Genomic DNA, 56,207 nt, shown 5'->3' with positions numbered 1-56,207 from the left:
CGTACCGGCCGCGCAGCCCGTACGGCGTCCGACGGCCGAGGGCGGCTTCGACTTCTTCGGGACGAAGAGCGCGTCGACGCCCCTCGCCCTGGAGGCGGTGCAGAACGAGGACCTGGCCGATGTCGTCGGCCAGGAGGCACTCGCCCTGCACAAGGCCGAGTCCGAGGCGGAGTTCAAGCCGCTGGACGAGGCGGCGCGTGGTGTCGGTCAGGTGATCGACCTGACCGCCCACGACGAGACGGAGCACATCGACCTCCAGGGACTGCGCAGCGCCGTCTCCTGACGCCGTCTCCTGACGCCCCGTCTCCTGGGGTGTCCTACGCCATCCACCGGTCGGGCCGGGCGTCGAGACGCCCGGTCCGGGACCGCTCGGCCTGGCCGCGGAGCAGCTCCGCGGCCTCCTGTGCGTCCCGCAGCCGGGCTGTGACGGTCTTGTCGGCCCCCGTGTCCACATGGACGTCGGCGAGCCGCCAGAGGCGCTGCCAGGGCCCTTGAGTCAGCCGGACGCTCTGCACCTTGGCGTGCGGGACGAGTGCCAGGCTGCGGCGCAGCAGTCCGTGCCGGGTGGCGAACACCGCGTCCGTGACGGCGATCCCGTAGCCCCGCCACCACAGCGGCACGCACCGCCCGGCCCGCCGTGGCGGCCGGGACAGCGAGCTCCCGTCCGGGACGCTCACCCCGGGCAGCACGCGCGCGACGACCGCCTCCGCGGCTTCGCGCGGTGCGACCGGCACCAGGACGGAGTTGGCCGAGCCGGCCACGTCGAGCTCGACCCGGACCCACCCGCGCCGTCGCCACAGCAGCGGCTGGACGATCCGTACGGTCTGCACCCGTCCGGGCGGCACCGTCTCGTGCGTCCGGTCCAGCAGCCCATGGTCGATCCGCAGTCCGTCCGGCGACTCGCCGACCGTCCAGTCGTACTCGCCGACGAACCGTCCCACGCTGCTCGCGCCCGCCGCGCCGAGCAGCGGCAAGCCGGTCGCGAGGACCGTCCACACGCTGTGGGTGGCCAGCCACAGCACCGGCGGCACGACGAGCGCGGCGGCCAGCGCGCCCCAGGTCGCGCCCGTCAGGGCCAGCGCGACAGCGAGTTCGCGCGCGGGTACGCGCAACAGCTCGCGCGCGGGCGCCTCGCCCACCTCGTGCGCCGTCTCCGGCGCGAAACCCGCCGCCCGCGCGAGCAGCTCCGCCCGCAGCAACCGGGCCTCCTCCTCGCCCAGGAAGGCCAGCTCGTCCTTCTTCTCGGCGCCGACCACGTCGAGCCGGAGCTTCGCGACTCCCGCGATCCGCGCCAGCAGCGGCTGACTGACGTCGATCGCCTGGATACGTTCCAGCCGGATGTGCGCGGCGCGCCGGAACAGCAGGCCGGTCCGGATGCGCAGTTCGCTGTCGGTGACCGAGAAATGGGTGAACCACCAGGTCAGAAAGCCGTAGAGGGAGGCTGCGGGGACGAGGACGGCGAGTGCGATCAGCAGGGTCGTGGTGGTCAGCCGGGTCAGCTGCTCCTGCGCCTGGTTGGGGTCGTGCACCGCCCACCCGACGAGGACCGCGATTGGGGCCCACGCCCGCCGGAACGGTGTGACCGGGTGCAGTCGGCGCTCGGTGACAGGCCGTTCGGGGTGGGTCCCGGCCGGGTCCGGTGACTCCATGGCGTCCGTGGCGTCCGTGGCGTTCGTGGTGTCCGCGGTGCCCGGGGCGTCCGCCGCGGGGGGTACGTCGGGTACGTCGTCCTCGACGCCAGGGGTCGTCACAGCCCCGCCGATCGGGCCTCGCCGAGCTGGGTGAGCCGGTCGCGCAGCCGTTCCGCCTCGGCCGGGTCCAGGCCGGGGATGGTCGCGTCGGTCGCGGCGGCCGCGGTGTGCAGCTGGACGCTGGCCAGCCCGAAGTGCCGTTCGACGGGCCCCGAGGTGACCTCGACGAGCTGCATCCGCCCGTACGGCACGACGGTCTCCTCGCGCCACAGCACGCCCCGGCTGATCAGCAGGTCGTCGGCCCGCTCGGCGTACCGCCAGGAGCGCCAGTTGCGCCCGAGCAGCACCCAGCCCCATCCGATGCCGGCCAGGGGCAGCAGCGCGAACGCGGCCCACGCGGGGCCCACGAGCAGCCCGAGCAGCAGGCCGGCGCCGACGGCCGTCAGGCCCAGCCACACCACCAGCAGCAGCAGCCGCATCCGCAGCAGTCCCGGCGGCAGTCCGATCCACACCGGTCCGGCCGCCGTCGTCCCCGCGCCCCCCGGGCTCCCCGTTTCCATACCGTCAGCGTACGTAGGGGAACACGTAGGGGAGACTGTCCCCATGACTCCTACGACGGAGACCACGGTCGGGATCGGCGGTGCCGCGGAGAGCACCGACATGGTGCTCAACATCGGTCCCCAGCATCCCTCCACGCACGGTGTGCTGCGGCTGCGGCTGGTCCTGGACGGCGAATGCATCCGGCACGCGGAGCCGGTGATCGGCTATATGCACCGCGGCGCGGAGAAGCTGTTCGAGGCACGCGACTACCGCCAGATCGTCATGCTGGCCAACCGCCACGACTGGCTGTCGGCGTTCTCGAACGAGCTGGGCGTGGTCCTCGCGGTGGAGCGGATGCTCGGCATGGAGGTCCCCCCGCGCGCGGTGTGGACCCGCACCCTGCTCGCCGAGCTGAACCGGGTGCTGAACCACCTGATGTTCCTGGGGTCGTACCCCCTGGAGCTGGGCGGCATCACCCCGGTCTTCTACGCCTTCCGTGAGCGCGAAGTGCTTCAGAACGTGATGGAGGAGGTCTCCGGCGGGCGCATGCACTACATGTTCAACCGCGTCGGCGGCCTCAAGGAGGACCTGCCGGCCGGATGGGCCGCACGCGCGCGTGGCGCCGTCGCCGCCGTGCGCTCGCGCATGGACGTCTTCGACGACCTGGTGCTCGGCAACGAGATCTTCCGCGGGCGCACGCGGGACGTGGGAACGCTCGCGCCGGAACACGTGCACGCGTACGGCGTGAGCGGGCCGATCGCGCGCGCCTCGGGCGTCGACTTCGACCTGCGCCGGGACGAGCCGTATCTCGCGTACGGGGAGCTCCAGGACACGCTGAAGGTGGTGACCCGGACCGAGGGCGACTGCCTCGCGCGCTTCGAGTGCCTCCTGGAGCAGACGCACAACGCGCTCGACCTCGCGGACGCCTGCCTGGACCGTCTCGCGGAGCTGCCGCCCGGTCCGATCAACCAGCGGCTCCCGAAGGTCCTCAAGGCGCCCGAGGGGCACACGTACGCGTGGACCGAGAACCCCCTCGGCATCAACGGCTACTACCTCGTCAGCAAGGGCGAGAAGACCCCGTACCGGCTGAAGCTCCGCTCGGCCTCGTACAACAACATCCAGGCGCTCACCGAACTGCTGCCGGGCACGCTGGTCTCGGACATGGTGGCGATCCTGGGGTCGATGTTCTTCGTGGTGGGGGACATCGACAAGTAGGCCCCGCGGCGGACGGGCAGAACCGCGGACGGGCAGAACCGCGGACGGGCAGAACCGCGGACGGGCAGAACCGTGGACGAGTAGACCGGGGACGGGCAGACCGCGGGCGGTCAGCCGGTTTCGGGTTCCGGGTCGAGTGGGTCGGGAATTCCGACCGGCTGGAGCAGCCATCCGAAGTCGCCCAGGCCGCCCGGCGCGATGAGCTCGGCGGCCTCTCCGGCGCTCGCGAGGGCGCGCACGTACGCGGAGGGATCCGTGGACGCCAGTGCCAGCGGGGGGCGTGCGCCGGTGATGCCGAGGGCGCGCAGTGCGGCGCGTTGGGTGAGCAGGCGCGCGCCGGCGAGTGCCCGCGCCGCGTCCTCCTCCGCTGTCGCAGGCACTGCCGCTGCCACTGCCGCAATCGCCGTCGCCCCCGCCTCCGCGCACGCGTCCAGTGCGACGTGGGCCGTGATGTCGCAGGAACCGTCCGGCACGGGCGCCGTCTCGCGTCCCTCCCGGAAGCCGGTGAGCGTCCCGAACGGGGGGCGCGCGTCCGCCGTGTGCGCGTAGTCCACCGCCACCGCGAGCCCGCCTTCGACGCAGGAGACGGCGGACGCCCACGCCGTGTCCCGGGGCAGCCCGATCTCCGCCCGTAGGCCTTCCTCGGCCGCCGTGGGCCACCAGCGCGCGAGCCACTCCGCCTCCGCGCCGGACACCCGCTCCCCGAGCCGCTCGGCCCCGGTGTCCCGGACGAGCACCAGTCGGGCCACGCCCGCGGAGTCGACCTCCGCGACCTCGACGGGCACGTTGTCGAGCCACTCGTTGGCGAAGAGCAGCCCGGTGACCTGCCGTGGGGGCTCGGACAGCCACTCGATCCGGTGAGCGAGGCCCACCGGCCGGTCGGCGACCTCGACGGCGCACGCGCGCGTGCGTGCCGCCACATCGGCGGGGAGGGCCGCCAGCACCGCGGTGACCAGTTCGCCCCGCCCGGCGGCCATGTCGACGAAGTCGAGCGACGAGGGCCGGCCGAGAGCCTCGTCGACCCGGCACAACAGCCGGGCCACGGCCTCGGCGTACAGCGGCGACGCGTGCACGGACGTACGGAAGTGCCCGGCCGGGCCCTCGGAGCGCCGGTAGAAGCCGCCCGTTCCGTCCGAGCCGTACAGCGCCGCCTGCGTCGCCGCCCGCCAGCCGCGCCATTCGCCCGAGCCCGTCTCCTCGTCCACCACCCGGCCAGACTAGGCGTACAGGTGATCACGGCATCCACCTTGCGGAGTACGCGCGCCCGGACCGGATCGACCCTCCGGTTGACCCCTGCACGCATCCGGCTTCCCTACGCTGGGTCACGTGCAGCGCCTCTATGACTTCCTCCGCAGACACCCGACAGGGGTGGACGGCTTCTGGGCCCTCGTCCTGTTCGGGATCTCCGCGGCTGCCGGAACCGCCGGTCAGGACCGCGGCGGCACCGACTCCATGGCGCTCCTGGTGCCGGTCGTGTTCCTGTTGTGCCTGGTCATCGCGTTGCGTCGGCGCCTGCCCGAGCAGATGCTCGTGCTCGCCGCCGTACTCGGACTGGCTCAGCTGGTGCTGGACGTCGGGGTCACGGCGGCCGACTTCGCCCTGCTGGTGATCGTCTACACGGTCGCCGCGACGGGTGCCCGCTGGGCCTCCCGGCTCGCACTGGTCATGGCGTTGAGCGCGGCGACCCTGGCGCAGTTGCGCTGGCCGCACGAGAACGCGAGCGTGCCGGGCCAGGTCGCGGTCATCGTCTTCCAGACGGTGCCGTTCGCCCTCGCCTGGGTGCTGGGCGACTCCATTCGCACCCGGCGCGCGTACTTCGCGCAGCTGGAGGAGCGCGCGGCCCGTCTGGAGAAGGAGCGCGAGGCGCAGGCGAAGGTCGCGGTCGCCGCAGAGCGCGCCCGTATCGCGCGGGAGCTGCACGACGTCGTCGCGCACAACGTGTCGGTGATGGTGGTGCAGGCCGACGGCGCCGCCTATGTCCTCGACGCCGCGCCCGACCAGGCGAAGAAGGCCCTGGAGACGATCTCCTCCACGGGCCGCCAGGCCCTCGCCGAGATGCGCCGCCTGCTCGGCGTGCTGCGCACCGGCGAGCACCAGGAGGGCGGCGAGTACGTGCCGCAGCCGGACGTCGAGCAGATCGAGGACCTCGTCGAGCAGTGCCGCGGCTCGGGCCTGCCCGTGGACTTCAAGGTCGAGGGCACGGCGCGGCCGCTGCCGAGCGGCGTGGAGCTGACGGCGTACCGCATCGTGCAGGAGGCGCTGACGAACACGCGCAAGCACGGGGGGCCCAACACGGGCGCGAGCGTGCGCCTGGTCTACTTCGACGACGGCCTCGGCCTGCTCGTCGAGGACGACGGCAAGGGCGCCCCGCACGAGCTGTACGAGGAGGGCGGCGCCGACGGCGCGGGTCACGGCCTGATCGGCATGCGCGAGCGGGTGGGCATGGTGGGCGGCACCCTGGACGCCGGCCCGCGGCCCGGCGGAGGATTCCGCATCAGCGCCCTGCTCCCGCTCAAACCCGCGCATTGACGCCGACGCACGCCCCTGGTGACACCTGTCACGCCCCCTCGGTGCCATCCGCATCAGCTGACGAAACAGAAGAAACAGAAGAAACGGAAGAGGACTCGATGACGATCCGCGTGATGCTCGTCGACGACCAGGTGCTGCTGCGCACCGGGTTCCGGATGGTGCTCGCCGCCCAGCCGGACATGGAGGTCGTGGCGGAGGCGGGCGACGGTGTCGAGGCCCTCCAGGTGGTGCGTTCCACGGCGGTCGACGTCGTGCTCATGGACGTCCGCATGCCGAAGCTGGACGGCGTGGAGGCCACCCGGCGCATCTGCGCCGATCCCGAACCGCCGAAGGTGCTGATCCTGACCACCTTCGACCTGGACGAGTACGCGTTCTCCGGGCTGAAGGCGGGCGCCTCCGGGTTCATGCTCAAGGACGTGCCGCCGGGCGAGCTCCTCGCCGCCATCCGATCCGTGCACAGCGGTGACGCGGTGGTCGCCCCGTCCACCACCCGCCGTCTCCTCGACCGGTTCGCGCCGATGCTGCCCACCACCGGCAAGGAGCCCCGCCACAAGGAGCTGGAGCGGCTCACGGAGCGGGAGCGCGAGGTCATGGTGCTGGTCGCGCAGGGGCTGTCCAACGGGGAGATCGCGGCCCGCCTGGTGCTGTCCGAGGCGACCGTGAAGACCCACGTGGGCCGCATCCTGACCAAGCTGGGGCTGCGCGACCGGGTCCAGGTGGTGGTCCTCGCGTACGAGACGGGGATCGTCCGGGCCGGCGGCCACGGCTGACCCGCGCGGACGCACGCGGCTCCCGTGGGGCGCCGAGGGCTAGCGGAGCATCCCTTCCAGGAAGTCGCTGCCCAGCCGGGCCACCACCGTCACGTCGAGCTGGTGCAGTACATAGCGGCCACGCCGACGGGTGGTGAGCAGGCCCGCCTTCTTCAGGACGGCGAGGTGCCGGGATATCTCGGGGGGCGTCATGCCGTGCACCTGGGCCAGCTCGGTCGTGGAGTAGGCGCTGCGGGCCAGCAGGCGGCAGATCCGCATCCGGACGGGGTGGGACAGCGCCGTCATCCGCAGTGTCAGCTGCTCCACCGAGGGTGGCGAGGCCAGCTCCGGCGAGCCGACCGGGTAGTGCAGCACCGGCTGCCAGCCGTACCGGTGCAGCACCATCAGGTGCGGCCAGCCGAGACTCGTCGGCACCAGCAGCAGGCCGCCGTCCCCGGTGGCGCTGCGGCCCTGGGTCAGCTTGTCCACGGTGATCCGCGCGGCCTCCATGTCGAGCGTCACCGCCGAGGACACCGAGGCGAGGGCTTCCGCCAGGCCCTTGTGCCGCAGGAGATCCGTCTTGTAGCGGGCGTCCGTGGCGAGCGGGAGGCGCACCCGGGCCCAGACATCGGCGAAGAACGCCTCGTCGCAGTCCTCCAGGAACTGCCTGATCCAGGCACGCACGCGTGGTGGGTCGTCGAGCAGTCGCTGAGTGAACCGCACCTGCCGCGGCCCGCGCGTGGCGGCCAGCTCGCAGGCGCGCCGACGCAGCTCGGGGTCGGCGAGCACGCTGGGGCTCGGCACGTCGTACCCGGGTGCGCAGGTGAACTCCAGGGCGGAGTCCACGAACTGCTCGTCCGTCAGCTTGTCCAGGAGGTCGAGCTCCTCGGCGAGCGAGGCCCCGGGGAGCGTGCTTCCGCCCGGGATGCCCGCGTACGGCAGGAAGATGTCCGAGAACGTCGTCCGCCACAGGAAGTCGGCCTCGCACATCCGGTCCGCCAGATGCGAGTCGAGCCCCGCGGTCACGCCGGTGACCCAGCCCTGAAGACCGGGATGGTGTCCCGGCTCGGACAGCGCGTGCAGCGCCATGCCGAGCTCGGCCAGGGGTGAGGGCACGACCGCGACCCTCTCCGGCCGCAGCCCCGCGATGTCGATGCTCAGGCTCATGACCTCATGGTGCACCTCGCCACTGACAACGAGGTCCACGATTGACGGCCGCCGTCAATCGACGCGACCCGGGGCGGGCGGGCCTCCCTGATTCGCCGGTTCGTCGGTTCGCCGTGGGCCCTACCTGCCGGCCACCTCGCCCACCCGGCCCACGAAGTCCACGGCCGCCGCCCGCACGTCGTCCGCCGTCCACGTCAGTCCGGCGGCGCTGACGGTGACCTCGGTGTACGACAGTCCCGGACCGCCGCGGCTCCAGGCGCCGGCGAAGAGCATCGCCTTCGTCCGCTCCGCCTGGAGCGCCGCCGCTTCGGCGAGCACGTCGCCCTCGTACGGCAGCCAGACCTGGAACTCGTGCGTGTGCGGCACCTCGGGGTGCACGCGCGCCCATGGCACGCCCGCCTCGGCGAACCCCTCGCGCAGCGCGGCGGCCACCACGCGCGCGTGGGCCACGTACTCCGGCAGCCGGGGCAGTTCCCGCTCCAGGCCGACGAGTGCCGCCAGGGCGGTGGGGAACTGCTGGAAGACCATCCCGCCGTAGCGGTGCCGCCACGTCTTCGCCTCCTCCACCAGCGTCTTCGGGCCGGCGAGCGCGGCGCCCCCGAAGCCGTCGAGGGACTTGTAGAACGACACGTAGACGCTGTCGGCGAGGTCCGCTATCTCGCGCAGGGGGCGGCCGAAGTGGTGGGTCGTCTCCCACAGGCGCGCGCCGTCGAAGTGCACCACCGCGTCGCGCTCGCGTGCCGCCTCCACGACCTCGGTCAGCTCCTCCCAGGAGGGCAGCACATAACCGGCGTCCCTGAGAGGCAGCTCCAGCATCAACGCCCCGAAGGGCTCCTCGAAGGCGCGCACCTCCTCGGCCGTGGGCAGCCGCGGCTCACGCGTCAGCCGGACCGTGCGCAGTTCGCTGACGGCGGTGAACGCGCCCCGCTCCCACACCTCGGGATGACTCAGCGCGTGCAGCGCGACCGTGGGGTTGCCGGTGCGTCCCGCCCAGCAGCGCAGGGCGACCTGCTGGGCCATCGTGCCGGTCGGGAAGAACGCCGCGGCCTCCGTGCCCAGCAGCCCGGCGACCCGCTCCTCCAGCGCCGTCACGACTCCGTCGCCGTAGAGGTCCGCGGGTTCGTCCAGGTCGTGGACCTGCGGCGCGGCCTCGTGCAGCAGCGCGAGCCGGTCCCGCAGGGTGCCCCGGGCGCCGTCGCGCGACAGGACGCGTTCCGCCGCGCGGTAGGCGGCCGCCCGCCGCTCCCGAAGGCGCTGCCGCGCCGACTTCTCCTCGCCGTGTTCCGCCGTGTTCGTCATGCCCCGGATGATGCCGTGCGGCGGCTCGCTGGGCCACGGGCGTTTCCGGCCCCCGTCCGCCCCCGGGGCGGCAGGTCGGGAACGGGTGGGATAACCCACAGCCTGTGGACAACCGGACGCTCCCCGGACCGATAGCGTTAACATGACGAGAAATCGTCCGGTACCCGGAGCGGACTGGAACGGAAGGCCTCGGTCGCGTGAGTACAGCCCAACAACCAGACCCCAGGGACCGCCCCGCGCGGCTCGCCGTCGGCGTCGTCGGCGCCGGCCGGGTGGGCCCCGCCCTGGCCGCGTCCCTTCAGCTCGCCGGGCACCGCCCGGTCGCCGTCTCCGGTGTCTCCGACGCCTCCAGGCGGCGGGCCGCGCTGCTGCTTCCCGACGTGCCCCTCGTCCCGCCCGCCGAGGTCCTCCAGCGCGCCGACCTGGTGCTGCTGACCGTCCCCGACGACGCCCTGCCCGGGCTCGTGGAGGGCCTCGCCGAGACCGGCGCCGTACGGCCCGGCCAGCTGATCGTGCACACCTCGGGGCGATACGGCGCGAAGGTCCTCGACCCGGTCCTGCGCGCGGGCGGGCTGCCGCTGGCCCTGCACCCGGCGATGACCTTCACGGGCAGCCCCGTCGACGTCCAGCGCCTGGCGGGCTGTTCCTTCGGCGTCACCGCGCCCGACGAGCTGAGGCTGGCCGCCGAGGCCCTGGTGATCGAGATGGGCGGCGAGCCGGAGTGGATCGCCGAGGAGAGCCGGCCGCTCTACCACGCGGCCCTCGCCCTGGGCGCGAACTACCTGGTCACGCTGGTCGCCCAGTCGATGGAGCTGCTGCGGGAGGTCGGCGTCGAGGCCCCCGACCGGATGCTCGGCCCGCTGCTCGGCGCCGCCCTCGACAACGCGCTGCGCTCCGGCGACGGCGCGCTCACCGGCCCCGTCGCGCGCGGAGACGCGGGCACGGTCGCCGCACACGTCGCCGAGCTGCGCGAGCACGCCCCGCAGACCGTGGCCGGCTACCTGGCGATGGCCCGCGTGACCGCCGACCGCGCCCTCGCCCACGGGCTCCTCAAGCCCGAACTCGCCGAGGACCTCCTCGGGGTGCTCGCCGACGAAGCCCACGGCACCCCCGGAAACCCCGGCGCCCCCGGCACGCATGGCACCGAGGGAGATGCCGGATGACCACCACCCTGCTGCGCACCGCCGCCGAACTGCACGCACGCGCGCGTGGCGGCCGCCGGGCCGTCGTGATGACCATGGGCGCCCTGCACGAAGGCCACGCCACCCTCGTCCGCACCGCCCGGGAACTCGCCGGCCCGGACGGCGAGGTCGTCGTCACGGTCTTCGTCAACCCGCTCCAGTTCGGCCAGGGCGAGGACCTCGACCGCTACCCGCGCACCCTGGACGCCGATCTCAAGCTCGCCGAGCAGGCCGGCGCGGACGTCGTGTTCGCCCCGTCCGTGGACGAGGTGTACCCGGGGGGCGAGCCCCAGGTCCGCATCACCGCGGGCCCCATGGGCGAGCGACTCGAGGGCAGCTCCCGCCCCGGACACTTCGACGGCGTGCTCACCGTCGTCGCCAAGCTGCTGCACCTCACCCGGCCCGACATCGCCCTCTTCGGACAGAAGGACGCCCAGCAGCTCGCCCTGATCCGCCGCATGACACGGGACCTGAACTTCGGCGTGGACATCGTCGGCGTCCCCACCGTGCGCGAGGAGGACGGGCTGGCGCTGTCCAGCCGCAACCGCTATCTGTCCGCCGCGGGCCGGCGCACCGCACTGGCGCTCTCCCAGGCCCTGTTCGCGGGCCGCGACCGGCACGCCGCGCAGGAGGCGCTGCGGGCACGCGCGCGTCAGGTGCCCGCCACACGCGCGCGGGCCGAGGCGCTCAGCGCCATAGGGGAGTCCCGCGCGGCGGCCGACGCGCACGCCGTCGCCAAGGCCGCCCCCGGCAACCCGGCGGCCGTCCGCGCGGCGGCCCGCCTGGTCCTCGACGAGGCCGCCCGGCTGGACCCGCCGCTGGAACTGGACTACCTCGCGCTGGTCGACCCGTCGGACTTCACGGAGATCACCGACCTCGAGGACGACTTCACCGGCGAGGCCGTCCTCGCCGTCGCCGCCAGGGTCGGGACGACCCGGCTGATCGACAACCTCCCCCTCACCTTCGGAGCCGCCTCGTGACCAGCACAGGCATACGACTGCACGCGCCCGAGCCCGGGTGGAGCATCGCCGCGGACGTGGTGGTCGTGGGCTCCGGCGTCGCCGGCCTGACCGCGGCCCTGCGCTGCGAGGCCGCCGGCCTGACGACGGTCGTCGTCACCAAGGCCCGGCTCGACGACGGCTCCACCCGCTGGGCGCAGGGCGGCATAGCCGCGGCCCTGGGCGAGGGCGACACCCCCGAACAGCACCTGGACGACACGCTGGTGGCCGGCGTGGGCCTGTGCGACGAGGACGCGGTGCGGATCCTGGTCACCGAGGGTCCCGACGCCGTGCACCGGCTGATCGAGACCGGCGCCCACTTCGACGAGTCGGAGGAAGGCGGCCTGGAGCTCACCCGCGAGGGCGGCCATCACCGACGCCGTATCGCGCACGCGGGCGGCGACGCGACCGGCGCGGAGATCTCCCGGGCGCTCGTAGAGGCGGTACGCGCGCGTGGCCTGCGCACCATCGAGAACGCGCTCGTGCTGGACCTGCTGACGGACGCCGACGGCCGCACCGCCGGCGTCACCCTGCACGTCATGGGCGAGGGCCAGCACGACGGCGTGGGCGCGGTGCACGCGCCCGCGGTCGTCCTCGCGACCGGCGGCATGGGCCAGGTGTTCTCCGCCACCACCAACCCGTCGGTGTCCACCGGCGACGGGGTGGCGCTCGCCCTGCGCGCGGGCGCGGAGGTCTCCGACCTGGAGTTCGTCCAGTTCCACCCGACCGTGCTGTTCCTGGGCGCGGACGCCGAAGGCCAGCAACCGCTCGTCTCCGAGGCCGTGCGCGGCGAGGGCGCCCACCTGGTCGACGCGAACGGCGTGCGCTTCATGGTGGGGCAGCACGAGCTGGCCGAACTGGCGCCGCGGGACATCGTCGCCAAGGGCATCATGCGCCGCATGCAGGAGCAGGACGCCGAGCACATGTTCCTCGACGCCCGCCACTTCGGCGCCGACATGTGGGAGCACCGCTTCCCGACGATCCTGGCCGCCTGCCGTGTCCACGGCATCGACCCGGTCACCGAGCCCGTCCCGGTCGCCCCGGCGGCCCACTACGCCTCAGGAGGCGTGCGTACCGACTCGCGCGGCCGGACGACCGTGCCGGGGCTGTACGCGTGCGGCGAGGTCGCCTGCACCGGTGTGCACGGCGCGAACCGGCTCGCGTCGAACTCGCTCCTGGAAGGCCTCGTCTACGCCGAGCGCATCGTCACCGACATCGTGGAGAGCCTGACGGACGACGGCCTGCACGCGCGGGTGCCGGCGCCGGTCGAGCGCCCGGAGAAGCCGGCGCACCCGCTCCTCGCCCCGGAGGCCCGGTTCGCCATCCAGCGGATCATGACCGACGGCGCGGGCGTCCTGCGCTCCGCCGCATCGCTGGAGAAGGCGGCCGACCAGCTGGTGCGGCTGCACTCCGAGGCCCGCGACGCCCTCGACGAGAACGGCAAGACGGCCGAGCCCGGCGTCGACACCTGGGAGGCCACGAACCTCCTGTGCGTGGCGCGGGTCCTGGTCACCGCGGCCCGGCAGCGCGAGGAGACGCGCGGCTGCCACTGGCGCGAGGACCACGCCGACCGCGACGACGCGAACTGGCGCCGGCACATCGTCGTACGGCTGAATCCGGACCGCACGCTCGCCGTACACACCACCGATACCGCAGACTTCCCCCCGACCCGGCAGCACCTCCAGGAGCAGTGACAGACGTGAGCACCCCCGACCTTCCCCTCGCCCAGAGCGGCGGCTGCGGCGACGGCTGTGCCTGTGGCGACGCAGACACGGACTTCGCCGCGGAGGGCTACGCCGAATACGCGGAGTGCGGGCTCGACCCCGCGCTCGCCCAACTGCTTTCCGACGCCGGACTCGACCCCGTCGAGGTCGAGGACATCGCCAACGTCGCCATCCAGGAGGACCTGGCCCACGGCGTCGACGTGACCACCGTCGCGACCATCCCCGAGGAGGCGGTCGCCACCGCCGACTTCACCGCGCGCGAGGCGGGCGTGGTGGCGGGCCTCAGGATCGCCGAGGCGGTCGTCTCGGTCGTCTGCACGGACGAGTTCGAGGTCGAGCGGCATGTGGAGGACGGCGACCGCGTGGAGGCCGGCCAGAAGCTGCTGTCCGTCACCACGCGCACCCGTGACCTCCTCACCGCCGAGCGCAGCGCGCTCAACCTGCTGTGCCGGCTGTCCGGCATCGCCACCGCCACGCGCGCGTGGGCGGACGTCCTGGAGGGCACCAAGGCGCGCGTGCGGGACACCCGCAAGACGACACCGGGTCTGCGCTCCCTGGAGAAGTTCGCCGTCCGCTGCGGCGGCGGCGTCAACCACCGCATGTCGCTGTCCGACGCGGCGCTGGTCAAGGACAACCACGTGGTCGCCGCGGGCGGCGTCGCCCAGGCCTTCGAGGCCGTGCGGGAGACGTTCCCGGACGTTCCGATCGAGGTCGAGGTCGACACCCTGCACCAGCTGCGGGAGGTGGTCGACGCCGGCGCCGACCTCATCCTGCTGGACAACTTCACGCCCGGGGAGTGCGCGGAGGCCGTCGGCGTCGTCGGCGGGCGCGCCCTTCTGGAGGCGTCGGGCCGGCTGACCCTCGTCAGCGCCAAGGCGTACGCCGACACCGGCGTCGACTTCCTCGCCGTCGGCGCCCTGACGCACTCCTCGCCGATCCTGGACATCGGTCTGGATCTGCGAGCGGCGGAGTAGGGAACGGGGACCGGCCATGCTGCTGACGATCGACGTGGGCAACACGCACACCGTGCTCGGCCTGTTCGACGGTGAGGACATCGTCGAGCACTGGCGGATCTCCACCGACGCCCGCCGGACCGCGGACGAACTGGCCGTGCTCCTGCAGGGCCTGATGGGGACGCACCCGCTGCTCGGAGAGGAACTGGGCGACGGCATCGACGGGATCGCGATCTGCGCGACCGTGCCCTCCGTGCTGCACGAACTGCGCGAGGTGACCCGGCGCTACTACGGCGACGTGCCCGCCGTGCTGGTCGAGCCCGGCGTGAAGACGGGGGTGCCGATCCTCTTCGACAACCCCAAGGAGGTCGGCGCCGACCGCATCATCAACGCGGTCGCGGCGAACGAGCTCTACGGCGGCCCGGCGATCGTCGTCGACTTCGGTACGGCGACGACGTTCGACGCGGTCAGCGCGCGCGGGGAGTACGTCGGCGGGGTCATCGCCCCCGGCATCGAGATCTCCGTCGAGGCGCTCGGCGTCAAGGCCGCACAGCTGCGCAAGATCGAAGTGGCCCGGCCGCGGAGCGTGATCGGCAAGAACACGGTCGAGGCGATGCAGTCCGGGATCGTCTACGGGTTCGCAGGCCAGGTCGACGGCGTGGTGACCCGGATGGCCCGCGAGCTGGCGGACGACCCGGACGAGGTCACGGTGATCGCGACGGGCGGGCTGGCGCCGACGGTGCTCGGCGAGTCCTCCGTGATCGACGAGCACGAGCCGTGGCTGACCCTGATCGGGCTGCGTCTGGTGTACGAGCGGAACGTGTCCCGTATGTGAGCGGACGGGTGGGGGCGGGCGACCCGGGAGGCAGGGCCACCAGGGCGGATTGCGGACGCGCCACACCCGTCCCCTATGTCGAATTTGTCTGATTAGCGCGTATCGTCGCGGCATGCCCACGCCCTACGGATCCCGCGGCGGCATGGCGTTCGGCACGGAGGAGCTGCGTGTGCTCCGCCGCGCCCTCGCCCTCGCCCTCCACCCCGGCCCCGTCTCCGCCGAGGACATCCAGGACTGTCATCGCCTCGCCGAGTCCCTCGACGAGGCGATGCGCGAGGCCGCCCGACTGCGGGCCTTCCTGGTGGCCGACCTCGCCCGGTACCGCGCCGCCCTCCCCGGCACGGCCGCCGGCTACCTCACGCTCCTCGAGGAGGTACTGCCCACCGGATACCGGCCCGAGCCGGACGACCTCGCCGCCCTCCGCGCCCTGCGCGGCAACCCCACGGCCGCCACCCTCCTGGACCGCTGTCAGGCGCTCGCCGAACGCGACGTACGCGCCCGTCTGGCCCGCCGGGCGGCCCACCGGGTCTCGGAGGCCGCTCCCACCGTCCCGGCGTCCCGTACCCGGCTCCTGGCCCTTCCCGGGGGCCTCTCCGTGGACGGCCTCGCCCGTCTGCCCGTCGCCGCCGGTGATCCGGGCGGTCGCCCGGGCGAGGAGCCGCGCAGGAAACCCGCCGGGAAGCCCGCCACGCCCGCCCCGGGACCGGTCCCGGCAGAGCCCGCCCCGGAGCCCGCCAAGCGGCCCGTCCCCACGCCGGGCGAGGTCTTCCCGCGCCGCAGACCGACCCCGCCGCCCGCCAACCCGGAGCAGCAGCGGCTGGCGGCCGGCTGACAGGGGCGACCCCGCCCCGACGTCCCGTTCCGCCCTGGCTACCCTGGATCCATGGACTATGTCTCCGCGCTCGTGCCTCCCGTCGTCATGGCCGTGTTCTTCATCGGTGTGATCAGGGTGATCGTGAAGACCCAGGGCGGAGCCAACAAGGCCAAGGAGGACGCGGCCGTCGACGCCGTCCTCGCGCGCGCGGACGGCGCCCGTCGGGCCTCCGCGGGCGACGCCTGACCGACCCGCGACGCTTCCGCACCGCCCGGGGCGTGCGGCTCTTTTCAGAGCCGCACGCCCTTTTTGTTCCCGTTTGCCGATGAAAGGGCCCGTCCGGCACGCGATTGCCGAGATCTCCCACTATTGTTCTGAGCTGTGCCTCGCCCATTGGGAGAACTCGAAGACTCGGTCATGACGCGGGTGTGGAAGTGGAACCGCCCGGTGACCGTTCGAGAAGTGCTGGAAGACCTTCAGCAGGAACGGTCCATCGCGTACACCACGGTGATGACCGTTTTGGACAATCTCCATCAGAAGGGCTGGGTGCGCCGTGAAGCGGAAGGCCGTGCCTATCGATATGAGGCGGTCTCGACCCGGGCCGCCTACGCCGCCGCCCTGATGAACGACGCCTGGGCGCAGAGCGACAACCCGGCCGCCGCTCTCGTCGCGTTCTTCGGGATGATGAGCGAGGAACAGCGGCATGCGCTGAGCGACGCCGTACGCATGGTCCAAGGTCCGGAAACTGCCGAACCCGCAACTGCGGGGAGTCCCGGTGGTAGTACGGGGAGTACCGGCGAGAACCCCGGCTCGGCGACGGAGGCCGACGGGCGATAGCGTCCGCACATGTCAGCAGAGAGTCCCTCGGCCGAGAACCCCGAAGTCACTAAAGCCATCACCGTCCGCCGGGCCCGGACCGGCGATGTCTCCGCCGTGCGCCGTCTCCTTGACGCCCACGTCCGCGGCGGCATCCTGCTCGACAAAGCGACGGTGACGCTTTACGAGGACATCCAGGAGTTCTGGGTCGCCGAACGCGACGACAACGCCGAGGTGGTCGGCTGCGGCGCCCTGCACGTGATGTGGGAAGACCTGGCGGAAGTCCGCACTCTCGCGGTGAAGCCCGGCCTGAAGGGCGCGGGCATCGGCCACCAGTTGTTGGAGAAGTTGCTCCACACCGCGCGCTGGCTCGGCGTTCGACGGGTTTTCTGCCTGACCTTCGAAGTCGACTTCTTCGGCAAGCACGGCTTCGTGGAGATCGGTGAGACGCCGGTCGACACCGATGTCTACGCGGAGCTGCTGCGTTCCTATGACGAGGGCGTCGCGGAGTTCCTCGGACTCGAACGAGTGAAACCGAACACCTTGGGCAACAGTCGGATGCTTCTGCATCTGTGATCGTCGACGTCCATTCACACCGACCCGCCTTGCCCGGGTTCCCTATGTCCGAAACGCGCACGTTTCCGGGCGAGGGGCGGGCTGCGGGCTCCCGCCGAGGGTTTGTGTTTTCCCAGCAAAAGCGGTTTGCTTTCCGACGTACTGCTGTACTGCATATAACAGGGCGCGGCTAAACGGCGGACGCCGCGGACCCCCGGCCCTCACGTTTTCGATGAAAGGAAATCCGGTGGCACAGAAGGTTCAGGTCCTTCTTGTCGACGACCTCGACGGCGGCGAGGCGGACGAGACCGTGACGTTCGCGTTGGACGGCAAGACCTACGAGATCGATCTCACGACTACCAATGCGGACAAGCTCCGTGGACTTCTCGAGCCCTACGTGAAGGGTGGCCGTCGTACCGGAGGCCGTGCCGCGGGCGGGCGTGGAAAGGCGCGCGCCGCTACCGGCGGCAGCCAGGACACGGCCCAGATCCGCGCGTGGGCCAAGGAGAACGGGCACGAGGTCAATGACCGCGGCCGCGTTCCGGCGTCCATTCGCGAGGCCTACGAGAAGGCCAACGGCTGAGCGCTCGCGCGCCGCAGCCGGACACGGTGACAATGCGTCGCCAGCGTGTCCACCAGCCGTACGAGATCGGGGGCGCCCTCAACGCCCCCCAGCGCCGACATCGTCGGCAGCGAGGCCTCGGCCTCGCGCCCTGCCACGGGGGGCCGCAGCCAGACGGCGGCCCCCTGCACCGCTCCGGGACGGTTCGGGCCCGGATCGCGGCCCTGGCTCCCGCCGGGGGGCGGCAGCGGGGCCTCGATGAGTTCGCCCGCGCCGATCGCCGTCAGATCCAGTGGCACCCCGCCCCACTCCAGCCACTGAAGGATCCCCGGCACCTCCTCCGCGCCGCCCGCCGCCACCAGCAGTCGCATCCGGTCGCCCCGCACGGCCACCGGCGAGCCCGGCGCGAGCCGCCGCAGCGCCGCGAGGCCCGCCTCGGCCGGCACCTCCAGCACGTCGAAGCACTCGCCCACCAAAAGTCGTACCGGCTCCCCGGGCACCGTCGGCCAGGCCAGTTCGTTCTCGTACCAGCCGCGGATCCGGCCGTCCGGATCATCCGGGTCGAGCGGCCGTCGGGGGAGGGGGACCGTGAGGATCGCAGCGGCGGCCGAGCAGACAGCCGACGGGACTGAGCCAACCATGCCAAGTGCAACCGTCGAAAAGGCCCGCGAGTTACGCTGGGTGTTTGAACAGATGCGCACCGTGTCGACAAACGGGGCGTGCGGGGGTGTCGGGAGGCGCAAGGTTGTTCGCCCATAGCGGAGGGGACCGGTGTGCACGGCATGGACTGTCGGTCGCAGCGGGTAAGACATCCCTAGTGGGAGGGGGCGACACGCAGGAAAGGCCGTCTCACGTTCGCCATCGGCGTACTGGCGACTGGGGTAACTGCCTGGCCTGCGGGAACATCGTCTCGCACCATCGGGTTGGAGCAGATGTCGGCGTTCGGGGTCAGGAGGCCATCGACGGTGTCGGCAGTTGGAATGAGCGGTCCCCGCTTGCGGGACTAAGCTGCGGAAGGACAGGGAGGGGAAGTTCCCCCCACTGCCTGACCGCTCTGAGGAGCGATTAACGATGTTCGAGAGGTTCACCGACCGCGCGCGGCGGGTTGTCGTCCTGGCTCAGGAAGAAGCCCGGATGCTCAACCACAACTACATCGGCACCGAGCACATCCTCCTGGGCCTGATCCACGAGGGTGAGGGTGTCGCCGCCAAGGCCCTTGAGAGCCTCGGGATTTCGCTCGAGGCGGTCCGCCAGCAGGTGGAGGAGATCATCGGCCAGGGCCAGCAGGCCCCGTCCGGGCACATCCCCTTCACCCCCCGTGCCAAGAAGGTCCTGGAGCTGTCGCTCCGCGAGGCCCTTCAGCTGGGACACAACTACATCGGCACGGAGCACATCCTGCTCGGCCTGATCCGCGAGGGCGAGGGCGTCGCCGCCCAGGTCCTCGTCAAGCTGGGCGCCGATCTCAACCGGGTGCGGCAGCAGGTCATCCAGCTGCTCTCCGGTTACCAGGGCAAGGAGACCGCCGGCGCCAGTGGCGGGCCTGCCGAGGGCACCCCCTCGACGTCCCTGGTCCTCGACCAGTTCGGCCGGAACCTCACCCAGGCCGCTCGTGAGTCCAAGCTCGACCCGGTCATCGGGCGCGAGAAGGAGATCGAGCGGGTCATGCAGGTGCTGTCCCGCCGTACCAAGAACAACCCGGTCCTGATCGGTGAGCCCGGCGTCGGCAAGACCGCCGTCGTCGAAGGTCTCGCCCAGGCCATCGTCAAGGGCGAGGTGCCCGAGACCCTCAAGGACAAGCACCTCTACACCCTGGACCTCGGCGCCCTGGTCGCCGGCTCCCGCTACCGCGGTGACTTCGAGGAGCGCCTGAAGAAGGTCCTCAAGGAGATCCGCACCCGCGGCGACATCATCCTGTTCATCGACGAGCTCCACACGCTGGTCGGTGCGGGTGCCGCCGAGGGCGCCATCGACGCCGCTTCGATCCTGAAGCCGATGCTGGCCCGCGGTGAGCTCCAGACCATCGGTGCGACCACGCTGGACGAGTACCGCAAGCACCTGGAGAAGGACGCGGCCCTCGAGCGCCGCTTCCAGCCCATCCAGGTCGCGGAGCCGTCCCTGCCGCACACGATCGAGATCCTCAAGGGTCTGCGTGACCGGTACGAGGCGCACCACCGCGTCTCGATCACCGACGAGGCGCTGGTCCAGGCCGCCACCCTGGCCGACCGGTACATCTCGGACCGCTTCCTGCCGGACAAGGCGATCGACCTGATCGACGAGGCCGGTTCCCGGATGCGCATCCGCCGGATGACCGCGCCGCCGGACCTGCGCGAGTTCGACGAGAAGATCGCCGGCGTCCGCCGCGACAAGGAGTCCGCGATCGACTCGCAGGACTTCGAGAAGGCCGCCTCCCTCCGCGACAAGGAGAAGCAGCTCCTGGCCGCCAAGGCCAAGCGGGAGAAGGAGTGGAAGGCCGGCGACATGGACGTCGTCGCCGAGGTCGACGGCGAGCTGATCGCCGAGGTCCTCGCGACCGCCACCGGCATCCCGGTCTTCAAGCTGACCGAGGAGGAGTCGAGCCGCCTGCTGCGCATGGAGGACGAGCTCCACAAGCGGGTCATCGGCCAGATCGACGCCGTCAAGGCGCTGTCGAAGGCGATCCGTCGTACGCGTGCGGGTCTCAAGGACCCGAAGCGTCCCGGTGGTTCGTTCATCTTCGCCGGCCCGTCCGGTGTCGGTAAGACCGAGCTGTCCAAGGCGCTCGCCGAGTTCCTCTTCGGTGACGAGGACGCGCTGATCTCCCTCGACATGTCGGAGTTCAGCGAGAAGCACACGGTGTCGCGGCTCTTCGGTTCGCCCCCCGGATACGTGGGCTACGAAGAGGGCGGCCAGCTGACCGAGAAGGTCCGTCGCAAGCCGTTCTCCGTCGTTCTCTTCGACGAGGTCGAGAAGGCCCACCCGGACATCTTCAACTCGCTGCTCCAGATCCTGGAGGACGGTCGTCTGACCGACTCCCAGGGCCGGGTCGTGGACTTCAAGAACACGGTCATCATCATGACGACCAACCTCGGCACCCGGGACATCTCCAAGGGCTTCAACCTGGGCTTCGCGGCCTCGGGCGACAAGAAGTCGAACTACGAGCGCATGAAGAACAAGGTCTCGGACGAGCTCAAGCAGCACTTCCGCCCCGAGTTCCTCAACCGTGTCGACGACGTGGTCGTCTTCCCGCAGCTGACGCAGGAGGACATCCTGCAGATCGTCGACCTGATGATCGGCAAGGTCGACGAGCGCCTCAAGGACCGGGACATGGGCATCGAGCTCTCCCAGGCCGCGAAGGAGCTGCTGGCGAAGAAGGGCTACGACCCGGTGCTGGGTGCGCGTCCGCTGCGTCGCACCATCCAGCGCGAGATCGAGGACACGCTCTCGGAGAAGATCCTCTTCGGCGAGCTGCGCCCCGGTCACATCGTGGTCGTGGACACCGAGGGCGAGGGTGAGACCAAGACCTTCACCTTCCGCGGCGAGGAGAAGTCGGCTCTGCCCGACGTCCCGCCGATCGAGCAGGCGGCCGGCGGTGCCGGACCGAACCTGAGCAAGGACGCCTGACCCTCCGGGGGCTGAGCGGAGAGAGGGGCCGGTGCTTCACAGCACCGGCCCCTCTCGCATGCGTTCCGCGGCCCCGCACGGCCATGCGGGGACTTACGACAGCTGGCCGGCGTAGTCCGGCAGCTTGTACGTCGTCTCGGCGTGGCCGCCCGAGAGGTCGGTGGCGCTGTTGCCGATGTTCGCGATGATCGTGTAGCCCTTGGACTCGATGTCGACGCGCTGGGCGGTCTTGTAGGCGGCGACGTCCTTGAAGAGGTCGAGGAAGCCGCGTACGTAGAGGCCGGAGACCTTGTAGCCGACGTACTTGAGGTTGTAGTCGGTCACCCCGGAGATGATGCCCGGGCGGGCGGTGACGAAGAACAGGGAGACGCCGTGCTCCTGGGCGTACTTGGCCACGTCGAGGACCGGCTTGTTGGCCGGCTGGGGGTAGCTGAAGCCGAAGTCGGTCTCCAGGGTGGTGTTGTCGATGTCGAAGACGATCGCCTGCTTCTCGCCCGGCTTGGTGGCGGCGATGCGCTGCTTCAGCGTCGGCAGGGCCTGGTTCATCACGGCCTGGCAGTCCAGCTGCCAGGTGGCGTAGTCGACGTCCTCGGCGGCTGCGGCTGCGGCTGCGGTGGAGACGGTGGAGGTGCCGGTGGCCGTCGCGGCCTGGGCGCCGACCGGTACGGCCATCGTCGTGACGGCTGCCGTCGCCACGGCGGTCATGGCGATGCGGCGCGTCCAGCTGCCTCTGGTCATGTGTGGGGTCCTCTCGCGTCCTAGCACTACCGGTGTCGTGGGCATGCTCATCGCTGGGGGTGGCCTGAGGGGAACCAGCGGGTTACTGGACGGTAGAGGCGGATGAGAGCCTGATCACAGACCCGTGCACACGAACGTGAGCGGGGTCACAAGTGCCCTGTGGGGTACGGGAGTAGCCGCCGTCACATTCCGAAGTCCCCTACAGGGGACGGCCGGTGACATGGCGCACAGGCGATTCGGACCCTACTAGGCCGGTTAGTCGTAACCTAAATCGGACTAAAAAGGACGTTTGCCCCAGAGGTCTCGATCTCCACTCAGGCCTCCTGTGTGGGCGAGTGTCGAATGTGTCCGTAAAGGAGGTTCTGTCAAGAAGTGGGAAGTTTTGGGGTGAAGTACTAGGTTCCGTCGTAGATCACACGTTTGGGGGTATGTGGGCCCCGGGGTTACCAAGGGATGGCCACTTCGGCGGGGGTTCACGCCGGGTGGTTTCCTCTGTCCCCGTCCCCATGAGGTCTTCGATGTTCCAGCGCGTCACGTTCCGTTCTTCCCGTACGTCCCAGCTCCGCACTCGCGTGGTCGTCGGCGCCGCCGCCCTGGGCGCCTCGGTCGTGCTGGGGACCGGAGTGGCGTCCGCCGCGGCGCCCGCCGCAGCGCCCGCGGCCGCGAAGACGGCCGCCTCGGCCGCCTCCTGGATCGACCCGGTGAAGAAGTACACCCTGTCCGCCGGCTACGCCCAGGCCGGCGCGATGTGGCAGTCCACCCACAGCGGTCAGGACTTCGCCGTTCCGACCGGCACCAAGGTGATGGCCGCGCACGGCGGCACCGTGGTCAAGGCCGGCGGCAACGGCGCCGGTGACGGCCCCGCCTACGGCAACGCCATCGTGATCAAGCACTCCAACGGCGTCTACTCGCAGTACGCCCACCTCTCGAGCATCAACGTGAAGGTCGGCCAGGTCGTCAAGACGGGCCAGAAGATCGCCCTGTCCGGCAGCACCGGCAACTCCAGCGGTCCCCACCTGCACTTCGAGATCCGTACGACCGCGAACTACGGCTCGGCGATCAACCCGGTCACCTTCCTGCACAGCAAGGGCGTCAAGGTCTGACGCCGATGTGATCAGGTGCCCTGGTGCGCCTGCGTCACCAGATCGATGGCGACCTCGAGGACGGCTGCACGCTTGTCCTCGGGGTCGCCTTCGAGGTCCTGCAGGAAGAACATGCCGGCGTGCAGCGTGAAGATGGCGCTCACGCAGCGGACCTGGTCGGCGAGGGGGGCGTCCGGGTCGATGATGATGTCGCGCAGGCCCCGCATGCGGTCCTTGAACGAGTCGCCGATCTGGAGTTCCCGCACCGTCGCCTGGTTCTCCTGCATGAAACGGAAGAGCGGGGTCGCCTCGGAGAGGGCCTTGCTGTAACGCCGTACGAGTTCCTGCTTGGTGTCCAGGGTGTGCGGCTGGCTCCCGCCCCACTCGATCAGATCCTCGATCGGCTTCGTCAGATCCGTGAAGATGCCGACGATGATCTCTTCCTTGGTCTTGAAGTGGTAGTACAGGGCCGCCTTGGTGACCTCCAGACGCTCCGCGATCTCGCGGAGGGAGGTCTTCTCGTAGCCCTGCTCGGCGAAGAGTTCGAGCGCGACGTCCTGGATGCGCTGGCGGGTGTTGCCGCGCCGCTGCTGCTTCGTGCCGTCCATGGTGACGTCCATTCTCGTGGTCCTCGCGCTCCCGCGAAACTTACTTGCCGTCCGGCTAGTTAGGTGCGGAAACTTACTTGACGCCCGGCTAGTTGCAGGTCTACCTTCCCAGTGTAGTGAACTAGCCGGGCGGCAAGTAAGTAGCCGGCCGGGGGGAAGCCCAGGGGAGTGGCAACCATGGCGGACACAAAGGCAGCCGAGACCAAGGCTGAGAAACAGCCGAGGAGCGTGCGGGTCGTCCTGCTCGCGCTGATGATCACAATGATGCTCGCGATGCTCGACAACATGATCGTGGGCACGGCGATGCCGACGATCGTCGGCGAACTCGGCGGGCTCGAACACCTGTCGTGGGTCGTGACCGCGTACACCCTCGCGACCGCGGCCTCCACCCCGATCTGGGGCAAGATCGGCGACATGTACGGGCGCAAGGGCGCCTTCATGACATCGATCGTGATCTTCCTGATCGGTTCCGCGCTCAGCGGCATGGCCCAGAACATGGGCGAACTGATCGGCTTCCGCGCGATCCAGGGCCTCGGCGCCGGTGGTCTGATGGTCGGCGTCATGGCGATCATCGGTGACCTCATCCCGCCGCGGGAGCGCGGCAAGTACCAGGGCATGATGGCCGGCGTCATGGCGCTCGCGATGATCGGCGGCCCGCTGGTCGGCGGCACCATCACCGACAACTGGGGCTGGCGCTGGTCCTTCTACATCAACCTGCCGCTCGGCGTGGTGTCGCTGGCCCTCATCAGCGCCGTTCTGCACCTGCCGAGGAAGCGTTCGCAGTCGCGGATCGACTACCTGGGCGCCACCCTGCTGACCGTCGGCATCACCTCCATCGTCCTCGTCACCACCTGGGGCGGCTCGGAGTACGCCTGGTCGTCCGCGCGGATCATGGAGCTCATCGCGATCGGCGTCGCCTCGCTCATCGGGTTCGTGTTCTGGCAGACCAGGGCCGCCGAGCCGATCGTGCCGCTGCACATCTTCCGCAGCCGCAACTTCACCCTGATGTCGATCATCGGCTTCGTCACCGGCTTCGTGATGTTCGGCGCCACCCTCTTCCTGCCGCTGTACCAGCAGTCGGTGCAGGGCGCCTCCGCGACCAACTCCGGTCTGCTGCTCCTGCCGATGCTCGGCGCCATGCTGGTCACCTCGATGGTGGCGGGCCGGGTGACCACGAACAGCGGCAAGTACAAGATCTTCCCGCTCGTCGGCAGCGTCGCGATGGTCATCGGCCTGTATCTGCTGTCCACCATGGACACCGGGACCAGCCGCCTCACCTCCGGCGTGTTCATGGCCGTCGTCGGCCTCGGCATGGGCTGCCTCATGCAGATCACGATGCTGGTCGCGCAGAACAGCGTCGAGATGAAGGACATGGGCGTCGCCTCCTCGTCCACCACCCTCTTCCGTACGCTCGGCTCGTCCTTCGGCGTCGCGATCATGGGCGCGCTGTTCAACAACCGCGTCCAGGACGTCATGTCCGAGCGGGCCGGCGCGCTGGGTTCGAAGGTCACCGAGCAGTCCGCGCAGCTGGACGCGGCCAGCCTGGCCAAGCTGCCCGTCGCAGCCCGGGAGGCCTACCAGCACGCGGTGTCCTCCGGCACCCACTCGGCGTTCCTGCTGGGAGCCGTGGTGGCGGTGATCGCGCTGGTGGCGGCGGTGTTCGTCAAGGAGGTCCCGCTCAAGGGAGCGGGGCCGCAGAAGGACGGCGAGGAGTCGGCCGACGGCGCTGCCGCGACGCAGCCGCCCCTGGTCGAGGCCGTCTGACCACGCTGTGGTGAACGCAGGCCCCCCGGCGCTGTCCGCCCCGGGGGGCCTGTGGTCTGTGCGCCCGACCCGGCGAACTCACGGGGACAGCGATCGGACACCCTGTCGGAGGCAGCAGCCTCGGCAGCTTCGCGGCCCGCTTGAAGAAGCGCGCCCCGACTGGCCCGAGCGAGTCGAGCGAGTACCGGGCCACCCATGTCGGCCGGCCTCGGCGCCCCCTGATCCCGCCGTGCCACCCGCCCGCACGGTGCCCGCCGTCACGGCATCGTCGGGTAGCTTCCCGTGTTCGTCGGCGCGTGCTCCGGCAGCCACAGGACGGCGACGGCGCCCTCGGCGGGTATGTGCTCAGGGGCCCCCGCGGGCCGTACGTTGCGGAAGGTCAGCCGGGCGCCGAGGACCCGGGCCTGGCCCGCCGCGATGGTGAGCCCGAGCCCGTGTCCGTGCCCGGCCCGGTCGGCGCTGCCCGTGCGGAAGCGGCTGGGTCCCTCCGCGAGCAGGTCCTCGGGGAAACCGGGGCCGTGGTCGCGGACCCGGATGACCCGCCCCTCGACGGTGACCTGGATCGGCGGCTTACCGTGCCGGGCCGCGTTGGCCAGCAGATTGAACAGCACCCGCTCCAGGCGCCGGGGGTCGGTCGTGACCATCGACTCGTGCACCACCCGCACCTCGGCGTCCGGGTCCTTGGCCGCGACCCGGCGTGCCACGAACTCGCCGAGCACGATGTCCTGCAGTTCGGCGCGCTCCGAGGCGCCGTCGAGACGGGCCACCTCCAGCACGTCCTCGACCAGGGTGCGCATCGCCTTGGCCCGGTCCAGGACCAGCTCGGTCGGCCGGCCGGGCGGCAGCAGCTCGGCGGCCGTCAGCAGCCCCGTCACCGGGGTGCGCAGTTCGTGCGCGATGTCGGCGGTGACCCGGCGCTCGGCCTCCAGCCGCTCCTGAAGCGTGTCCGCCATGGCGTCCACCGCGCTCGCCAGGTCGTCGGTCTCGTCCCGTACGACCCCGCCGATGGCGTCCCGCACCCGCACGTTCGACTCGCCCCTGGCCACCTGGTTCGCCGCGGCCGCCGCCTTGCGCAACCGGCGTGAGAGCTGCCCGCCGATGAGCACGCCGAGCGCGCTGCCGCCGAGCACGACCGCGATGGAACCGATCACCAGAGCCTGGTCGAGATCGTTGAGGATGTCCGTGCTGCGGTCGGTGAAGCCGGTGTGCAGAGACAGCACATGCCCGTCCTTGACCGGCACGGCCGCCCAGATGTCCGGCACCCCGCCCGTGCGGTCCGAGACGAAGGTGGCCCGACGCCCCTCCTGGACCTTCTCCCGCAACGACGGAGGCAGCCTGGGGTCGTCGATCTTGATGTTGGGGAAGCGGAAGTTCGGCCGCCCCGAGTACTCGTAGTTGCGCTGGGCGATCTGGACCCGCTCGTCGGCGAGGTCGCGCGCGTTGTCGAGCATGGACACCCGCGCGGCGTTGTGCACGACCAGACTGAGCGCGATCGCCACCAGCGCGCCGACCAGCGCGATCGCCGCGCTCAGCTTCCACCGCAGCCCCGTACGGATGCCCACGCGTTCTCTGCGAGCCGGAACCAGCTGCCGGATCATCCCCCGCATCCTCCTGCCCCTGTCCCCGCCCCGCTCAGGCCTTCAACTTGTAGCCGAAACCGCGGACCGTCTCGATACGGTCCTGGCCGATCTTCGTCCGCAGCCGCTGTACATGGACGTCCACGACCCGGGTGTCGCCGCCCCAGCCGTAGTCCCACACCCGCTCCAGCAGTTTGTCGCGTGAGAGGACCGTGCCCGGGGCGGAGGAGAACTCCAGCAGCAGGCGCATCTCGGTGGGGGTCAGCGCCACCGGCTGCCCGGCCCGGCGCACCTCCATGCCCTCCGTGTCGATCTCCAGATCACCGAACGACAGCACACCGCCGGCCGTGGAGGCGGCGGGCTCGGCGCGGTCGTCGCCGCCCGCGTGACCGAAGCGGCGCAGCACGGCGCGGATCCGGGCGACCAGCACGGCGCCGTCGAAGGGCTTGGTCACGTAGTCGTCTGCGCCGGCCTCCAGGCCGAGGACGACATCGATGGAGTCGGCACGCGCCGACAGCATGATCACCGGCACGGTGGACTCGTCCCGGATGCGCCGGCACAGGCTCACGCCGTCCAGGCCGGGCACCATGACGTCCAACAACGCGATGTCGGGGCGGTCGGCGCGGAACGCCTCCAGGCCCGACAGGCCGTCGGGCATCGCGGTGACCACGAAGCCGTCCCGCTCGAGGGCGAGCTGGGTGGCCTCGCGGATGACGTCGTCGTCCTCGACGAACAGGACGTGGGTCTGGTCTGCCATCCCGGTGCTCTCAGTTCTCGTATGCGGTCTCGTGTGCCTGCGGGTCGTCAGTCTGACGGGCTTCCGCCTGCGTTCCGTGGGTCACCTGTCGGTGAACTGTCGTGTGTACCCCTTGCTTGGACGCATGGAGCGCGGCGAGCGTTCACTTCCCGCGCGATCCCTGTCCGTCTCCGTGCGGTCCGTCCTTGCGCGTCCCCCCGCCCCCGCCCCTCCCTGCCCGTCCTTGCCCGTCCCTGCCCGTCCACCCATTGATCGGAACGAGCGGCCCGATCGGTTCACGCTGCCGGAGAATTTCTCGGTCGGCCGCGTCCGGGCAGGTCAGCCGGACTCAGGCGCCACCGTGGGGGCGTCACCGACGACGCCGCTGTAGTCGTTGTGCCAGCTGTACTCCTTCACGAAGCGGCCCGAGGCCCAGCGGTACGTGATCACGTTCTCGCCGGACGGGTCCGAGACCGGGTCGCCCCTCTCGTACACCTGCTTGGTCACCACCAGGTCGCCCCGGTCCATCTCCGCGTAGACGGGAGGCTCCTCGGTCTGGAACACGTTCCGGTAGCCGCCGGCGTCCTTCCGGTACACGTACGAGCCCACGCCGACGAAGTCACCGCAGGTGAGCACGTTGACGATGATGTCGTCGCCGGAGCCGCCGGTGAGGTCGCCGTACGACACGTCGACCGGGTACTCGTCGCCGGAGCAGGGCTGCAGCTCGCTTTTGACCTCGGCCGAGACCTCGGGGTCGTCCTTGATCAGCCGGACCGCCTCCGCCCGGTCGGGCGGGGCGGTGGAGGCGGACGACGGGGAGGTGGCGGCGCCCGCCACGGCGTCGGAGTGAGCCGGACCCTCGTCACGGGCGCCGGTGCCGCCGGTGGCGCAGGCGGAGACGCAAAGGGCGAGGGCGGCGAGCACGGACATCGCCGTGATCGCCGCCTGGATGGTGCTTCGGGCCGGTGTGGGCCCGGCCTCGGTCAGGCCGCCGCGCAACGCTCCCGCTCCTCACGCTCCAGCGCGCGTGCGTCCAGATCGCGGGCTTCCAGCTCCTCGCGGAGCCGGGCGAGCGCCCGGTGCAGCGTGCTCTTGACCGTTCCGGCCGACATGCCGAGGGCGGCGGCCGTCTCCTCCGTGGACATCTGCTCCCAGTGTCGCAGCACCACGACACTGCGCTGCTTCGGAGCGAGCACCTTCATCGCGTCCATCAGCAGGGCGCGGTCGGCGTGCTGCTCGGTGGAGTCGTCCACGCAGGCGTCCGGGAGCTGCTCGGTCGGAACCTCCTCGAGCTTGCGGGCCCGCCACCACTCGGTGCGCGTGTTGATCATGACCCGGCGCAGGTAGGCGTCCGCGAGCCGCTTGTCCGCGATGCCGTCCCAGCGGCCGTACGTCCGGGCCAGCGCGGTCTGGAGGAGGTCCTGCGCGTCGACCGGGTCCGGCACCAGGCGTCGGGCGCTGCGCAGCAGCGCGTCCTGCCGCGTGCGGACGTATTCCTCGAACTCGAGCACCTCGCCCTGTGCCATGGTCAACCGCCTCCGATTCCCCGTACCGGCGGACTGCCGCCGCCGGTTCACTGCCTGTGGTCTGTAGCCCTCGTGGTCCTGCCGGGTACGCGAATGAAGCTACGGAGGTGTTGTCACGGCGTTGTCCGAGGCAGCCTTCGGCCAGCGCTCAGCTGTCCGTCGGTTGTGTAACGGAAAGAGGTTTGGGGTAGAGACACAGGCCTAACTGCTCGCCTATGAGGCGGTTTGTCCGGCCGTCGAGCGTGACAATGGCGCGGTGACGGCCGTGACGAAGCCGCACACCTGTGAAATGACCGTGCGTCAGGTCAGCGGCAGGCGGTACAGCCCGCCCGGGAGCGGCTCCACGAGTCCGTCCGCGACGAGGCCGTCCAGCGCCCGCGCGCGCTGCACCGGCTCGTGCCACACCCGGTCCAGGGCGGCCTGTGGCACGGGGGTGTGCGCCTCCCGCAGGACGGCGAGCAGCTTGCCCCTGACCTGCCGGTCGGTGCCCGCGTACGTCTGGCCCCGGCGCGGCGGGCCGTCGTGCTCCGGCTTTCCCGCGAGCCGCCAGGCGCACTGCGCCGCGATCGGGCAGCGCACGCACGTCTCGTTCTTCGCCGTGCAGACGAGTGCGCCGAGCTCCATGGACGCGGCGGCCCAGCGCGCGGCGGTCGGCTCGTCGTCGGGCAGCAGGGCGCGGGCCAGCTTGCGCTCGGCGGCCGTGGTGGCGTTCGGCGGGTACCGCACGCCCGTGACGGCGCGCGCGAAGACGCGGCGGACGTTGGTGTCCAGGACGGCGTGCCGCTGTCCGTAGGCGAAGGAGGCGACGGCCGCGGCCGTGTACTCGCCGATGCCGGGCAGCGCGAGGAGCTGCGCGTGGCCCGAGGGCACGCTGCCGCCGTGCCGTTCCGTTATCGCCACCGCCGCGCCGTGCAGCCGCAGGGCGCGGCGCGGATAGCCGAGCCGCCCCCAGGCGCGTACGGCCTCGCCCGGGGCCTCAGCGGCCAGGTCGGCGGGGCGCGGCCAGCGGGCGAGCCACTGCTCGTAGACCGGCAGGACACGGCTGACCGGTGTCTGCTGGAGCATGAACTCGCTGACCATCACGCCCCACGCGCCGGCCTCGGGGTGCCGCCAGGGCAGGTCGCGGGCGTTCTCGTCGAACCAGTCGATCACCGGGGAGTGCAGGTCCGTCGCGGTGGCGTCGACGTCGGAGCGGGCGGGGGAGCGGCGCGGGGGCTTCGTGGGCGCAGTCATGGCCCTTCCGATCCTGCCATGCGGAAGGGGGCACGCGCGCGTACCGCCACTCGGCGCGCGGGGTCACGCGAGCGCGCCACGCGCGCGTGCCCGGGGCCGTGGCCGGAGGCGCAACGGGTGTGATCGTCAAGGAAGGGCGGCAGCGCGGACCGAAGTCGAGTACGGGGGAAATCGTTTCCGGGATGATGATCCGGAAAAGTTGCGCTCCTGGCGGCGGGTGGGGCCAGCGAACCCGTCGATCTCTCGTACAGTTTGCGCCGTGGGATCTCTGCGCAATCCGGTCGGGCCGCTTCCCTCCTCCATCTACTGGCGTCGGAGGGTCGTACTGCTGTCCGTGTGCGCCCTGTTGGCGCTGGTGACCCTGTGGGTGGTGACCTCGGGCGGGGGCGGCGGCAAGAACGGCGCCGATGGCGGCGGGGGCAAGAATCCCGCCTCCTCCATCACGCCGGGGCCGTCCGGATCGGGTCCCGCGATCAGCCAAAACCCTGGCGGCCGCGACGAGTCGAGCGACGGCACCTCCAGCGGGTCCGGCTCGGGGTCGGGATCGGGTTCGGGTTCGGACGCAGGCGCCGGCTCAGGCGGCTCGGACGGTGACTCGGCGGGTGCCGGCGGCACCGACGACGGCGCCAACGGCAGCGGCAGCGGTGGCAGCGGCAGTGGCGTCGGCAGTGGCACGGGGACGACGCTACCGGCCGGGACGACGCTGCCCAACTGCACCGCCGGCGGGGTCACGTTGACCTTGCGGAGCGTCCAGAACTCCTACTCGCCCGACCAGACGCCCACGTTTCAACTGATCGCGAAGAACGCCTCGGGCAGCGACTGCAAGGTCGATCTCGGCCCGAAGGCAGCGGTGTTGACGATCACTCAGACGGGCGGCGACGACGCGTACTGGTCGTCCGCCGACTGCCCCAGGACGGCCGGGAGCCTGCTGTACCGGGTGCCGGCCGGGGACACCTTCACGTACACCGTGAAGTGGGACCGCAAGCCGAGCGCCCCCGAGTGCGCGACGCCTCCGGCGGGAGCGGCCGGAGCCGGTACGTATCTGGTGGAGGCGAAGGCCCCGGGGTTCGCCAAGGCACAGACGTCGTTCGTGCTGAAGGCCGACTAGTGCTCTGACCGCATAGGTTCGCCGGGTCGGTGGTCGTGGCGGTTGGATGTGCGGTGACGTCCGATCCGACCGCTGGAGGCGCGGTGGCCGAGCCTGTCCGTGTGCGCAGACTGACCGACCAGGAGGGGCAGAAGCTGCAGCAGGTCGTCCGCCGGGGCAGCACCAACTCGGTGCGCTATCGGCGCGCGATGATGCTGCTGGCCTCGGCCGGCGGGAACGGTACCGGTGATCGCCCAGCTGGTGCAGGCCGACGAGGACACCGTCCGAGATGTGATCCACCGCTTCAACGAGATCGGCCTGGCCTGCCTGGACCCTCGGTGGGCGGGAGGCCGTCCCCGCCAACTCAGCCATGACGACGAGGACTTCATCATCCAGACGGCCACCACCCGCCCCACCAAGCTCGGCCAGCCCTTCACCCGCTGGTCACTGCGTAAACTCGTCGCCTACCTACGGAAAGCCACGGCCGGGTGATTCGCATCGGCCGCGAGACGTTACGCGGCCTGCTCGCCCGCCGCGGTGTCACCTTTCAGCGCACCAAGACCTGGAAGGAATCCCCGGACCCCGAGCGCGAGGCGAAACTGGACCGGATCGAGGAGGTCCTTGACCGCTTCCCGGACCGGGTCTTCGCCTTCGACGAGTTCGGCCCCCTCGGGATCCGACCCACCGGAGGCAGCTGCTGGGCCGCGCAGACCAGGCCCCACCGGGTGCCGGCCACCTACCACCGCACCCACGGAGTGCGGTACTTCCACGGCTGCTACTCGGTCGGCGACGACACCCTGTGGGGCGTCAACCGCCGCAGGAAGGGCGCCACCAACACGCTGGCCGCACTGAAGGCGATCCGCGCCGCCCGACCCGACGGCGCACCCATCTACGTGATCCTGGACAACCTGTCCGCCCACAAAGGCGCCGACATCCGCCGCTGGGCCAGGAAACACAAGGTCGAACTGTGCTTCACCCCGACCTACGCCTCCTGGGCCAACCCGATCGAAGCCCACTTCGGACCACTGCGGCAGTTCACCATCGCCAACTCCCACCACCCCAACCACACCGTGCAGACACGGACCCTGCACGCCTACCTGCGCTGGCGCAACGCCAACGCCCGCCACCGCGACGTCCTGGCCGCCGAACGCAAGGAACGCGCCCGCGTCCGCAGCGAGAAGGGCATCCGCTGGGGCGGACGCCCCCTCAACACCGCAGCCTGACCAACCGCGAACTTACACAGCCACAGCGCATCATCGGTCCGCTCGTGGCCAAGCGCGGACGACCGAAGCGTTGTGAAGATGATCTCGGCTGGGCAGACCCGGAGCCCCGAACGGGGCCGGTTCAGGAGAAGGACGGCGCCAGAGGAGAATGACTCAGGAGGCGGACGGCTTGATCTCCCCCGCGAAGACGATGACCTGGTCGATGAGGCTCCGCCGCAGATGGACGACGTCCGTTCCCGCCAGGCGGGGGCCTCCATCCGGCGTCGTGAAGACCCACTGGTACCGGGCCCACTCGTCCGGCATGTCCACCGCCGAACAGCGCACCATCGTGCCGGTCCCCGCGGGGTGGCGCCGGATGTCCAGCACGAACCGCTCGACCGCCTCGATCCCCTCACTGCGGCCCAACGGTCCCCAGAAGACCACGTCCGAGGTTAGGGCCTGGGAGAGCAGCGCAGTCACATAGCTGTCGTCCGAGGCGTTGAACGCGGAGATGAACGTGTCGATCGCGGATCGCGCGGTCTCTTCCTGCATGCACCAGTAATACCAGTCGCCTTGCGGACCGCGCTCGTCCCGTGAGCCGTATCCCGACCACGGTGAACCATCCCGGTCACAGCACTAGACCGACCAGGCAGTGCGGCCCTAGACGTACCGCTCCAGGATCGACGACTCCGCCAGGCGTGACAGGCCTTCGCGGACGCTGCGGGCCCGTGCCTCGCCCACGCCGTCCACCGTCTGCAGGTCGTCGACGCTCGCGGCGAGGAGCTTCTGGAGGCCGCCGAAGTGCTCGACGAGTCGGTCGATGATGGCGCCGGGCAGCCGCGGCACCTTCGCCAGCAGGCGGAAGCCGCGGGGCGAGACCGCCGAGTCCAGGGCCTCGGGGGAGCCGGTGTAGCCCAACGCGCGTGCCACCGTGGACAGTTCGAGGAGTTCGGCGTGGCTCAGCGCGTTCAGCTCGTACAGCGCCTCGTCGACCGTGCGGGAGCGCTTGGCCGTGGGCTCGGGCACGTAGTCCCGGACCACCAGCTCGCGCTCCGGCTCCACGCCCGCGATCAACTCGTCGAGCTGGAGGGCGAGCAGACGCCCGTCCGTGCCCAGTTCGACCACGTATTCGGCGATTTCGGTGGCGATGCGCCGCACCATCTCCAGACGCTGGGCCACCGCGGAGACGTCCCGGACCGTCACCAGGTCCTCGATCTCCAGCGCTGACAACGTTCCCGCGACCTCGTCGAGGCGGAGTTTGTACCGCTCCAGGGTCGCCAGCGCCTGGTTCGCGCGGGACAGGATCGCCGCGGAGTCCTCCAGGACGCGGCGCTGGCCGTCGACGTACAGGGCGATCAGACGCATGGACTGGGAGACCGAGACGATCGGGAAGCCGACCTGCTTGCTGACCCGGTCCGCCGTACGGTGCCGGGTGCCCGTCTCCTCCGTGGGGATCGTGGGGTCCGGCACCAGCTGGACGCCGGCCCGGAGGATCTTCGACAGGTCGGAGGAGACCACGATGCCGCCGTCGAGCTTGCACAGCTCACGCAGGCGCGTGGCCGCGAACTCCACGTCCAGGACGAATCCGCCCGTGCACATCGACTCGACCGTCTTGTCGGAGCCCAGCACGATGAGTCCGCCGGTGTTGCCGCGAAGGATCCGCTCCAGGCCGTCGCGAAGGGCGGTGCCGGGAGCCACCGCGCTCAGCGCGGCGCGCATCAGGCCGTCGGCACCGGAACTCCCGCCGGACTTTCCGGGAGCTGCCGCCCGGTCGTTGGCTGCCACTGCACTCCTCCGGTCACAGGTCTGGGACGCTCCCGTTTCGCGCACTCGTTTCGTACGGACGGGCGAGACCAGGGCAAAGTCTACCGGCGCTGCTCCGCCTCCCGTGGGGCGTCTCGCCGAGGGGAGCGCGGCAGGACCCGCAGGGCGTCCCCTATGTCCGCGACTTCCACCACCTTCATGCCCGCGGGGATCTTGCCGGGATCGCCCGGCACGAGCGCGTGCGTGAAGCCCAGACGGTGTGCTTCCGAGAGCCTGCGCTGGACGCCGGTGACCCGTCTGACCTCGCCCGCAAGCCCGACTTCACCGATCGCCACCAGGTTCTTGGGCAGCGGGGTGTCGCTCGCGGCGGAGGCCAGGGCGAGGGCGATCGCCAGGTCCGCGGCGGGCTCCGAGAGCTTCACGCCGCCGACCGTCGCCGAGTAGATGTCCCGCTTGCCCAGGGCGCTGATCCGGCCGCGCTGCTCCAGGACGGCCAGCATCATCGAGACCCGGGAGGTCTCCAGGCCGGACGTCGTGCGGCGGGGCGAGGGGATCTGGGAGTCGACGGTGAGGGCCTGCACTTCGGCGACCAGGGGGCGGCGGCCCTCCAGGGTGACCGTCAGGCAGGTGCCCGGGACCGGTTCGTCACGTCGGGTCAGGAAGAGTCCGCTCGGGTCCGTGAGGCCCGTAATGCCCTCATCGTGCAGTTCGAAGCAGCCGACCTCGTCGGTGGCGCCGTAGCGGTTCTTGATGCCCCGCACCAGGCGCAGGCGCGCGTGGCGGTCTCCCTCGAAGCTCAGCACGACGTCCACGAGGTGTTCGAGGAGGCGGGGGCCGGCGATCGCGCCGTCCTTCGTGACATGGCCCACCAGAAGCGTGGACATGCCGCGTTCCTTGGAGGCGCGGATCAGGGCGCCGGCGACCTCGCGGACCTGCGCCATGCCGCCGGGCGCTCCGTCGATCTCCGGAGAGGCCACGGTCTGCACCGAGTCCATGATCAGCAGTGACGGCTTCACCGCGTCCAAGTGACCCAGGACGGCCGCCAGATCGGTCTCGGCGGCCAGATACAGGTGGTCGTCGATGGCGCCGATGCGGTCGGCGCGCAGCCGGACCTGGGAGGCCGATTCCTCGCCGGTCACGTACAGCGTGCGGTGTTCGTCGCTCGCCGACTTGGCCGCCACGTCCAGCAGGAGGGTCGACTTGCCGACGCCCGGCTCGCCGGCCAGCAGGACCACCGCGCCCGGTACGAGTCCGCCGCCGAGGACACGGTCCAGCTCGGGCACGCCGGTGGGCCGGGCGGTGGCCTGGCGCACGTCGACCTGGCCGATGGGCAGGGCGGACGTGGTGACGCGCCCCGGCGTCGTCGTACGGACCGCGGGCGTGCCGTACTCCTCGACCGTCCCCCAGGCCTGGCACTCGGGGCAGCGGCCGAGCCACTTGGCCGTCTGCCAGCCGCACTCCGTGCAGCGGTAGGACGGACGGTCCTTGGTGGTCTTCGTACGGGCAGCCATGGGGGAAACCGTAGCCGCCGCCACTGACAGCCGGGCCCGCCTGTGGACGACCGGCCTCGCCGGGCGCCCGTCCTGAGCGCTTCGACAGTGCCTCCGCGTCGCCCCGCGCGCCGCCGCACCCCCCGGACGGGACAGGCACCCCTTGTGTTTTGGCCACGCCCCGTCACGAATGAGCCATGGGACCCCCCTCCCCTGTCCCCTTATGAGGGATCGTTTCACCCGTACGGATTAAAAGGACTCAAGGGACAAGAAGACCTAGTTCCGCGCCGCCTACGGTCGCACGGGTGATGAGCAGCAGCCCGGAAATCTCGACCCGCACGACCGGCGCACACCGGGCGCACCGGGAGGCGCGCGACGGCGCTGCGGCGCGCACGCTCGCGCAGCGGCCCCCCGCGCGCTACGAGCCCTACCTGGACGGTCTGTTCACCTACTGCCTGTCCGTCCTGTGCGACCACGAAGCCGCCACCGCCGCCCTCGGTGACGTCCTCGCGTTCGCCGAACGGCGTGGCCAGCGTGGTCCCGACGCGGCGGGCGACCGCCGGGCCTGGCTGTACGCGCTGGCCCGCTGGGCCTGCCTGCGCAAGCTCACCGAGGCCAAGCAGAAACGTCAGGCCAAGCAGAAACGCCAGGGCACGCACGCCGCGGCCCGCGACGGCGCCCGTCGGCAGCAGGGCGCGAAGCCCGCGAGCGCCACGAGTGCCGCGACGACGGCAGGCCTGCCCGCTTCCGACGAGGCCAGGGAGCAGCGGCGGCGTGAACTGACCCAGCTCGCCTGGCCCGAGGCCGCCGGCACCACCCCGGAACAGCGCGAGGCGCTCGAACTCGCCGTACGCCACCACCTCGCCCCCCACGAGGTCGCCGCCGTCCTCGGCAAGGACCTGGCCACCGCCCGCGAACTGCTCGCCTCCGCCGCCTGCGAAGTCGAGCGCACCCGCGCGGCGCTCGCCGTCGTCGAGACCGGCGGCTGTCCCGGTGTGGCCCGTCTCACCGGCGAGAACCAGTTGGTGCTCAGCGCCGTCCTGCGCCGCGAACTCGTCCGGCACGTCGACGACTGTCCGCGCTGCCGCAGGACCGCCGAACGCGCCGTCCCCGGCCGCTGGCCCGGCGCCGGCGTCACCCCCGCCGAGCTGCCCGTCCTGGCGGCGCCCCGCGCGGAGCTGTGCATGGCCATGACGCACTTCCCGCGCGCGCGGGGAGCCGCCGTGCCGCGCTACGACCGGCGGGGCTTCCCGATGGACCCCAAGGACCGGGCCGCCCGCCGGGAGCGGCTACGCGCGCGTGCCGTCACCACGACCGTCGTCGCCACCGTCGTGGCCGCCCCCGTGCTCGCCCTGTGGGCGGCCTACCGGGGCACACCGACGGGGGAGGGGGTCGAGGGCCGCTCCGCCAGCGCCAGCGAGGCGCACGATCCCGACAGCCTCGACGGCGAGACGGTCGGCGGCTACGAGAACGCGGGAAACGCCAGCACCCGCCCCGGCACCGGTCTCCCCAAGGGCGACGGACCGGACGTCTCCGTGGAGGTCGTCAGCGTCACAGGGCTCGGCAGGAGCGCCGCCGGGAAGCTCTCCGTGACGGCCGCCAACAGCGGCGACACCACCCTCGTCACGCTCACCGCGGCCGCCGACGGCGACGGGCCGGTCCGCTGGTCGGCCACCACGGCCGCCTCGTGGCTCTATCTGAGCCGCTCCACGGGCACGCTGAGGCCCGGCGAGTCGGTGACGGTCAAGGTGTACGTCGATCATCTGCGCGAGCCCTCCGGGAGGTGGCACGCGCGCGTGGCCGTCGCTCCGGCGGGCGCCGTCGTCTCCATCGAGGGCTACGGCACCGCACCGGGCCCCTCGAACCCGGGGAACGGCTCCGGCCCGGGCGGCCCCGGCGGTCCGCCTCCGTCGTCCGACCCGGAACCGACGCCCACGGCGCCGTCCTCCCCGGATCCCACCCCGACCGATCCGCCGTCCTCCTCCGACCCGGAGCCCACGCCGGGCGACCCGTCCCCGACCGCCTCGGAGGACTCGAACCCGCCGTCCGACGACGGCGACCCCCCGGGCCCGGAGACGTCGTAGGGGTCGGCCGTGGCCGTCACGGGCCGCTCCGGTCGGGAACGCGGCCCACGACGGCCACGGCGGCCGAGGAGCCCGGGAGGTCGGCCCGTCGCCCCGTGAGCCCGTCAGTGAGCCCGTCCCTCAGCCCGTCGGGCGTGCCGGGTCCGCCGGATGCGGCGCCAGCAGCGGGAGCTGCGAGGCGAGGCGCTGTTCGCACAGCTCGACCAGGCGGTCGTAGCCGGCCTTGCCCATCAGCTCGGTCAGCTCCGGGCGGTAGGAGACGTACACCGGGTCGCCCGCGCCGTGTGCCGAGGTCGCGGACGTGCACCACCAGTGCAGGTCATGGCCGCCCGGGCCCCAGCCGCGGCGGTCGTACTCACCGATCGACACCTGGAGCACGCGCGTGTCGTCCGGCCGGTCGATCCACTCGTACGTCCGGCGCACCGGCAGCTGCCAGCAGACGTCCGGCTTGGTCTCCAGCGGCTCGCGGCCCTCCTTGAGGGCCAGGATGTGCAGCGAGCAGCCCGCGCCGCCCGCGAAGCCGGGGCGGTTCTGGAAGATGCACGAGCCGTTGAACGGGCGCGTCTGGCGGGAGCCCTCGTCGTCCTCCGAGACCCAGCCGTCCCGGACGCCCTCGTCGTGGTGCTGCCAGATGTCCGGCGTGAGCCGCGCCACATGCCCGGCGACGCGCTTCTCGTCGTCCTCGTCGGAGAAGTGGGCGCCCAGGGTGCAGCAGCCGTCGGCCGCGCGGCCCGGCTGGATGCCCTGGCAGCCGCTGCCGAAGATGCAGTTCCAGCGAGAGGTCAGCCAGGTCAGATCACACCGGAAGACCTGTTCGTCGTCCGCGGGGTCGGGGAACTCCACCCACGCGCGCGCGAAGTCGAGGCCCTTCTCGTCCGCGGCGAGAGCTTTCGCCGCGAGGGCCTTCACTTCCGCCGCCTGGGCCTTGTTCGACTTCTTCGGTGGCTTCACCGGCTTCGCACGCGAAGGACCGTCGGTCGATTTGTCGGTCTTCGCCTTGTTCGTCTTTGGCACTCGTCCAGGGTAAGTCGCCGGGACCCGCTTCGGGGGCGGCCGACGGCGCTGTGGGCAGTAGCGTTCCCCATATGAGACTCGGTGTCCTCGACGTGGGATCGAACACGGTGCATCTGCTGGTGGTGGACGCACACCCGGGCGCGTGCCCCCAGCCCGCGCACTCGCACAAGGCGGAACTGCGCCTTGCCCAACTTCTCGACGAGGACGGGGCGATCGGCCCGGAGGGCGTCGACAAACTGATCGCCGTCGTCCAGGAGGCGCTCCAGGCGGCCGAGGACAAGGGCGTGGAGGACCTGCTGCCGTTCGCGACCTCCGCCGTGCGTGAGGCCAGCAACGCCGACGACGTCCTCGCGCGCGTGCAGGCCGAGACCGGCGTCGAGCTCCAGGTCCTCACCGGCGCCGAGGAGGCTCGGCTCACCTTTCTGGCCGCCCGCCGCTGGTTCGGCTGGTCCGCCGGAAAGCTGCTGGTCCTGGACATCGGCGGCGGCTCACTGGAGATCGCCTACGGCATCGACGAGGAGCCCGACGCGGCCGTCTCGCTGCCGCTCGGCGCGGGCCGGCTCACCGCGGGCTGGCTGCCCGGCGACCCGCCCGACCCCGAGGACATACGAGCCCTGCGCCGCCACGCCCGGGCGCAGATCGCCCGCACGGTCGGGGAGTTCAAGCGCTTCGGCGCCCCCGACCACGTCGTCGCCACGTCGAAGACGTTCAAGCAGCTCGCCCGCATCGCCGGGGCCGCCCGCTCCACCGACGGCCCGTACGCCCAGCGGCAGCTCAAGCGCGAGTCGCTCGAAGCCTGGGTGCCCCGCCTGGCGGGCATGACGACCGCCCAGCGAGCGGAGCTCCCGGGCGTCTCCGAGGGCCGCGCCAACCAGCTCCTCGCGGGCGCGCTGGTCGCGGAGGGCGCGATGGACCTCTTCGGCGTGGAGAACCTGGAGATCTGCCCCTGGGCGCTCAGGGAGGGCGTCATCCTGCGCAAACTCGATCACCTCGCGTCGGAGTGACGGCACCGCGGGCGCGCGCCCGTGACATGGCCGGCTCCGCCGCGCGGGCGCGAGCCACCGGGACGTACGCGCACCCGCCCGTGGCGAACACCACAACGGCGGCCGGGGGCCCCGCACCCGGGTGACCGCACCCCGTAACCTGTCCCCCATGGCAGAGCCAGTCGTGCGGATCCCGGATGCGAAGGTCGCCCTGTCGACGGCCTCGGTCTACCCGGAGTCGACGGCGACGGCCTTCGAGATCGCCGCGCGCCTCGGATACGACGGCGTCGAGGTCATGGTCTGGAACGACCCCGTCAGCCAGGACATAGACGCGCTGCGCAGACTCAGCGACTACCACCGGATCCCGATCCTCGCCGTCCACGCCCCCTGCCTGCTCATCACGCAGCGGGTCTGGTCGACCGATCCGTGGACCAAACTCCAGCGGGCCCGCGCGGCGGCGGAGAAGCTCGGCGCGAGCGCGGTCGTCGTCCACCCGCCGTTCCGCTGGCAGCGCCAGTACGCGCGGGACTTCGTCACGGGCATCTGGCGGATGGCGGACGAGACGGACGTACGGTTCGCCGTCGAGAACATGTACCCGTGGCGCTACCGCGACCGCGAGATGCTCGCGTACGCGCCCGACTGGGACGTCACGAAGGACGACTACCGGCACTTCACGATCGATCTCAGCCATGCCTCCACGGCCCGCGCGGACGCGATGCAGATGATCGACCGCATGGGCGACCGCCTGGGCCACGTCCACCTGGCCGACGGAAACGGTTCGGCCAAGGACGAGCACCTGGTCCCGGGTCGCGGCGCCCAGCCCTGCGCCGAGCTGCTGGAACGGCTCGCGCTGACCGGCTTCGACGGGCACGTCGTCATCGAGGTCAACACGCGGCGCGCGATGTCGAGCGCCGAACGTGAGGCCGACCTGGCCGAGGCCCTGGCCTTCACGCGCCTGCACCTGGCCTCCGCCTCGTCGACGGCGTCGTCGGCCCCGCCCCCCGCGGCGAAGGCGCCCCGCCGATGACCGGCGTCACCGCCCGTAAACGCGGCCGCCCCCCTCGTACGGAGTCGGCGGACACCCGTGACCGCATCCTGACGGCCGCCCGCGAGGAGTTCTCCGAGCGGGGCTACGACAAGACGTCCGTACGCGGTATCGCGAAGGCCGCCGGGGTGGACTCGGCGCTGGTGCACCACTACTTCGGCACCAAGGAGCAGATCTTCGAGGCGGCCATCGAGGTCGCCTTCGGGCCCGCGCTGGGCGCCCCGGAAACGGTCGCCGACGGCCCGCTGGACCAGGTCGGCGAGCGGCTCGCCCGCTTCGTCTTCGGCGTCTGGGAGAACCCCACGACCCGTAAGCCCCTGCTGGCGATCGTGCGCTCGGCCGTGAACAACGACACCGCGGCCGCCGTCTTCCGCCGTCTGATCGCCTCCCAGGTGCTGCGCCGGATCGCCGGCCGCATCGATCTGCCGGACGCCGAGCTGCGCGCCGAACTGGCGGCCGCGCAGCTGGTGGGCTGCGCGATGCTGCGGTACGTGATCAAGGTGGAGCCGCTGGCCTCGGCGGACCTGGAGCTGATCATCGCGCGCGTGGCGCCGGTCGTGCAGGGACATCTGACCGGACTGTGAAACGCGGCCCGGGAGAGTGAGACGTTCGTCCCGGTATACGGACACCGTGTCCGACCCCTGGATGACCGGCGTACGCTCGTTAGCAGTCAGAAGTCTCTGATCGCAGTCTCTGAAGGAGCGAGCGACGATGCCCGAGCTGAGGTCCCGCACAGTCACCCACGGCCGCAACATGGCGGGCGCACGCGCCCTTATGCGCGCCTCCGGTGTACCCGGTGCGGACATCGGCCGGAAGCCGATCATCGCGGTGGCGAACAGCTTCACCGAGTTCGTGCCCGGCCACACGCACCTCCAGCCGGTCGGCCGGATCGTCAGCGAGGCGATCACCGCGGCCGGCGGCATCCCGCGCGAGTTCAACACGATCGCCGTCGACGACGGCATCGCGATGGGCCACGGCGGCATGCTCTACAGCCTGCCCTCCCGCGACCTGATCGCGGACAGCGTGGAGTACATGGTCGAGGCCCACTGCGCCGACGCCCTGATCTGCATCTCCAACTGCGACAAGATCACCCCTGGCATGCTGAACGCGGCCCTGCGCCTCAACATCCCCACGGTCTTCGTCTCCGGCGGCCCGATGGAGTCCGGCCGCGCCACCCTCGTCGACGGCACGGTCCGCACGCTCGACCTGGTCGACGCGATCTCCGACGCCGTGAACGACAAGATCTCGGACGAGGACATCCTCCGTATCGAGGAGAACGCCTGTCCGACCTGCGGCAGCTGTTCCGGCATGTTCACCGCCAACTCGATGAACTGCCTGACCGAGGCCATCGGCCTCTCCCTCCCCGGCAACGGCTCGGTCCTGGCCACCCACACGGCCCGTAAGGCGCTGTACGAGGACGCGGGCCGCACGGTGATGGACATCACCCGCCGCTACTACGAGCAGGACGACGAGACGGTCCTGCCCCGCAACATCGCCACCATGGCGGCCTTCGAGAACGCGATGGCCCTCGACATCGCGATGGGCGGCTCGACCAACACGATCCTCCACCTCCTCGCCGCCGCCCAGGAGGCGGGCGTCCCGTTCGGCCTGGAGGAGATCAACGCGGTCTCGCGCCGCGTGCCCTGCCTGGCGAAGGTCGCGCCGAACGTGGCGAAGGACCGCACGTACTACATGGAGGACGTGCACCGCGCCGGCGGCATCCCCGCCCTGCTCGGCGAGCTCCACCGCGCGGGCCTGCTCAACGAGGACGTGTTCTCGGTCCACAGCCCGTCCCTGGCGGACTGGCTGAAGACCTGGGACGTCCGCGGCGGATCCCCCTCGCCCGTGGCGCTCGAACTGTGGCACGCGGCCCCCGGCTGCGTCCGCTCCGCCGAGGCCTTCTCCCAGTCCGAGCGCTGGGAGGCGCTGGACGTGGACGCCGAGGGCGGCTGCATCCGCTCCGCCGAGCACGCCTACAGCAAGGACGGCGGTCTCGCGGTCCTGCGCGGCAACATCGCCGTCGACGGCTGCGTGGTCAAGACGGCCGGCGTCGACGAGTCGATCTGGACCTTCGAGGGCCCGGCCGTCGTCTGCGAGTCGCAGGAAGAGGCCGTCGAGAAGATCCTCAACAAGCAGGTGACGCACGGCGACGTCGTCGTCATCCGCTACGAGGGTCCCAAGGGCGGCCCGGGCATGCAGGAGATGCTCTACCCGACGTCCTTCCTCAAGGGCCGCGGCCTCGGCAAGACCTGCGCCCTGATCACCGACGGCCGCTTCTCCGGCGGCACCTCGGGCCTGTCGATCGGCCACGCCTCACCCGAGGCGGCCTCCGGCGGCACCATCGCCCTCGTCGAGGACGGCGACCGCATCCGCATCGACATCCCGAACCGCACGATCGACCTCCTCGTGGACGACGCCGAGCTGGCCCGGCGCGAGGCGGCCCTCGGCGGCGTCTACGCCCCGAAGAACCGCGAGCGCAAGGTGTCGGCCGCCCTGCGGGCCTACGCCGCGATGGCGACGAGCGCCGACAAGGGCGCGGTGCGGGACGTGTCGAAGCTGGGCTGACGCCCCGGACACCCGGACAGTCACCACCGGGCAGGCAAGGCAAGCGCTGATGTGAGGGCCGTCTCCGCCGTACGGAGGCGGCCCTCGGCGCGTCTCACCAGCCCGCTGTGATCAGTCGGCCGTCATCAGTCCGCCGTCATCAGTCCGCCGTCATCAGTCCGCCGTCATCAGTCCGCCGTCATCCGTCCGCCGTCATCGGTCCGGTGTCGCCGGCCGGCTGGGGCCGGCCCCCACTCACCAGTCCGCCGGGTCCCGTCCGTCCACGGCGAAGACGGTTCCGTCGGGGGCGCCGGCGTAGACGTGGCCGTCGACCGCCTCGGGCGCGGGCAGGGTGGCCACCACCTCGTCCGAGTTGGCGCCGAGCCGCAGTGCCGTCTGCCCGACGAGCCTGCCCTTCTGGGCGTCCACGGCGAGGAGCCGCCCGTCGGCCGCGCTGAAGTAGACGTGCTCGCCGTCGGCGGCCGGCACCGAACCCCGGCTCACCGCCGTCTGGAGGGACCACACCTGCTTGTCGAGGACCGTGTCGACGGCGACGAGCGATCCGTCGAAGGCCAGGAGGTAGACCCGGTCGCCCTGCACGGCGGCCTGCGCCTCCTGGAGCGCGACGCTCAGCTTCACCCGCAGCGACTCCTTGTCCTGCGGGGAGTAGCGGACCACGGCGTCGACCGTGCCGTAGTCGTCGCCCTCGGACAGCAGGACGAGGCTGCCGTCGGAGGTGCCCACCAGCCGCAGCGATCCACTGAGCCGCTCGTCCCAGCGCACCTTCCCGGTCGCGGGATCCACGGCCGTGATCCGGGTGCGCCCGTCGTCCGACGTGCTCGACGCGTACGCCAGCGGATCCTTCGGGAACGCCATGAAGTACGGCTCGCTCAGCCCGGGAACGCGCCGGCTCCACACGGACTTCCCCGTCGCGGCGTCCACCCCGGTCACCGTGTCGTCGGCCGAGGTCAGCAACACGGTGCCGCCGACGGTCCGGACACCCGGGTAGCCCGACAGGTCGCGCTGCCAGCGGGTGGCGCCCGAGGCCGGGTCGAGCGCCTCCAGCCGCTTGCCCGAGTGCGTGATCACCTGAGCCAGCCCGCCCGCGAGCACCGGCGCCTGGCTCGGCCCGTCGTCGTCGGTGAGGACGTGCCGCCACAGCACTCGCCCGTCGGACGCGTCCAGCGCCGACACCAGCCCCGACTGGACGCAGATCAGCCGCCGCGCGTCGTAGGCGCACTGGGGCATGCCGCCCGTGCCCGCACCGGTACCCGCGCCGGTGCTGCCCTTCGTCGGTCGCGTGCTCCAGGGGGCGAAGGCCGGCGACGCGGACTGCGAGCCGCCCGCGCCGCCCCGCGCGTCGTGGCCCGGGTCCTCCTCGCCGGGCAGCTGCGTGGCGAGGACCGCGCCGCCCGAGAGGACGACGACCAGCGCGCCGACGGCGAGGGCCACCCGCCGACGCCGACCGCTCAGCCGCACCTTCGCGCGGACCGGTGCCCGCGCGGGCTCCTCCGACCTCTTCGGCTCGTCCCCGGCCGCCTCCTCCAGCGCCCGCTGTGACGGTATGAACGCCTGCGTGTCGTACGAGGCCGCCACCGACCGCAGTTCCCGCATCAACTCGTCCGGCGTGGGCCGGTCCTCGGGCTCCTTGGCCAGACAACGCACCACCAGCGGCGCGAGGTTCCCCGGCACGCCGGTCAGATCCGGCTCGTCGTGCACGACCTGGTAGGCGACGACGTACGGGCTGTCGGAGTCGAACGGCCCGCGTCCCGTCGCCGCGTGCACCATCACCGACCCGAGCGCGAAGATGTCGGCGGCCGGCCCCACCTCCCGCGGCCGCCGGAACTGCTCCGGCGCCATGAACGGCGGCGTACCGATCAACTTGCCCGTCTCGGTGCGCAGTTCGCTGTCCTTCGGCCGGGAGATGCCGAAGTCGATGACCTTCGGCCCGTCCTCCGCCAGCAGGACGTTGCTCGGCTTCAGATCCCGGTGCACGACCCCGACCCGGTGGATGTCCCGCAGCGCCTCCGCGAGCCCGGCCATCAGCCGCCGCAACTCGCCCGAGCGCATGGGCCCGTTCCGCTTCACCTGCTCGGCGAGCGTCGAACCGGGGATGAACAGGGTGGCCATCCAGGGCCGTTCGGCCTCTGGATCGGCGTCGACGACGGGCGCGGTGAACGCCCCGCTCACCCGTCGAGCGGCGGCCACCTCCTGGCGGAAACGGCCTCTGAACTCGGGATCCCGGGCGAACCGGGCATGGACGACCTTCACCGCGACCTTCATCCCGGAGGTACTCCGGGCCAGGTGCACCACGCCCATGCCACCGGAGCCCAGGCGCTCCTCCAGGCGGTAGTGGCCGGCGTACTCCGGAAGTTCCGCTTCCGCGTCTGCCCCGGTGTTGCGCTGTGGCGTCATGGACCACCCCCGTGCTGTTCAACCGGCGCGCGCGACGCACGGAGCCTAGTCGATGACTCGTACGGGACAGAGGCGGCTTGCTAGCCTCCGTGTGCGAATCCTGTACATGTGTTTCATTGCGTGTTTGAGGGGAATCAACGTGACCCCATGGCAGTCATGGGGTTCGACGGGGGAGGTTTTTCATGTCTGTTGACCGTGTGGAAGAGGTCGTGAGCGGCGAGCCGGCGGAGGCCGTCACGACGGCCGCGGCGGCGTCCCTCACCTACTATCCGGTCGCCCCGGGCGTCCGGCTGAACGTCCGCAGCGGCCCCGGTACGAGCTACCCGGTCGTCAGGGTCCTGGCCGAGGGCGTGAAGGTCCCGATCTTCTGCCAGACCCCGGGCACCTCGGTGACCGGCCCGTACGGCACGACGAACATCTGGGACAACATCGCCGACGGCCAGTTCGTCTCGGACGCCTACGTACGGACCGGCAGCGACGGCTACGTCGCCGCCCACTGCGCCTGACTCTGACCCTGACCGGAGCCGGACGCTGATTCGGAGCCCGAGCCGGACCCTGAGCCGGAGCCGGAGCCTGACGTTGATTCGGAGCCGCCCCCGGATGTGGACGCTGATTCGGAGCCGGACCCGACCGCTGACCTGAGGCGCAACCTCGGACCGGCTTCGGCCCGGCCTGGGACCAGCCTTGCTCCGGCCGGGGCCCGGCTTCGGCCCGGCCTCGGACCGGTCCAGGCGCGACCCACCCGGGAGCCCGCCTCCGCCCGGAGCCATAATCGTCCCGTGAGCGACGAAAACGGCACCCCGGACACTTCGGCCGGCTCCCGGGCCACCTCGCCCGGCACGGCGGGCACCCCCACCGGCACCCCCGCCGGCCGGTCGGGAAGCCCCGCCGGCGCCGGTCCCCGCCCGGAGCCCCTCCGCTTCTTCGGCACCACCTGGGTGGACCACGACCCCGGGTTTCGGGGCTACGCGGCCCGCCGTGTCGCCGCGGCCGTCGGCGCCCTGACCGCCGTCGTCGTCTCCTGCCTCGTCCTCCGCTTCGCCTACGAGGGCATCGCGATCGCCGACCTGGGCGGCTTCGTGACGGTCCTGGTCGTCGTGATGTTCGCGGTCTGCACCGCACTCGCCTTCCGCCACACCTGGGAGGGCTTCACCAAGCGCCCCGACCCCGACCGCCAGGCCTCGCTGCGCGGTCTGCTGGCCGTCGGCTTCGTCGGCTCGCTGCTCGCGTACTTCGTCCGCGCCCTCACCGAGGCGCCCGGCGAGAGGCTCCACCGCGAGGAGTACGACACGGCTCGCGACCAGTACGCGCGCCGCTCCACCCGCCGCACGGGCAACCCGTCGAAAAAGCGCCGCCGCGGCTGACGCCCTTCCCCGGACCCGTTCCCCTTCTCACCCTCCTCCGGCCACCATGACCCCATGACGGTCTCCTCCCACACCCTCTCCCACGCCACCCGAGCCCACTCCTTCAACTCCGCCGCGGCCCAGTACGCCGCCAACCGCCCCTCCTACCCGACCGCGCTCCTCGACACGATCGAGGATCTCGCCGGCCGCCCCCTCACCGGCGCACGGGTCGCGGACATCGGGGCCGGCACCGGCATAGCGACCACCCTCCTGCACACCCGCGGCGCCGACGTCATCGCCGTCGAGCCCGGGGACGGCATGGCCGCACAGTTCCGCCGCACCCTCCCCGGCGTGCCGATCGTCCGCGGTGACGGCAACCACCTCCCGCTGGCCACCGCCTCCCTCGACTTCCTCACCTACGCCCAGTCCTGGCACTGGACCGACCCGGCCCGCTCGGTCCCGGAGGCCCTGCGCGTCCTGCGCCCGGGCGGCGCGCTGGCGCTGTGGTGGAACACGGCCGCCCTCGACGTGCCCTGGCTCGCGGAGGCCGCCCGGCGCGTCGACCGGTACTTCGGGGAGAGCACCCCCGCGAACACCGACAACGTGAACGCCCGGGTCGTCGACCCCACCGGCCGCCTCGGACTGACCCGTCGTGAGGTCCGCTGGAGCCGCCGCGTCCCCGTCGACACGCATCTGGCCAACCTCGGCAGCCACTCGCTGTTCCTGGTCCACGGCGAAGAGGCGAGCACCGCCTTCCTCGCCGAGGAGCGCGACCACCTGATGCGGGCCTTCCCCGACGGGCTCGTCGAAGAGGTCTACGACGTCATCCTGCTGCTCGCGACCAGAGCCTGACCGCGTGCGGCGGCCCACCCCTCCAGGGCCGCCGCACACGCGTGATCCACGTGCCGCAGCCCGCCCAACTCCAGCCGCACCGCACGGTCGTGCGGCAGCGCGTCCAACGCGTCCAGCAGCTTCGGCAGCCGCAGGAACGTCGCATGCCCCAGCACCCGTACGACGAGCCCGGCGTCGCCCTGGTCCGCCGTCTCGACGTGCACATGGCTGATCTCCCACGCCGTCTTCGCCACGGCCAGCGCCAGCCCGACCAACACCCCCTCGAACAGGTTCCCCGCCACGATCGCCACCGCCGTGACCCCCAGCACGACAGCCTCCGCCCGCTGCCCGCGCCACAGCTTCCGTGCCTCCCGCCAGGGCACCAACCTGCAGCCGACGCACACCAGCAACCCGGCCAGGGCGGCGACCGGAACGGCTCCCAACACGCCGGGCAGCGCGGCCGCGAACAGCAGCAGCCACACCCCGTGCAGTACCCGCGAGGCCTTGGTCCGCGCACCCGTCCGCGCCCTCTCGGAGACCGCGCCCCCGGCTCCCGCGGCCGCGCTCCGCACGAGGAAGGTCGTCATCGGCAGCGCGCCCAGCACCCCGCACACGGCGTTGCCCGCGCCCTGTGCCATCAACTCCCGGTCGTAATCCGTCCCCCGTCCGTCGGGCAGGCGATCCACCGCCGCGGCGCCGAACAGCGACTCCGCCGACGCGATCAGCGCGAACGCCACTACGGTCCCGATCACCCCCACTTCCGTCAGCCGTCCGAGATCCGCCGCCTCCGGCACCCGTACGGCATTCCACAGCCCCTGCACCTGGACCCGCCGCACCTCCAGGTCGAACACCCATGTCGCGCACGCCGCCGACGCCACCGCGACCAACGGCGCCGGAACCAACCGCGCACCACGCCGCCACCGCCCCCACAGCAGCAACACGACCATGGTGGCACCGCCCACTGACAACGCCACCGGGTCCAGCCGTCCGGGCAGCGACACCAACCCGGTGAGCCGGCCGAGCCCGCCCGCCGGAGCGGCCGCGTCCCCGAGGGCGTACACCTGCCCGGCGATCAGTACCAGCCCGATCCCGGCGAGCATCCCGTGCACGACGGCCACCGACACGGCCCGGAACCACCGTCCCAACCGGAGCGCGCCGAGCCCGAGCTGCACCAGTCCGGCGGCGACCACGAGCACGCCGAGCGCCGCCAGGCCGTACCGCTGCACGGCCTCGTGGACGAGCACGGTCAGCCCGGCCGCCGGCCCGCTCACCTGCAGGCTGCCGCCGGGCAGCGCCCCGACGACCAGCCCGCCGACGATGCCGGTGATCAGCCCCAGCTCGGCGGGCACACCGGAGGCCACGGCGATGCCCACGCACAGGGGGAGCGCGACGAGAAACACGACGAAGGAAGCGAACAGATCAGCTTTGCGGACACCACGGAGCGACACGACGGCACCTCCAGGAGGAAACGGGAGATGCGTGGGCGCGCCGCACCGGGGGAGGGCACGGCGACGAAGGCGCGCGGACCGGAGCGAGCGCGACAGCGACACTCCAGCAGCGCATGAATTCCATTGTCGGTTGAAACGCCCGGCTGGGCAGGTGGTTCCTGTGGTGACCCGGTGAACACGGAAGCGAAGGAACCGGAACATCCACTTCCAACACCACCCCTACGAGCCTGCGCCACCCCAACGCGCCCGCGCCGCCCCTCCCTGCCCGCCCCCCCACGCGTAGTGCGCTCCTCGTGTCGAAGCCGTCTCCCCGCGCCGACGTCGCCCCCGCCGGGCCACTTGACGCCCCAGCGCACCCCGGAGCATTATTCATCGCATGATGAATTTTAACCCGGACTCCCGCCCACCCGGCGAGGACACGACCCAGGCCCCGCCTGCCGTGCCCGCCGTACGGGCCGAGAACCTGACCGCCGTCCGAGGCCCCCGCACGGTCCTGCGCACCCTCGACTTCACCGTCCCCCGTGGCCAGATCACCGGCTTGCTGGGCCCCTCCGGCTGCGGCAAGTCGACCCTCATGCGCTCGATCGTCGGCACCCAGGACAAGGTCACCGGCACCCTCGACGTCCTCGGCCACCCCGCGGGCCACCCCACCCTCCGCACCCGCATCGGCTACGTCACCCAGGCCCCCTCGGTCTACGACGACCTGACGATCCGCCAGAACCTCGACTACTTCGCCGCGATCCTCGACCCGGGCCGAGCCGCAGCGGACCGCCGCCACGACAACGTCACCCGAGCCATCGCCGACGTGGACCTCACCAGCCACGCCGACGCCCTCGCCGGCAACCTCTCCGGCGGCCAGCGCAACCGCGTCTCGCTGGCCGTGGCGCTGCTGGGCACCCCGGAACTCCTGGTCCTCGACGAACCGACCGTCGGCCTGGACCCGGTTCTGCGCCGCGACCTGTGGAACCTCTTCCACGACATCGCCGCCACCCGGGGCGCGACCCTGCTGATCTCCTCGCACGTCATGGACGAGGCCGAACGCTGCCACCGCCTGCTCCTCATGCGCGAGGGCGAGATCCTCGCCGACGCCACCCCCGAGGCCCTGCGCACCCGCACCGGCGCCGACACGGTCGAGTCGGCCTTTCTGCGCCTGGTGGACGCGGCGACAGAGGCAGCCCGCACCGAGGGGACCCGCACGAAGGAGACCCGCACGAAGGAGACAACCCGATGACCAAGCCCACCACCACCACGACCACGGCCAAGACCCCGACCAAGACCACGCCCACCACCCCGGCTTCGGCCCCCGTACGCACCACCAGCGCCCTGAGCCTCTCCCGCACCACCGCCACCGCCGCCAGGGTCCTGCGCCAACTGCGCCACGACCCCCGCACCATCGCGCTGCTGGTCCTCATCCCCTGCGTGATGCTGTTCCTGCTCCGCTACGTCTTCGACGGCAGCCCGCGCACCTTCGACAACATCGGCGCGTCCCTCCTGGGCATCTTCCCGCTGATCACGATGTTCCTGGTCACCTCCATCGCCACCCTGCGCGAACGCACCTCGGGCACCCTCGAACGCCTCCTCGCCATGCCCCTCGGCAAAGGCGACCTGATCGCCGGCTACGCCCTCGCCTTCGGCATCCTCGCGATCATCCAGTCGGCCCTGGCCACCGGCCTGGCGGTCTGGTTCCTCGACCTGGACGTCACGGGCAGCCCCTGGCTCCTCCTCCTGGTCGCCCTCCTCGACGCCCTGCTCGGCACCGCCCTGGGCCTCTTCGTCTCGGCGTTCGCCGCATCGGAGTTCCAGGCGGTCCAGTTCATGCCGGCGGTGATCTTCCCCCAGCTCCTCCTCTGCGGCCTCTTCGCTCCCCGCGACACCATGCACCCCGCGCTGGAAGCCGTCTCCGACGTCCTTCCCATGTCCTACGCGGTCGACGGCATGAACGAGGTCCTCACCCACACCGACATGACGGCCACCTTCGTACGAGACGTCCTCATCGTCGGCGGCTGCGCCCTCCTGGTCCTGTGCCTGGGAGCGGCGACCCTGCGACGCCGCACAGCGTGATCCCGTCTCAGCCCGTCCGGGGGCACAGCCCCAGGGACGGGAAGAGAAAAGGAAGAGAAAGGAAGAGGAAGGGAAAGGAAGGGAAAGGAAGGGAAAGGAAGCGACGGGAAGGGAAGGGGCGGCGGGGGCGAGGAAACAGCAGTCCGCCCACCGGACACCCAGGCCGAACCCCCACCTCCGGTGCGAGGATGGCCCCGGACGACGGACGACGCACACCTCCGGAGGGCCCCGCACCATGACCCAGAAAGTCGCAGTCCTCGGCACCGGCAAGATCGGCGAAGCCCTCCTCAGCGGCATGATCCGAGGCGGCTGGCCCCCCGCCGACCTCCTCGTCACCGCCCGCCGCCCGGAACGAGCCGAAGAACTCCGCACCCGCCACGGAGTCACCCCGGTCACCAACGCCGAGGCCGCGAAGACAGCGGACACCCTGATCCTCACGGTCAAGCCGCAGGACATGGGCGCCCTCCTCGACGAGCTCGCCCCGCACGTCCCCGCCGACCGCCTGATCATCAGCGGCGCCGCAGGCATCACCACCGCCTCCATCGAGGAGCGCCTCGCCACCGGCACCCCGGTCGTCCGCGTCATGACGAACACCCCCGCCCTCGTCGACGAGGCCATGTCCGTCATCTCCGCCGGCACCCACGCCACGGCCGCCCACCTCGCCCACACCGAGGAGATCTTCGGCGCCGTCGGCAAGACGCTCCGCGTCCCCGAGTCCCAGCAGGACGCCTGCACCGCCCTCTCCGGCTCGGGCCCGGCGTACTTCTTCTACCTGGTCGAAGCCATGACGGACGCCGGCATCCTGCTCGGTCTGCCCCGCGACAAGGCCCACGACCTCATCGTCCAGTCCGCGATCGGCGCCGCGACGATGCTCCGCGACAGCGGCGAACACCCGGTCAAACTCCGCGAGAACGTCACGTCCCCGGCGGGCACCACCATCAACGCCATCCGCGAACTCGAGAACCACGGCGTACGAGCCGCCCTCATCGCCGCTCTCGAGGCCGCCCGCGACCGCAGCCGCGAACTGGCCTCCGGCAAGAAGGACTGACCGCCGCCGGGGGCGGTCACCGGCCGGCCGCCCCCACGATCTCCTCCGTCGTCACCACCCGCGCGAACCCGCCCCCGTGCAGGGACACCGCCGACGCCTGCGCGATCTCCTCCGCGCTCCGCCGCCAGCCGAACGGGCCCTCCAGGTCGAACGTGTACGTCGCGTCGTACGCGAACAGCACGTCGTACCCGAGATTGCCGCCCATCCGCGCCGTCGTCTCCGCGCACATGTTGGTCTGGATCCCGGCCACCACGATCTGCGAGACCCCTTCCGCGGTCAGCCAGGCCCCCAGATCCGGCGTCCCGAGGAAGGCCGAGTTCACCGTCTTCGTGAGGAACAGCTCGGCCCCGGCGCCCTTCCCCCGCCGCTCCTCCACATACTCCTTGAACGCGTTCCCCTCGTACCCCAGCCGCAGCGGCGACCCCGGCTTCACCGAGTCGTGCCGCACGAACACGACCGGCCGCCCCGTCCCCTGCCATACGTCGATGAGCGCGGCGATGTTGTCATCCGCCCCGGGATTGTTCCGCGCTCCCCAGAAGTCCAGCTCCTCGAAGCCCTTCTGCACATCGACGACCACCAGCGCTGCGTTCTCCGCGATTTCCATGCCCCCGATCCTGCCGCCGGGACCGCCCGCGCCCCAGCAGGTCAGAAGACAGCGATCGATGGTTTACTGCCAGGCGTGGACCCTGTGTACCGTGTCGCCCTCGTCGCCTTCCCCGGCATCCGCGCCTTCGACGTCTCCGTCATCAACGAGGTGTGGGGCACCGACCGCACCGACCGCGGCGCCCCCGCCTTCGACCTGCACCGAGTCGCCATCGACACCGCCACCCCCGTACCGATGCGCGGCGGCCTGGCCCTCCTCCCCGACCGCACCCTCACCTGGCTCTCCCGAGCCGACCTGATCCTGGTCCCCGGCCTGGACGACCACCTCACCCCCGCACCCGCCCCCGTCCTGGACGCCCTCCGCCGCGCCCACGCCCGCGGCACCACCCTCGCGGCCCTCTGCGGCGGCGCCTTCACCCTCGCTCAGGCGGGCCTCCTCGACGGCCGCCGAGCGATCACCCACTGGAACCTCATCGACCTCCTCCGCGCGCACCACCCCCGGGTCGGCGTCGTCCCCGACGCGCTCTTCATCGAGGACGACAACATCTGGACCGCGGCCGGCACGGCGGCCGGCATCGACCTCTGCCTCCACCTGGTCCGCCGCTCCCACGGCGCCGAAGCGGCCGCCACCATCGCCCGCTCGATGGTCACCGCACCCTTCCGCACCGGCACCCAGGCCCAGTTCATCGAACACCCCACCCCGCGCGCGGACCGGGACGCCGACACCCTCGCCGCCGTACGCGACCACGCCCTGCGCCACCTGCACGAACCACTCACCGTCGCCGACCTCGCGGCGCGGGCGGGCATGTCCCCCCGCAGCTTCGCCCGCCACTTCACGGCCGAGACCGGAGCCACCCCCCTGCGCTGGCTCCTCGACCAACGCATCGCCGCGGCCCAGAAGCTCCTCGAACGCACCGACCTCCCCATGCCCGAGGTGGCCCGGCGCTCCGGCTTCGGCAGCGAGGTCACGATGCGCCAGCACTTCGCATCGCGCCTCGCCACCAGCCCACGCGCCTACCGCACCGCGTTCAGCACCCGATCCGTGGCCGACTCCGGCGCGGGCGGAAGCAACCCGATCGCGCGATAGGCGCTGTCCACGACCGGCCGCGCCATGGCCCGCGCCTTCGCCGCCCCGTCCCGCAGCACCCCCTCCACATGGACGGGATCCGCGCACAGCTCGCTGTGCCTGGCCTGCACCGGCCGCAGAACCTCGACCACCGCGTCGGCCGTGTCCTTCTTCAACGCGCCGTACGACGCATAGGCACCGGCCAGGGCCTCCGGCTCCCCGCCCGTACACGCGGCGAGGATCTCCAGCAGATTGGCGAGCCCCGGCCGCTCCTCCCGGTCGTACACGACCTCCCGCCCACTGTCGGTGACGGCCCGCATGACCTTCTTGCGCACCACATCGGGCTCGTCCAGCAGATAGACGATCCCCGGCCCGAAGTCGTCGCTCTTGCCCATCTTCGACGTCGGCTCCTGGAGGTTCATCACCCGCGCCGCCACCGCCGGATGCGTGGCCTTCGGCACGACGAACGTGTGCCCGTACCGCTGGTTGAACCGCACCGCCAGATCACGCGTCAGCTCGACGTGCTGGGCCTGGTCGTCGCCCACCGGCACCTCGTCGGCCCCGTAGGCGAGGATGTCCGCCGCCATCAGCACGGGATAGGTGAGCAACGACAGCCGCACACTGCCCCCGCGCTCCCGCTCCCGCCCGGACTTCTCCTTGTACTGGATCATCCGCCGCATCTCGCCGTCCGTGGCCACGCACTCCAACAGGTACGACAACCGCGCGTGTTCGTCCACATGACTCTGTACGAACACGGTGCACAGCTGTGGATCCAGTCCCACCGCCAACAGCAGCGTCGCCGCCTGTCGACTGAGCCGGCGCACCCGAGCCGGATCGTGGTCCACGGTCAGCGCGTGCAGATCGACGACACAGAACAGGGAGTCCGCCCGATGCTGGTCGACCTCGGCCCACTGCCGCAGAGCTCCCAGGTAGTTCCCCAGCGTCAGATGCCCGGTCGGCTTGACCCCGCTGAAGACCCGCTTCATCTCTCCACCTCCTGGTCGAGACCGCCGCTCCGGCCGGCCGACCCCCTGGAACCCTGGAGGGAGAAATGAGAACGGCCGCCGAAGCGGCGGCCGTTGAGTGCATACGTGAAGCACGGCCGCCGTCAGGCGGCCCACCACAGCTGGGTGCACGTACGCGTAGTCATGTCCGTCAGAGTACGCCTCAGGGGTGTCCGAGGGACATGAGTTGACACACCCCGACCGGCTACGTAGTGTTCTCCGAGTTGTTCGACGTGAGCGCCGACCCCGGTCGGTCCCCGGACAGCCATTCCGTAAGTACCCACCACTTCTCTACGCGCAGTCGATTCGTCTGCCGTCGTGACGTTGGCGTGTGTATTCACGAATGAGGAATCCGTGTTCGAAAGGACGCAGGACCCCGATTGGCTTCGGGGGACGGGAATCCGCTAAAGTCTCACTCGTCGGAACGGCCCAACAGCCGGGAAGACAAGCCCCCTCTGACTGGGAATCAGGCCCGAAAGGATCTGATAGAGTCGGAACCGCCGGAAAGGGAAACGCGAAAGCGAGAACCTGGAAAGCACCGAGGAAATCGGGTCGAGAAAAGATCTGATAGAGTCGGAAACGCAAGACCGAAGGGAAGCGCCCGGAGGAAAGCCTGAGAGAGTCTCTCGGGTGAGTACAAAGGAAGCGTCCGTTCCTTGAGAACTCAACAGCGTGCCAAAAAT

The 56,207-nt window shown here is 71.4% G+C and carries 51 protein-coding genes and 1 pseudogene (1 of these 52 running past the window's edge); 31 read left to right on the top strand and 21 right to left on the bottom strand.

The annotated features are described in order from the left end of the window. Positions 1-283: the 3' portion of a hypothetical protein gene (locus ACIRPU_RS12055; RefSeq protein ID WP_403865226.1), read on the top strand. It extends 1,304 nt beyond the left edge of the window; only the last 283 of its 1,587 coding nucleotides appear in the window; the start codon falls outside the window, past its left edge; the stop codon is at positions 281-283. Positions 284-317: 34 nt separating this feature from the next. Here the strand turns inward: ACIRPU_RS12055 and ACIRPU_RS12050 are convergent, their stop codons facing one another. After that, positions 318-1,649 (bottom strand): PH domain-containing protein, encoded by a 1,332-nt coding sequence (locus tag ACIRPU_RS12050; RefSeq protein WP_403866225.1) that lies wholly within the window; start codon positions 1,647-1,649, stop codon positions 318-320. 98 nt (positions 1,650-1,747) lie between these two features. Continuing rightward, the gene (locus ACIRPU_RS12045) at positions 1,748-2,251 is read right to left on the bottom strand and encodes a PH domain-containing protein (protein ID WP_403865223.1); all 504 of its coding nucleotides are present in this window, start codon (positions 2,249-2,251) and stop codon (positions 1,748-1,750) included. Positions 2,252-2,294: 43 nt separating this feature from the next. On the opposite strand from ACIRPU_RS12045, the gene ACIRPU_RS12040 reads away from it, so the two are divergent. Continuing rightward, positions 2,295-3,446: an NADH-quinone oxidoreductase subunit D gene (locus tag ACIRPU_RS12040; RefSeq protein ID WP_355708923.1), complete on the top strand. Its 1,152-nt coding sequence runs from the start codon at positions 2,295-2,297 to the stop codon at positions 3,444-3,446. Between the two features lie 110 nt (positions 3,447-3,556). On the opposite strand, the gene ACIRPU_RS12035 is transcribed toward ACIRPU_RS12040, so the two are convergent. Beyond that, complete coding sequence (locus ACIRPU_RS12035; protein WP_403865219.1) at positions 3,557-4,654, bottom strand: SAM-dependent methyltransferase; 1,098 nt, start codon at positions 4,652-4,654, stop codon at positions 3,557-3,559. Between the two features lie 118 nt (positions 4,655-4,772). Here ACIRPU_RS12035 and ACIRPU_RS12030 point away from each other — a divergent pair, with 118 nt between their 5' ends. Both ACIRPU_RS12030 and ACIRPU_RS12025 read left to right on the top strand, forming a co-directional pair. Then, on the top strand, positions 4,773-5,975 hold the full coding sequence (locus tag ACIRPU_RS12030) for a sensor histidine kinase (RefSeq protein ID WP_355708921.1): 1,203 nt from the start codon (positions 4,773-4,775) through the stop codon (positions 5,973-5,975). A 98-nt stretch (positions 5,976-6,073) separates the two neighbouring features. After that, on the top strand, positions 6,074-6,745 hold the full coding sequence (locus ACIRPU_RS12025; protein WP_355708919.1) for a response regulator transcription factor: 672 nt from the start codon (positions 6,074-6,076) through the stop codon (positions 6,743-6,745). A gap of 39 nt (positions 6,746-6,784) precedes the next feature. Here the strand turns inward: ACIRPU_RS12025 and ACIRPU_RS12020 are convergent, their stop codons facing one another. Both ACIRPU_RS12020 and ACIRPU_RS12015 read right to left on the bottom strand, forming a co-directional pair. After that, positions 6,785-7,891, bottom strand: a complete 1,107-nt coding sequence (locus ACIRPU_RS12020) for a DUF5937 family protein (RefSeq protein ID WP_403865214.1) — start codon at positions 7,889-7,891, stop codon at positions 6,785-6,787. Positions 7,892-8,011: 120 nt separating this feature from the next. Continuing rightward, positions 8,012-9,190 carry a threonine aldolase family protein gene (locus tag ACIRPU_RS12015; RefSeq protein WP_403865211.1) on the bottom strand — a complete coding sequence of 393 codons (1,179 nt, stop codon included), beginning with the start codon at positions 9,188-9,190 and terminating at the stop codon, positions 8,012-8,014. Positions 9,191-9,387: 197 nt separating this feature from the next. Here ACIRPU_RS12015 and ACIRPU_RS12010 point away from each other — a divergent pair, with 197 nt between their 5' ends. The 10 genes from ACIRPU_RS12010 (at position 9,388) to ACIRPU_RS11965 (ending at position 17,649) form a co-directional block, all read left to right on the top strand. Then, the gene (locus ACIRPU_RS12010; RefSeq protein ID WP_403865208.1) at positions 9,388-10,353 is read left to right on the top strand and encodes a Rossmann-like and DUF2520 domain-containing protein; all 966 of its coding nucleotides are present in this window, start codon (positions 9,388-9,390) and stop codon (positions 10,351-10,353) included. Further along, entirely contained in the window at positions 10,350-11,351 is a 1,002-nt protein-coding gene (gene panC / locus ACIRPU_RS12005; RefSeq protein WP_403865206.1) for a pantoate--beta-alanine ligase, read from the top strand. The genes ACIRPU_RS12010 and panC overlap by 4 nt, the downstream gene beginning before the upstream one ends. Then, on the top strand, positions 11,348-13,063 hold the full coding sequence (locus tag ACIRPU_RS12000) for an L-aspartate oxidase (protein ID WP_403865203.1): 1,716 nt from the start codon (positions 11,348-11,350) through the stop codon (positions 13,061-13,063). The genes panC and ACIRPU_RS12000 overlap by 4 nt, the downstream gene beginning before the upstream one ends. 5 nt (positions 13,064-13,068) lie before the next feature. Beyond that, positions 13,069-14,067, top strand: a complete 999-nt coding sequence (nadC, locus tag ACIRPU_RS11995) for a carboxylating nicotinate-nucleotide diphosphorylase (protein WP_403865200.1) — start codon at positions 13,069-13,071, stop codon at positions 14,065-14,067. A 16-nt stretch (positions 14,068-14,083) separates the two neighbouring features. Beyond that, positions 14,084-14,881, top strand: a complete 798-nt coding sequence (locus tag ACIRPU_RS11990; protein WP_020132481.1) for a type III pantothenate kinase — start codon at positions 14,084-14,086, stop codon at positions 14,879-14,881. 142 nt (positions 14,882-15,023) lie between these two features. Next, positions 15,024-15,713 (top strand): hypothetical protein, encoded by a 690-nt coding sequence (locus ACIRPU_RS11985; protein ID WP_403866222.1) that lies wholly within the window; start codon positions 15,024-15,026, stop codon positions 15,711-15,713. 51 nt (positions 15,714-15,764) lie between these two features. Beyond that, positions 15,765-15,941, top strand: coding sequence for a hypothetical protein (locus tag ACIRPU_RS11980; RefSeq protein WP_403865196.1), 177 nt, complete (start codon positions 15,765-15,767; stop codon positions 15,939-15,941). Positions 15,942-16,112: 171 nt separating this feature from the next. After that, the gene (locus ACIRPU_RS11975) at positions 16,113-16,532 is read left to right on the top strand and encodes a BlaI/MecI/CopY family transcriptional regulator (protein ID WP_385565931.1); all 420 of its coding nucleotides are present in this window, start codon (positions 16,113-16,115) and stop codon (positions 16,530-16,532) included. 9 nt (positions 16,533-16,541) lie between these two features. Next, entirely contained in the window at positions 16,542-17,087 is a 546-nt protein-coding gene (locus ACIRPU_RS11970; protein WP_355708900.1) for an amino-acid N-acetyltransferase, read from the top strand. Between the two features lie 226 nt (positions 17,088-17,313). Then, positions 17,314-17,649, top strand: coding sequence for an Lsr2 family protein (locus ACIRPU_RS11965; protein ID WP_351764850.1), 336 nt, complete (start codon positions 17,314-17,316; stop codon positions 17,647-17,649). Here the strand turns inward: ACIRPU_RS11965 and ACIRPU_RS11960 are convergent. Beyond that, the gene (locus ACIRPU_RS11960) at positions 17,628-18,269 is read right to left on the bottom strand and encodes an SCO3374 family protein (protein WP_403865191.1); all 642 of its coding nucleotides are present in this window, start codon (positions 18,267-18,269) and stop codon (positions 17,628-17,630) included. The genes ACIRPU_RS11965 and ACIRPU_RS11960 overlap by 22 nt on opposite strands. 430 nt (positions 18,270-18,699) lie before the next feature. Between ACIRPU_RS11960 and ACIRPU_RS11955 the strand changes: the two genes are divergently transcribed. Then, positions 18,700-21,228: an ATP-dependent Clp protease ATP-binding subunit gene (locus ACIRPU_RS11955; RefSeq protein ID WP_355708895.1), complete on the top strand. Its 2,529-nt coding sequence runs from the start codon at positions 18,700-18,702 to the stop codon at positions 21,226-21,228. Between the two features lie 93 nt (positions 21,229-21,321). Here the strand turns inward: ACIRPU_RS11955 and ACIRPU_RS11950 are convergent, their stop codons facing one another. Continuing rightward, positions 21,322-21,966 carry an HAD family acid phosphatase gene (locus ACIRPU_RS11950; protein WP_403865188.1) on the bottom strand — a complete coding sequence of 215 codons (645 nt, stop codon included), beginning with the start codon at positions 21,964-21,966 and terminating at the stop codon, positions 21,322-21,324. 518 nt (positions 21,967-22,484) lie between these two features. Between ACIRPU_RS11950 and ACIRPU_RS11945 the strand changes: the two genes are divergently transcribed. After that, positions 22,485-23,069: a M23 family metallopeptidase gene (locus ACIRPU_RS11945; protein WP_403865185.1), complete on the top strand. Its 585-nt coding sequence runs from the start codon at positions 22,485-22,487 to the stop codon at positions 23,067-23,069. A gap of 11 nt (positions 23,070-23,080) precedes the next feature. Here ACIRPU_RS11945 and ACIRPU_RS11940 read toward each other — a convergent pair whose 3' ends face one another. Next, complete coding sequence (locus tag ACIRPU_RS11940; RefSeq protein WP_355708889.1) at positions 23,081-23,668, bottom strand: TetR/AcrR family transcriptional regulator; 588 nt, start codon at positions 23,666-23,668, stop codon at positions 23,081-23,083. A gap of 165 nt (positions 23,669-23,833) precedes the next feature. Here ACIRPU_RS11940 and ACIRPU_RS11935 point away from each other — a divergent pair, with 165 nt between their 5' ends. Then, positions 23,834-25,420, top strand: a complete 1,587-nt coding sequence (locus ACIRPU_RS11935; RefSeq protein ID WP_403865182.1) for an MDR family MFS transporter — start codon at positions 23,834-23,836, stop codon at positions 25,418-25,420. Between the two features lie 257 nt (positions 25,421-25,677). Here ACIRPU_RS11935 and cseC read toward each other — a convergent pair whose 3' ends face one another. From cseC to ACIRPU_RS11910, 5 genes are all read right to left on the bottom strand, one after another. Then, entirely contained in the window at positions 25,678-27,027 is a 1,350-nt protein-coding gene (cseC, locus tag ACIRPU_RS11930) for a two-component system sensor histidine kinase CseC (RefSeq protein WP_384124331.1), read from the bottom strand. A 25-nt stretch (positions 27,028-27,052) separates the two neighbouring features. Then, positions 27,053-27,754, bottom strand: a complete 702-nt coding sequence (cseB, locus tag ACIRPU_RS11925) for a two-component system response regulator CseB (protein WP_384124333.1) — start codon at positions 27,752-27,754, stop codon at positions 27,053-27,055. Between the two features lie 318 nt (positions 27,755-28,072). Then, complete coding sequence (locus ACIRPU_RS11920) at positions 28,073-28,732, bottom strand: hypothetical protein (RefSeq protein WP_403865179.1); 660 nt, start codon at positions 28,730-28,732, stop codon at positions 28,073-28,075. Further along, complete coding sequence (locus ACIRPU_RS11915) at positions 28,717-29,259, bottom strand: SigE family RNA polymerase sigma factor (RefSeq protein ID WP_069773156.1); 543 nt, start codon at positions 29,257-29,259, stop codon at positions 28,717-28,719. The genes ACIRPU_RS11920 and ACIRPU_RS11915 overlap by 16 nt, the downstream gene beginning before the upstream one ends. Positions 29,260-29,559: 300 nt before the next feature. Next, the gene (locus ACIRPU_RS11910) at positions 29,560-30,492 is read right to left on the bottom strand and encodes an A/G-specific adenine glycosylase (protein WP_403865176.1); all 933 of its coding nucleotides are present in this window, start codon (positions 30,490-30,492) and stop codon (positions 29,560-29,562) included. 259 nt (positions 30,493-30,751) lie between these two features. On the opposite strand from ACIRPU_RS11910, the gene ACIRPU_RS11905 reads away from it, so the two are divergent. Both ACIRPU_RS11905 and ACIRPU_RS11900 read left to right on the top strand, forming a co-directional pair. Beyond that, a complete protein-coding gene (locus ACIRPU_RS11905) occupies positions 30,752-31,600 on the top strand; it encodes a hypothetical protein (RefSeq protein ID WP_403865173.1) in 849 nt (282 codons plus the stop codon). 83 nt (positions 31,601-31,683) lie between these two features. Further along, positions 31,684-32,802 (top strand): annotated as a pseudogene (locus tag ACIRPU_RS11900) (IS630 family transposase). A 153-nt stretch (positions 32,803-32,955) separates the two neighbouring features. Here the strand turns inward: ACIRPU_RS11900 and ACIRPU_RS11895 are convergent. The 3 genes from ACIRPU_RS11895 to radA all read right to left on the bottom strand — a co-directional run bounded on the left by ACIRPU_RS11895 (position 32,956) and on the right by radA (position 36,056). Continuing rightward, on the bottom strand, positions 32,956-33,333 hold the full coding sequence (locus ACIRPU_RS11895) for a nuclear transport factor 2 family protein (RefSeq protein ID WP_403865170.1): 378 nt from the start codon (positions 33,331-33,333) through the stop codon (positions 32,956-32,958). A gap of 108 nt (positions 33,334-33,441) precedes the next feature. Next, complete coding sequence (disA, locus tag ACIRPU_RS11890; RefSeq protein WP_054241725.1) at positions 33,442-34,566, bottom strand: DNA integrity scanning diadenylate cyclase DisA; 1,125 nt, start codon at positions 34,564-34,566, stop codon at positions 33,442-33,444. Between the two features lie 80 nt (positions 34,567-34,646). Next, positions 34,647-36,056 (bottom strand): DNA repair protein RadA, encoded by a 1,410-nt coding sequence (radA, locus tag ACIRPU_RS11885; RefSeq protein ID WP_403865166.1) that lies wholly within the window; start codon positions 36,054-36,056, stop codon positions 34,647-34,649. A 287-nt stretch (positions 36,057-36,343) separates the two neighbouring features. Between radA and ACIRPU_RS11880 the strand changes: the two genes are divergently transcribed. After that, positions 36,344-38,119: a hypothetical protein gene (locus ACIRPU_RS11880; protein WP_403865163.1), complete on the top strand. Its 1,776-nt coding sequence runs from the start codon at positions 36,344-36,346 to the stop codon at positions 38,117-38,119. Positions 38,120-38,239: 120 nt separating this feature from the next. Here the strand turns inward: ACIRPU_RS11880 and ACIRPU_RS11875 are convergent, their stop codons facing one another. Next, complete coding sequence (locus ACIRPU_RS11875; protein ID WP_403865160.1) at positions 38,240-39,133, bottom strand: hypothetical protein; 894 nt, start codon at positions 39,131-39,133, stop codon at positions 38,240-38,242. Between the two features lie 71 nt (positions 39,134-39,204). Here ACIRPU_RS11875 and ACIRPU_RS11870 point away from each other — a divergent pair, with 71 nt between their 5' ends. From ACIRPU_RS11870 to ilvD, 4 genes are all read left to right on the top strand, one after another. Beyond that, on the top strand, positions 39,205-40,137 hold the full coding sequence (locus ACIRPU_RS11870; protein WP_403865157.1) for a Ppx/GppA family phosphatase: 933 nt from the start codon (positions 39,205-39,207) through the stop codon (positions 40,135-40,137). A 148-nt stretch (positions 40,138-40,285) separates the two neighbouring features. Further along, positions 40,286-41,143 carry a sugar phosphate isomerase/epimerase gene (locus ACIRPU_RS11865; RefSeq protein WP_355710062.1) on the top strand — a complete coding sequence of 286 codons (858 nt, stop codon included), beginning with the start codon at positions 40,286-40,288 and terminating at the stop codon, positions 41,141-41,143. Next, positions 41,140-41,745, top strand: a complete 606-nt coding sequence (locus tag ACIRPU_RS11860; RefSeq protein ID WP_403865154.1) for a TetR family transcriptional regulator — start codon at positions 41,140-41,142, stop codon at positions 41,743-41,745. Before ACIRPU_RS11865 ends, ACIRPU_RS11860 begins: the two co-directional genes overlap by 4 nt. A gap of 127 nt (positions 41,746-41,872) precedes the next feature. Continuing rightward, positions 41,873-43,726 (top strand): dihydroxy-acid dehydratase, encoded by a 1,854-nt coding sequence (ilvD, locus tag ACIRPU_RS11855; protein WP_355710058.1) that lies wholly within the window; start codon positions 41,873-41,875, stop codon positions 43,724-43,726. A 234-nt stretch (positions 43,727-43,960) separates the two neighbouring features. Here the strand turns inward: ilvD and ACIRPU_RS11850 are convergent, their stop codons facing one another. Then, complete coding sequence (locus ACIRPU_RS11850) at positions 43,961-46,120, bottom strand: serine/threonine-protein kinase (protein WP_403865151.1); 2,160 nt, start codon at positions 46,118-46,120, stop codon at positions 43,961-43,963. Positions 46,121-46,302: 182 nt separating this feature from the next. Here ACIRPU_RS11850 and ACIRPU_RS11845 point away from each other — a divergent pair, with 182 nt between their 5' ends. From ACIRPU_RS11845 to ACIRPU_RS11835, 3 genes are all read left to right on the top strand, one after another. Continuing rightward, positions 46,303-46,626, top strand: coding sequence for an SH3 domain-containing protein (locus ACIRPU_RS11845; RefSeq protein ID WP_403865148.1), 324 nt, complete (start codon positions 46,303-46,305; stop codon positions 46,624-46,626). A 273-nt stretch (positions 46,627-46,899) separates the two neighbouring features. Continuing rightward, the gene (locus tag ACIRPU_RS11840) at positions 46,900-47,484 is read left to right on the top strand and encodes an EamA/RhaT family transporter (RefSeq protein WP_403865146.1); all 585 of its coding nucleotides are present in this window, start codon (positions 46,900-46,902) and stop codon (positions 47,482-47,484) included. 54 nt (positions 47,485-47,538) lie between these two features. Beyond that, positions 47,539-48,315 (top strand): class I SAM-dependent methyltransferase, encoded by a 777-nt coding sequence (locus ACIRPU_RS11835; RefSeq protein WP_403865143.1) that lies wholly within the window; start codon positions 47,539-47,541, stop codon positions 48,313-48,315. On the opposite strand, the gene ACIRPU_RS11830 is transcribed toward ACIRPU_RS11835, so the two are convergent. After that, positions 48,279-49,742, bottom strand: coding sequence for a SulP family inorganic anion transporter (locus tag ACIRPU_RS11830; RefSeq protein WP_403865140.1), 1,464 nt, complete (start codon positions 49,740-49,742; stop codon positions 48,279-48,281). The two genes, ACIRPU_RS11835 and ACIRPU_RS11830, sit on opposite strands and share 37 nt — an antisense overlap. 376 nt (positions 49,743-50,118) lie before the next feature. On the opposite strand from ACIRPU_RS11830, the gene ACIRPU_RS11825 reads away from it, so the two are divergent. The 3 genes from ACIRPU_RS11825 (at position 50,119) to proC (ending at position 52,851) form a co-directional block, all read left to right on the top strand. Next, positions 50,119-50,973 carry an ABC transporter ATP-binding protein gene (locus ACIRPU_RS11825; RefSeq protein WP_403865137.1) on the top strand — a complete coding sequence of 285 codons (855 nt, stop codon included), beginning with the start codon at positions 50,119-50,121 and terminating at the stop codon, positions 50,971-50,973. Continuing rightward, positions 50,970-51,803: an ABC transporter permease gene (locus ACIRPU_RS11820; protein WP_403865134.1), complete on the top strand. Its 834-nt coding sequence runs from the start codon at positions 50,970-50,972 to the stop codon at positions 51,801-51,803. The genes ACIRPU_RS11825 and ACIRPU_RS11820 overlap by 4 nt, the downstream gene beginning before the upstream one ends. Positions 51,804-52,038: 235 nt before the next feature. Further along, on the top strand, positions 52,039-52,851 hold the full coding sequence (gene proC / locus ACIRPU_RS11815) for a pyrroline-5-carboxylate reductase (RefSeq protein ID WP_384123888.1): 813 nt from the start codon (positions 52,039-52,041) through the stop codon (positions 52,849-52,851). A 16-nt stretch (positions 52,852-52,867) separates the two neighbouring features. Here proC and ACIRPU_RS11810 read toward each other — a convergent pair whose 3' ends face one another. Then, positions 52,868-53,455, bottom strand: coding sequence for a cysteine hydrolase family protein (locus ACIRPU_RS11810; RefSeq protein WP_403865130.1), 588 nt, complete (start codon positions 53,453-53,455; stop codon positions 52,868-52,870). Positions 53,456-53,530: 75 nt separating this feature from the next. Here ACIRPU_RS11810 and ACIRPU_RS11805 point away from each other — a divergent pair, with 75 nt between their 5' ends. Continuing rightward, positions 53,531-54,541 (top strand): GlxA family transcriptional regulator, encoded by a 1,011-nt coding sequence (locus ACIRPU_RS11805; RefSeq protein WP_403865127.1) that lies wholly within the window; start codon positions 53,531-53,533, stop codon positions 54,539-54,541. Here the strand turns inward: ACIRPU_RS11805 and trpS are convergent. Continuing rightward, positions 54,469-55,506, bottom strand: coding sequence for a tryptophan--tRNA ligase (gene trpS / locus ACIRPU_RS11800; RefSeq protein ID WP_403865124.1), 1,038 nt, complete (start codon positions 55,504-55,506; stop codon positions 54,469-54,471). The genes ACIRPU_RS11805 and trpS overlap by 73 nt on opposite strands. Positions 55,507-56,207: the final 701 nt, after the last annotated feature.

Source organism: Streptomyces sp. NPDC102259 (genome assembly GCF_044766465.1).
Lineage (GTDB): Bacteria > Actinomycetota > Actinomycetes > Streptomycetales > Streptomycetaceae > Streptomyces.
Note: the sequence above shows the minus strand (reverse complement) of the source record. Positions and strands in the feature narration are given on the sequence as shown.

What these genes read in the sequence shown, in the direction of transcription:
- ACIRPU_RS11880 (WP_403865163.1), top strand. Translation starts at nt 36,344, where the DNA reads ATGAGCAGCAGCCCGGAAATCTCGACCCGCACGACCGGCGCACACCGG.
- ACIRPU_RS12040 (WP_355708923.1), top strand. Translation starts at nt 2,295, where the DNA reads ATGACTCCTACGACGGAGACCACGGTCGGGATCGGCGGTGCCGCGGAG.
- ACIRPU_RS11985 (WP_403866222.1), top strand. Translation starts at nt 15,024, where the DNA reads ATGGCGTTCGGCACGGAGGAGCTGCGTGTGCTCCGCCGCGCCCTCGCC.
- ACIRPU_RS11825 (WP_403865137.1), top strand. Translation starts at nt 50,119, where the DNA reads ATGATGAATTTTAACCCGGACTCCCGCCCACCCGGCGAGGACACGACC.
- radA (WP_403865166.1), bottom strand. Translation starts at nt 36,056, where the DNA reads ATGGCTGCCCGTACGAAGACCACCAAGGACCGTCCGTCCTACCGCTGC.
- ACIRPU_RS12015 (WP_403865211.1), bottom strand. Translation starts at nt 9,190, where the DNA reads ATGACGAACACGGCGGAACACGGCGAGGAGAAGTCGGCGCGGCAGCGC.
- ACIRPU_RS11970 (WP_355708900.1), top strand. Translation starts at nt 16,542, where the DNA reads ATGTCAGCAGAGAGTCCCTCGGCCGAGAACCCCGAAGTCACTAAAGCC.
- ACIRPU_RS11945 (WP_403865185.1), top strand. Translation starts at nt 22,485, where the DNA reads ATGTTCCAGCGCGTCACGTTCCGTTCTTCCCGTACGTCCCAGCTCCGC.
- ACIRPU_RS11915 (WP_069773156.1), bottom strand. Translation starts at nt 29,259, where the DNA reads ATGGCACAGGGCGAGGTGCTCGAGTTCGAGGAATACGTCCGCACGCGG.
- ACIRPU_RS11895 (WP_403865170.1), bottom strand. Translation starts at nt 33,333, where the DNA reads ATGCAGGAAGAGACCGCGCGATCCGCGATCGACACGTTCATCTCCGCG.
- ACIRPU_RS11865 (WP_355710062.1), top strand. Translation starts at nt 40,286, where the DNA reads ATGGCAGAGCCAGTCGTGCGGATCCCGGATGCGAAGGTCGCCCTGTCG.
- cseC (WP_384124331.1), bottom strand. Translation starts at nt 27,027, where the DNA reads ATGCGGGGGATGATCCGGCAGCTGGTTCCGGCTCGCAGAGAACGCGTG.
- ACIRPU_RS12045 (WP_403865223.1), bottom strand. Translation starts at nt 2,251, where the DNA reads ATGGAAACGGGGAGCCCGGGGGGCGCGGGGACGACGGCGGCCGGACCG.
- ACIRPU_RS11960 (WP_403865191.1), bottom strand. Translation starts at nt 18,269, where the DNA reads ATGGTTGGCTCAGTCCCGTCGGCTGTCTGCTCGGCCGCCGCTGCGATC.
- ACIRPU_RS11850 (WP_403865151.1), bottom strand. Translation starts at nt 46,120, where the DNA reads ATGACGCCACAGCGCAACACCGGGGCAGACGCGGAAGCGGAACTTCCG.
- ACIRPU_RS12025 (WP_355708919.1), top strand. Translation starts at nt 6,074, where the DNA reads ATGACGATCCGCGTGATGCTCGTCGACGACCAGGTGCTGCTGCGCACC.
- ACIRPU_RS11990 (WP_020132481.1), top strand. Translation starts at nt 14,084, where the DNA reads ATGCTGCTGACGATCGACGTGGGCAACACGCACACCGTGCTCGGCCTG.
- ilvD (WP_355710058.1), top strand. Translation starts at nt 41,873, where the DNA reads ATGCCCGAGCTGAGGTCCCGCACAGTCACCCACGGCCGCAACATGGCG.
- ACIRPU_RS11950 (WP_403865188.1), bottom strand. Translation starts at nt 21,966, where the DNA reads ATGACCAGAGGCAGCTGGACGCGCCGCATCGCCATGACCGCCGTGGCG.
- ACIRPU_RS11820 (WP_403865134.1), top strand. Translation starts at nt 50,970, where the DNA reads ATGACCAAGCCCACCACCACCACGACCACGGCCAAGACCCCGACCAAG.
- panC (WP_403865206.1), top strand. Translation starts at nt 10,350, where the DNA reads ATGACCACCACCCTGCTGCGCACCGCCGCCGAACTGCACGCACGCGCG.
- ACIRPU_RS11975 (WP_385565931.1), top strand. Translation starts at nt 16,113, where the DNA reads ATGACGCGGGTGTGGAAGTGGAACCGCCCGGTGACCGTTCGAGAAGTG.
- ACIRPU_RS11940 (WP_355708889.1), bottom strand. Translation starts at nt 23,668, where the DNA reads ATGGACGTCACCATGGACGGCACGAAGCAGCAGCGGCGCGGCAACACC.
- ACIRPU_RS11910 (WP_403865176.1), bottom strand. Translation starts at nt 30,492, where the DNA reads ATGACTGCGCCCACGAAGCCCCCGCGCCGCTCCCCCGCCCGCTCCGAC.
- cseB (WP_384124333.1), bottom strand. Translation starts at nt 27,754, where the DNA reads ATGGCAGACCAGACCCACGTCCTGTTCGTCGAGGACGACGACGTCATC.
- trpS (WP_403865124.1), bottom strand. Translation starts at nt 55,506, where the DNA reads ATGAAGCGGGTCTTCAGCGGGGTCAAGCCGACCGGGCATCTGACGCTG.
- ACIRPU_RS11810 (WP_403865130.1), bottom strand. Translation starts at nt 53,455, where the DNA reads ATGGAAATCGCGGAGAACGCAGCGCTGGTGGTCGTCGATGTGCAGAAG.
- ACIRPU_RS11835 (WP_403865143.1), top strand. Translation starts at nt 47,539, where the DNA reads ATGACGGTCTCCTCCCACACCCTCTCCCACGCCACCCGAGCCCACTCC.
- ACIRPU_RS11980 (WP_403865196.1), top strand. Translation starts at nt 15,765, where the DNA reads ATGGACTATGTCTCCGCGCTCGTGCCTCCCGTCGTCATGGCCGTGTTC.
- ACIRPU_RS11955 (WP_355708895.1), top strand. Translation starts at nt 18,700, where the DNA reads ATGTTCGAGAGGTTCACCGACCGCGCGCGGCGGGTTGTCGTCCTGGCT.
- proC (WP_384123888.1), top strand. Translation starts at nt 52,039, where the DNA reads ATGACCCAGAAAGTCGCAGTCCTCGGCACCGGCAAGATCGGCGAAGCC.
- ACIRPU_RS11935 (WP_403865182.1), top strand. Translation starts at nt 23,834, where the DNA reads ATGGCGGACACAAAGGCAGCCGAGACCAAGGCTGAGAAACAGCCGAGG.
- ACIRPU_RS11860 (WP_403865154.1), top strand. Translation starts at nt 41,140, where the DNA reads ATGACCGGCGTCACCGCCCGTAAACGCGGCCGCCCCCCTCGTACGGAG.
- ACIRPU_RS11870 (WP_403865157.1), top strand. Translation starts at nt 39,205, where the DNA reads ATGAGACTCGGTGTCCTCGACGTGGGATCGAACACGGTGCATCTGCTG.
- ACIRPU_RS12050 (WP_403866225.1), bottom strand. Translation starts at nt 1,649, where the DNA reads ATGGAGTCACCGGACCCGGCCGGGACCCACCCCGAACGGCCTGTCACC.
- ACIRPU_RS12020 (WP_403865214.1), bottom strand. Translation starts at nt 7,891, where the DNA reads ATGAGCCTGAGCATCGACATCGCGGGGCTGCGGCCGGAGAGGGTCGCG.
- ACIRPU_RS11845 (WP_403865148.1), top strand. Translation starts at nt 46,303, where the DNA reads ATGTCTGTTGACCGTGTGGAAGAGGTCGTGAGCGGCGAGCCGGCGGAG.